This is a genomic window from Methanobrevibacter sp. (assembly GCF_045130115.1).
Taxonomy (GTDB): domain Archaea; phylum Methanobacteriota; class Methanobacteria; order Methanobacteriales; family Methanobacteriaceae; genus Methanocatella.
In genome coordinates, this window is sequence record NZ_JBGUPC010000054.1 from 1 (window position 1) to 57,671 (window position 57,671).

44 protein-coding genes and 2 tRNA genes (1 of these 46 running past the window's edge) are annotated in these 57,671 nt (G+C 35.0%); 32 read left to right on the plus strand and 14 right to left on the minus strand.

Going from position 1 to position 57,671, the window contains the following annotated elements; genetic code table 11:
* Window positions 1–152 precede the first annotated feature (152 nt).
* Window positions 153–1,097: a ketopantoate reductase family protein gene (locus ACJMML_RS09125; protein ID WP_405307014.1), complete on the minus strand. Its 945-nt coding sequence runs from the start codon at window positions 1,095–1,097 to the stop codon at window positions 153–155.
* 201 nt (window positions 1,098–1,298) lie between these two features.
* On the opposite strand from ACJMML_RS09125, the gene ACJMML_RS09130 reads away from it, so the two are divergent.
* The 3 genes from ACJMML_RS09130 (at window position 1,299) to ACJMML_RS09140 (ending at window position 15,727) form a co-directional block, all read left to right on the plus strand.
* Window positions 1,299–10,157 (plus strand): right-handed parallel beta-helix repeat-containing protein, encoded by an 8,859-nt coding sequence (locus tag ACJMML_RS09130; protein WP_405307015.1) that lies wholly within the window; start codon window positions 1,299–1,301, stop codon window positions 10,155–10,157.
* Between the two features lie 48 nt (window positions 10,158–10,205).
* Window positions 10,206–13,661, plus strand: a complete 3,456-nt coding sequence (locus ACJMML_RS09135; RefSeq protein ID WP_405307016.1) for a C1 family peptidase — start codon at window positions 10,206–10,208, stop codon at window positions 13,659–13,661.
* A 329-nt stretch (window positions 13,662–13,990) separates the two neighbouring features.
* Entirely contained in the window at window positions 13,991–15,727 is a 1,737-nt protein-coding gene (locus tag ACJMML_RS09140; RefSeq protein ID WP_405307017.1) for a Na+/H+ antiporter NhaC family protein, read from the plus strand.
* Window positions 15,728–16,129: 402 nt separating this feature from the next.
* Here ACJMML_RS09140 and ACJMML_RS09145 read toward each other — a convergent pair whose 3' ends face one another.
* On the minus strand, window positions 16,130–16,840 hold the full coding sequence (locus tag ACJMML_RS09145; protein WP_405307018.1) for a RecB family exonuclease: 711 nt from the start codon (window positions 16,838–16,840) through the stop codon (window positions 16,130–16,132).
* A 251-nt stretch (window positions 16,841–17,091) separates the two neighbouring features.
* Here ACJMML_RS09145 and ACJMML_RS09150 point away from each other — a divergent pair, with 251 nt between their 5' ends.
* The 3 genes from ACJMML_RS09150 (at window position 17,092) to ACJMML_RS09160 (ending at window position 18,856) form a co-directional block, all read left to right on the plus strand.
* On the plus strand, window positions 17,092–17,634 hold the full coding sequence (locus ACJMML_RS09150; RefSeq protein ID WP_405307019.1) for a flavodoxin family protein: 543 nt from the start codon (window positions 17,092–17,094) through the stop codon (window positions 17,632–17,634).
* A gap of 121 nt (window positions 17,635–17,755) precedes the next feature.
* Window positions 17,756–18,586: an amino acid ABC transporter substrate-binding protein gene (locus ACJMML_RS09155; protein ID WP_405307020.1), complete on the plus strand. Its 831-nt coding sequence runs from the start codon at window positions 17,756–17,758 to the stop codon at window positions 18,584–18,586.
* A 30-nt stretch (window positions 18,587–18,616) separates the two neighbouring features.
* Window positions 18,617–18,856, plus strand: coding sequence for a 4Fe-4S binding protein (locus tag ACJMML_RS09160; protein ID WP_405307021.1), 240 nt, complete (start codon window positions 18,617–18,619; stop codon window positions 18,854–18,856).
* On the opposite strand, the gene ACJMML_RS09165 is transcribed toward ACJMML_RS09160, so the two are convergent.
* Entirely contained in the window at window positions 18,849–19,628 is a 780-nt protein-coding gene (locus ACJMML_RS09165) for an NAD(+)/NADH kinase (protein WP_405307022.1), read from the minus strand. The two genes, ACJMML_RS09160 and ACJMML_RS09165, sit on opposite strands and share 8 nt — an antisense overlap.
* A 257-nt stretch (window positions 19,629–19,885) precedes the next feature.
* On the opposite strand from ACJMML_RS09165, the gene ACJMML_RS09170 reads away from it, so the two are divergent.
* The 11 genes from ACJMML_RS09170 (at window position 19,886) to ACJMML_RS09220 (ending at window position 34,899) form a co-directional block, all read left to right on the plus strand.
* Window positions 19,886–20,578: an iron-sulfur cluster assembly scaffold protein gene (locus tag ACJMML_RS09170; protein WP_405307023.1), complete on the plus strand. Its 693-nt coding sequence runs from the start codon at window positions 19,886–19,888 to the stop codon at window positions 20,576–20,578.
* A 5-nt stretch (window positions 20,579–20,583) separates the two neighbouring features.
* Window positions 20,584–21,585, plus strand: coding sequence for a GGGtGRT protein (locus ACJMML_RS09175; protein WP_292887913.1), 1,002 nt, complete (start codon window positions 20,584–20,586; stop codon window positions 21,583–21,585).
* A gap of 72 nt (window positions 21,586–21,657) precedes the next feature.
* On the plus strand, window positions 21,658–22,074 hold the full coding sequence (locus tag ACJMML_RS09180; protein WP_405307024.1) for an NUDIX domain-containing protein: 417 nt from the start codon (window positions 21,658–21,660) through the stop codon (window positions 22,072–22,074).
* A gap of 640 nt (window positions 22,075–22,714) precedes the next feature.
* Window positions 22,715–24,505 (plus strand): TIR domain-containing protein, encoded by a 1,791-nt coding sequence (locus ACJMML_RS09185; RefSeq protein ID WP_405307025.1) that lies wholly within the window; start codon window positions 22,715–22,717, stop codon window positions 24,503–24,505.
* 47 nt (window positions 24,506–24,552) lie between these two features.
* Window positions 24,553–26,838 carry an AAA family ATPase gene (locus ACJMML_RS09190; protein WP_405307026.1) on the plus strand — a complete coding sequence of 762 codons (2,286 nt, stop codon included), beginning with the start codon at window positions 24,553–24,555 and terminating at the stop codon, window positions 26,836–26,838.
* Between the two features lie 18 nt (window positions 26,839–26,856).
* Window positions 26,857–28,443 (plus strand): serine/threonine-protein kinase, encoded by a 1,587-nt coding sequence (locus ACJMML_RS09195; RefSeq protein ID WP_405307027.1) that lies wholly within the window; start codon window positions 26,857–26,859, stop codon window positions 28,441–28,443.
* 12 nt (window positions 28,444–28,455) lie between these two features.
* Window positions 28,456–30,105 (plus strand): hypothetical protein, encoded by a 1,650-nt coding sequence (locus ACJMML_RS09200; RefSeq protein WP_405307028.1) that lies wholly within the window; start codon window positions 28,456–28,458, stop codon window positions 30,103–30,105.
* 15 nt (window positions 30,106–30,120) lie between these two features.
* A complete protein-coding gene (locus tag ACJMML_RS09205; RefSeq protein WP_405307029.1) occupies window positions 30,121–30,666 on the plus strand; it encodes a hypothetical protein in 546 nt (181 codons plus the stop codon).
* A 13-nt stretch (window positions 30,667–30,679) separates the two neighbouring features.
* Complete coding sequence (locus ACJMML_RS09210; protein WP_405307030.1) at window positions 30,680–33,193, plus strand: Hsp70 family protein; 2,514 nt, start codon at window positions 30,680–30,682, stop codon at window positions 33,191–33,193.
* 33 nt (window positions 33,194–33,226) lie between these two features.
* A complete protein-coding gene (locus ACJMML_RS09215) occupies window positions 33,227–34,099 on the plus strand; it encodes a tetratricopeptide repeat protein (protein ID WP_405307031.1) in 873 nt (290 codons plus the stop codon).
* Between the two features lie 32 nt (window positions 34,100–34,131).
* A complete protein-coding gene (locus tag ACJMML_RS09220; protein WP_405307032.1) occupies window positions 34,132–34,899 on the plus strand; it encodes a metallophosphoesterase in 768 nt (255 codons plus the stop codon).
* Window positions 34,900–35,042: 143 nt separating this feature from the next.
* Here the strand turns inward: ACJMML_RS09220 and ACJMML_RS09225 are convergent, their stop codons facing one another.
* Together ACJMML_RS09225 and ACJMML_RS09230 are read right to left on the minus strand one after the other, a co-directional pair.
* Window positions 35,043–35,840, minus strand: coding sequence for an amidohydrolase family protein (locus ACJMML_RS09225; protein WP_405307033.1), 798 nt, complete (start codon window positions 35,838–35,840; stop codon window positions 35,043–35,045).
* Window positions 35,841–35,858: 18 nt separating this feature from the next.
* Complete coding sequence (locus ACJMML_RS09230) at window positions 35,859–36,509, minus strand: hypothetical protein (protein ID WP_405307034.1); 651 nt, start codon at window positions 36,507–36,509, stop codon at window positions 35,859–35,861.
* 170 nt (window positions 36,510–36,679) lie between these two features.
* Between ACJMML_RS09230 and ACJMML_RS09235 the strand changes: the two genes are divergently transcribed.
* From ACJMML_RS09235 to ung, 9 genes are all read left to right on the plus strand, one after another.
* Window positions 36,680–37,630: a malate dehydrogenase gene (locus tag ACJMML_RS09235; protein WP_405307035.1), complete on the plus strand. Its 951-nt coding sequence runs from the start codon at window positions 36,680–36,682 to the stop codon at window positions 37,628–37,630.
* A gap of 9 nt (window positions 37,631–37,639) precedes the next feature.
* On the plus strand, window positions 37,640–38,884 hold the full coding sequence (sstT, locus tag ACJMML_RS09240; protein WP_405307036.1) for a serine/threonine transporter SstT: 1,245 nt from the start codon (window positions 37,640–37,642) through the stop codon (window positions 38,882–38,884).
* The gene (gene dtd, locus ACJMML_RS09245; RefSeq protein ID WP_405307037.1) at window positions 38,885–39,325 is read left to right on the plus strand and encodes a D-aminoacyl-tRNA deacylase; all 441 of its coding nucleotides are present in this window, start codon (window positions 38,885–38,887) and stop codon (window positions 39,323–39,325) included.
* Window positions 39,326–39,402: 77 nt separating this feature from the next.
* Window positions 39,403–40,302: a hypothetical protein gene (locus tag ACJMML_RS09250; protein WP_405307038.1), complete on the plus strand. Its 900-nt coding sequence runs from the start codon at window positions 39,403–39,405 to the stop codon at window positions 40,300–40,302.
* 8 nt (window positions 40,303–40,310) lie between these two features.
* Window positions 40,311–40,895: a zinc ribbon domain-containing protein gene (locus ACJMML_RS09255; protein ID WP_405307039.1), complete on the plus strand. Its 585-nt coding sequence runs from the start codon at window positions 40,311–40,313 to the stop codon at window positions 40,893–40,895.
* Window positions 40,896–40,906: 11 nt separating this feature from the next.
* Entirely contained in the window at window positions 40,907–42,049 is a 1,143-nt protein-coding gene (locus ACJMML_RS09260) for a toxic anion resistance protein (RefSeq protein ID WP_405307040.1), read from the plus strand.
* 2 nt (window positions 42,050–42,051) lie between these two features.
* Window positions 42,052–42,477, plus strand: a complete 426-nt coding sequence (locus tag ACJMML_RS09265) for a hypothetical protein (protein WP_405307041.1) — start codon at window positions 42,052–42,054, stop codon at window positions 42,475–42,477.
* 34 nt (window positions 42,478–42,511) lie between these two features.
* Window positions 42,512–42,985, plus strand: a complete 474-nt coding sequence (locus ACJMML_RS09270) for a pyridoxamine 5'-phosphate oxidase family protein (protein WP_405307042.1) — start codon at window positions 42,512–42,514, stop codon at window positions 42,983–42,985.
* Between the two features lie 12 nt (window positions 42,986–42,997).
* The gene (ung, locus tag ACJMML_RS09275) at window positions 42,998–43,660 is read left to right on the plus strand and encodes a uracil-DNA glycosylase (RefSeq protein ID WP_405307043.1); all 663 of its coding nucleotides are present in this window, start codon (window positions 42,998–43,000) and stop codon (window positions 43,658–43,660) included.
* Here ung and ACJMML_RS09280 read toward each other — a convergent pair.
* The 3 genes from ACJMML_RS09280 to ACJMML_RS09290 all read right to left on the minus strand — a co-directional run bounded on the left by ACJMML_RS09280 (window position 43,652) and on the right by ACJMML_RS09290 (window position 45,814).
* Complete coding sequence (locus tag ACJMML_RS09280; protein WP_405307044.1) at window positions 43,652–44,347, minus strand: vWA domain-containing protein; 696 nt, start codon at window positions 44,345–44,347, stop codon at window positions 43,652–43,654. The genes ung and ACJMML_RS09280 overlap by 9 nt on opposite strands.
* Window positions 44,348–44,464: 117 nt before the next feature.
* Complete coding sequence (locus tag ACJMML_RS09285) at window positions 44,465–45,064, minus strand: hypothetical protein (protein ID WP_405307045.1); 600 nt, start codon at window positions 45,062–45,064, stop codon at window positions 44,465–44,467.
* Window positions 45,065–45,247: 183 nt separating this feature from the next.
* Window positions 45,248–45,814 carry a hypothetical protein gene (locus ACJMML_RS09290; protein ID WP_405307046.1) on the minus strand — a complete coding sequence of 189 codons (567 nt, stop codon included), beginning with the start codon at window positions 45,812–45,814 and terminating at the stop codon, window positions 45,248–45,250.
* A gap of 120 nt (window positions 45,815–45,934) precedes the next feature.
* Between ACJMML_RS09290 and ACJMML_RS09295 the strand changes: the two genes are divergently transcribed.
* Together ACJMML_RS09295 and ACJMML_RS09300 are read left to right on the plus strand one after the other, a co-directional pair.
* Window positions 45,935–46,366: a hypothetical protein gene (locus ACJMML_RS09295; protein WP_405307047.1), complete on the plus strand. Its 432-nt coding sequence runs from the start codon at window positions 45,935–45,937 to the stop codon at window positions 46,364–46,366.
* 540 nt (window positions 46,367–46,906) lie between these two features.
* Window positions 46,907–49,519: a transglutaminase domain-containing protein gene (locus tag ACJMML_RS09300; protein ID WP_405307048.1), complete on the plus strand. Its 2,613-nt coding sequence runs from the start codon at window positions 46,907–46,909 to the stop codon at window positions 49,517–49,519.
* A gap of 33 nt (window positions 49,520–49,552) precedes the next feature.
* On the opposite strand, the gene ACJMML_RS09305 is transcribed toward ACJMML_RS09300, so the two are convergent.
* Complete coding sequence (locus tag ACJMML_RS09305) at window positions 49,553–50,845, minus strand: TIGR02710 family CRISPR-associated CARF protein (protein WP_405307049.1); 1,293 nt, start codon at window positions 50,843–50,845, stop codon at window positions 49,553–49,555.
* 9 nt (window positions 50,846–50,854) lie between these two features.
* Window positions 50,855–51,538, minus strand: a complete 684-nt coding sequence (locus ACJMML_RS09310) for a hypothetical protein (protein ID WP_405307050.1) — start codon at window positions 51,536–51,538, stop codon at window positions 50,855–50,857.
* 500 nt (window positions 51,539–52,038) lie between these two features.
* Between ACJMML_RS09310 and ACJMML_RS09315 the strand changes: the two genes are divergently transcribed.
* The 3 genes from ACJMML_RS09315 to ACJMML_RS09325 all read left to right on the plus strand — a co-directional run bounded on the left by ACJMML_RS09315 (window position 52,039) and on the right by ACJMML_RS09325 (window position 53,474).
* Window positions 52,039–52,111: transfer RNA gene (locus tag ACJMML_RS09315), tRNA-Ala, on the plus strand.
* 372 nt (window positions 52,112–52,483) lie between these two features.
* Window positions 52,484–52,555: transfer RNA gene (locus tag ACJMML_RS09320), tRNA-Gly, on the plus strand.
* Between the two features lie 157 nt (window positions 52,556–52,712).
* Window positions 52,713–53,474 carry a tRNA(His) guanylyltransferase Thg1 family protein gene (locus ACJMML_RS09325; protein WP_405307052.1) on the plus strand — a complete coding sequence of 254 codons (762 nt, stop codon included), beginning with the start codon at window positions 52,713–52,715 and terminating at the stop codon, window positions 53,472–53,474.
* Between the two features lie 29 nt (window positions 53,475–53,503).
* On the opposite strand, the gene ACJMML_RS09330 is transcribed toward ACJMML_RS09325, so the two are convergent.
* From ACJMML_RS09330 to ACJMML_RS09340, 3 genes are read right to left on the minus strand one after another with little or no spacing between them, the layout of a single operon-like run.
* Window positions 53,504–54,892: an MFS transporter gene (locus tag ACJMML_RS09330; protein WP_405307053.1), complete on the minus strand. Its 1,389-nt coding sequence runs from the start codon at window positions 54,890–54,892 to the stop codon at window positions 53,504–53,506.
* A 27-nt stretch (window positions 54,893–54,919) separates the two neighbouring features.
* The gene (locus ACJMML_RS09335) at window positions 54,920–56,317 is read right to left on the minus strand and encodes an MFS transporter (RefSeq protein ID WP_405307054.1); all 1,398 of its coding nucleotides are present in this window, start codon (window positions 56,315–56,317) and stop codon (window positions 54,920–54,922) included.
* A 1-nt stretch (window position 56,318) separates the two neighbouring features.
* Window positions 56,319–56,768 carry a MarR family winged helix-turn-helix transcriptional regulator gene (locus tag ACJMML_RS09340; RefSeq protein WP_405307055.1) on the minus strand — a complete coding sequence of 150 codons (450 nt, stop codon included), beginning with the start codon at window positions 56,766–56,768 and terminating at the stop codon, window positions 56,319–56,321.
* A 547-nt stretch (window positions 56,769–57,315) separates the two neighbouring features.
* On the opposite strand from ACJMML_RS09340, the gene ACJMML_RS09345 reads away from it, so the two are divergent.
* Window positions 57,316–57,492: a hypothetical protein gene (locus ACJMML_RS09345; RefSeq protein WP_405307056.1), complete on the plus strand. Its 177-nt coding sequence runs from the start codon at window positions 57,316–57,318 to the stop codon at window positions 57,490–57,492.
* Here ACJMML_RS09345 and ACJMML_RS09350 read toward each other — a convergent pair.
* Window positions 57,484–57,671, minus strand: the end of a protein-coding gene (locus tag ACJMML_RS09350) for a hypothetical protein (RefSeq protein WP_405307057.1). It continues 625 nt past the right edge of the window; only the last 188 of its 813 coding nucleotides appear in the window; the start codon falls outside the window, past its right edge — the gene reads right to left on this strand; its stop codon occupies window positions 57,484–57,486. The two genes, ACJMML_RS09345 and ACJMML_RS09350, sit on opposite strands and share 9 nt — an antisense overlap.

Below are 57,671 nucleotides of genomic sequence, written 5' to 3' on the forward strand. Positions count from 1 at the left end.
AAAACAAATGAACATTCTCTTCCTAAACACCACTAAAGGAATACAAACGAATGCTCATTTCAACCATCACCATTGTTCATATTATAAAAAAATAGTACATAACAATATGAACAATACTATTTTGCTTTTCCACATATATAAACTTTTAGTTTCTAAAAGGTAATCTCAATAGCTTTTATGAGATTATATATAAGTTTATTTGTGTTTACGTTGATGTTATTGGCCTCACCTAGTTGAATGACTTTTCCGTTCAGTGTGTCAATCTCTGTAGGTATCTTCCTTTTAATGTCCTGGTGTGTTGATGAGTAGTGGTTATAGGTGTCCGGAACCAGCTTTGAGTAGAACAGGTCCTTGTATTCCTCCGGACTTTGCCATAGGGTCTCATATGGGGATGCATTGATGACCTCAAAAATCTCATCTATGATGCTGTTCATTATTTCCAGTGTGTAGGGGTTTTCGGTCAGCTGGCCGTAGGTGACGTCCAGTATTGCGCCCAAAGGATTTAATGTGCAGTTGTAAAGCATTTTTGCCCACAGGTATTTGTCGACTTCATCGGTAATTTCACAGTTTATTCCGGATTCTGTTATCAAGTCGGCTATTTCCTGCAAATCTTTAGGATCTTCTTTTTGAAGGGATCCAAGCAGAATGGGTTCGGTGTATACTGTAACTTCACTGACATGTCTTTTGGGTCTTGTAAAACCAGTGATTACTCGTGCACAGAAGACCTGCTTTTTTGTGAAATATTCAAGGTAAGGCTCGTCATTACCGAATCCGTTCTGGAAGATGATTATTTTGGTGCTGTCCTTAAGGATGTCCCGGTGGTCATTCAGATTCTTTGCAATGTCCTCATTTGCGGTTGTTTTTGAGGCTATGAAAATGTAGTCGAAACTGTTTTTTGGGATGTCTTCATATTTTTCATATACCGGAATGTCCTTAACCTCATAGTGTGTGAAGAGTCCTGTCCGTTTGATTCCATTTTCCTTTATTGCTTTTGCTGTTTCGCCACGCGCATAGATTGAGACATCTGCGCCCTGTGATGCAACTGAAGTTGCAAGTCCAATCCCGACACCGCCAGCACCTATAACTAAAATCTTCATGTATTTAATTTTGGATTTTTTGTTTTATATATTATTATTCATCTTTAATTTAGAAAAAATTCAAATTAAATTTAAATATATTTTAATTTAATTCAAATATATTTTAAAATTTATATACTATATTTTTCAATATATATTAATGTAAAGTTGAAATTATTTTTATCAAAATTGACTTTATGAATAATGTTATAGGTGTGTTGAATGAAAATGAATAAAAAGATTTTTATTTGCGCGCTTTTGGTACTGATAATGATGTGCGTTGTCAGTACTGCAAGTGCAACCGAACCACTTAACGACAACTTGACTGCAACGGATACTGGAGGAGTAATTGATGAAGACATCAATGAAGAATTGAGTATCTCAGATAGTGAAGATGAGTTAAGTGCTCAAGGAGACACCATTACTGTTGACTGTAATGGTGGTGGAGACTATACGACAATTTCCGCCGCTGTTGGCGCTGCCACTGGTGGGGAAACAATTTTTATTAAGAATGGGGAATATGTTGAAAGCAGTACTATAAAATTAACTAAATCTTTAAATCTTGTTGGTGAAAGTAAAGATGGTGTTTCAGTAAAATTAGCAGAATCTGGTTCAATTAGTTTATTAGAATCCAATACTCAAGATGTATCTTTATTATTTAAGAATATTATATTTAAAGATTCAACTACAACTGGAGGTTCTGGAATTATAAGGTTCTATGGTACTGTTCCAATGGATATTAACTTTACTGACTGTACATTTGATAATCTTTTAAACAAATATGGGTTACAATTTGCAACTACAGGAACAACTAATTTTGAAGGCTGTAAATTTATTAATATGAAATCTGGTACATCAAATGGGGCTGGAGCGATTTATACTAGTGCTGCAGGAACTATTAATATTAAAAATACAATTTTTGATGCACCACAATTCACTCTTTCTTCAGGACAAATGGGAGGAGTAATATTTATGAGTAATGCAGGTTCTAGGTTAAATGCAGAAAATATTACAATTCAAAACTATAATGGGCCTGCAAATAGTATTATTCGTAGTACAGGTATTGTAGATATTAAAAAATCTAAATTTATCAACAATACTATAACTTTAAGCTCTGCCGGATATGTTGGCGAATCTTTATTTTATATTGGAAGCTCTGGACGAATGAATATGGAGCAATGTATTATTGCAGATAATACACTTGCTAAAAATGTTGTTTATATGAGTAGCAGTGCATCCTCAACAATGAATTATAATAATATTTATAACAATACCTTTGATGCTTCTTATGAAGGAGGTTTTAAAACTAATTATGGTACCTTGGATGCAGATTATAACTACTGGGGAAGTAACGACCAGCCTGCCACACCTGCAGTAAACAACTGGGTAATAGAAGAAAATGGAGTATTCAAATTAAATGATGGTTCCGAATTGGCTAAAGAAATACCTACTTTGAATGATGGTGGGGACGAACCAATCATTACCAATGCAATCTACGTTTCACCAGACGGTAACGATGCAAATGATGGTTCTATTGACAGTCCTGTATTTAACATTACTAAAGCTATCGAGCTTGCAAAAGCAGGTTCAGGAAACATCATTATCAAGGAAGGTACCTATTCCCAAAGCGGTATAATCATTGATGATTCAATAACAATCATTGGTGAAGGAAATGTGGTAATTGATGGTACAGGTTTAGCAAAAGCTTCTGTTTTCTCAATAACCACAACAAACGATGTTACAATCAAAAACATCAAGTTCACTAATGTCAATGCCAGATATGGTGGAGCTTTAAACATTCAAGGTTCTTCACAAAGTAATCTATTGGATATTAATGTGATTGTTGAAAACTGCAGTTTTGATAACATGACTGCAACTCGTGGCGGAGGTATCTACGCTTACTGTACAAAAGGTAAATTGGTTATTACAAATTGTAATTTCACAAACATGGAAGTTACCTGGGGTGCAGTATGTGCTTATCAATCCTCATTTGAAGGTGGACTTACTGTAGAAATTTCCAAATCCATTTTTGCGAACAATAGTGGAAATAACGGAGCAGCATTATACTTGCAAGCTTCATATTTAACAATGAGCGATTGTGAAGTATACAACAATACCGCTTCTCAATCTCCGGGCGCAATCTATTTGACAAACGTCACTGCTACAATCGACAGCTGTAAGATATATGACAACTCTGCATTGAAAGACGCATCAGCAATTGCAGTCTATGCAGGAAAAATAAGCAGCAACCCTACTGTTTTAAAACCATCTCAATTAACAATTACCAATTGTATAATTGAAAACAATACTGCAACTCAGGAAGGCGCTGCAGCAATCTATTTGGAAAACTCAAAAATGGATATTTCATACTCATCCATTGTAAACGTATTGAACATTCATAATACCGTCACTGCCAACTATGACAATGACAAACCTGAAGAGGTAATAGCTAACAATAATTGGTGGGGCGTAAAAGACCCAAGAACAACAGTTCAAGGAGATAATATTACCATTGACAATTGGGTAATCATGAATCTTGAAGCTAATGTGTCTGAAGTTCTTGTCGGAGATAGTGTAGAATTAACCGTTGACTTTAATCATGTAAATACTACTTCCGGTGAAATCGAAGAATTGACTGGCGGAGCAATTCCAAAAACATTCACAGTCACATTCACTTCAGACAGCGGCAGTATTGAACCAGCAAGTGTTGATGTAAGTAAAGGAACATCTAAAAAAGTAATTTACACTGTTGCTGATGTGGATGCAGTCATTTCAGCACAAACTGGAGACTATATTGAATCAATCACTTTTGCCAAAGGAGTTGAACCATACTTTGGAATTATCTATGTTTCAAAAGACGGTGATGACAACAACAACGGTTCTGAAGCTTATCCTGTCGCATCCATCGCAAAAGCGGTTGAGCTTGCTTTAGTAAGCGGAGGATCAGGTCAGGTCATCATAAATGAAGGAACTTATGCTGGAACAGATTACCATGTAACAGGCAATTTAACCGTAACTGGTGTGGGCAACGTTATTTTAGATGGTGAAGGTCAAGGAAGATTGTTCTATATGGCTTATGGTGACAGTGTTGATAAGATCCATATTGCCAACTTAACCATTATCAATGTAAAACACAATTATGGTGCGGCAGTATACAGCATAGCTAAAGAATTGATTTTAGAAAATCTTACTATTAGCAGCGCTCCTGAAACAGGCAGCCTTATTTACAATACTGGCAAAATGACCATTAAAGATTCTGAAATTAAAAACCACAACGGTGGAAACGTTATAACAACATCCGGAAATTATGATTTGATCATTAACAATACTGTATTCAACAACAACACAGTCATTGCATCAAATTCAGATTATGGAATCGTTTACATTTCTTCCGGAAGAGGTAATTTATACATCGAAAACTCTAAGTTTTATAATTCCACTACAAGACAGGGTGTCATTGTATCAGCCAATTCTGATAAGAATATCTATGTAACTTCTTCAGAATTCATTAACAATCAAATGCAAGGTACTTCCGCTAGCGGTGGAGCAATAAGCGTAAATAACAAATTAGAAGTCACAGATTCCATATTCATCAACAACACTGCATGTGGTGATGGTGGAGCAATAAACATTGGAAGATGGGGTGACGCAACAATCACAAAATCCGTCTTTATCAATAACGCTGCAGGAAATGGAAAACGTGGAGATGCAATTTACAACGGTAAAAAGCTTAAAATCAACTACTGTGTATTAATATCAGACGGTGCAAACAAAGTAATTTACCACAATGGCGAAGACAATGATGCTGATGCTCAATTCAACTGGTGGGGAACCAATGATGACCCTCAAAACTTAGTGGGAGTTGGAACCTATGAAGATGATGATTGGGTTGATCAAAATTGCGTAATTGACACTTCCAACTGGGTGGTTATGACAGTTTCCAACAATTACACTGATCAAATTAATGTTGGAGATAAAGTTGAGTTCACAGTTGACTTCACTCATACCAACAGCGGCCAGGAATTGGCTCAAAGCATTCCTGAGATTGATGTAAGCGCTAGCGCACTTTATGGAGAAATGGATGCACAGCAAGCAACCACTGAAAACAATGTTGCAAAATTCGTCTACACTGCTGTTGAAGGCGGAGAAGATAACGTAACCATTGCTTCTTCAAATGCAGTAAATATCACTCCTATCAGCGTTAAAGTTCCTGTTGTTCTTGAAGTAATTTATGTGTCCATGACAGGTGATGACAATAACGACGGTTCTAGGGACGCTCCGGTAGCAACCCTTAAACACGCTATTGAAATTGTCGAAAGGGGCAAAATCGTTATCTTAAATGGCGATTATACAATAACTGAAACTTTAATAATCGACAAGGATTTGGATATCACTGGTATGGGAACTGTAACCATCAACGGTAATCAGTTAGGAATTATGGAAAACAGTGCAAACCTTAACCTGACAAACATTGTATTTACCAATGCTAAATCATCCACTGGCTCTGTCATTAAGGATAATGGTAATACAACAATTAATGGTTGTACATTCTATTCCTGTGTAACCACCGGTTCAAGTTCAGCCGGTCCTGTTAACAACCTTAAAGGTACAATGGTTATTAACAATTCCAAGTTCTATCAAAATAAGGGAGCAAGAGGTGTTGTTGCTTCACAAACTGGAACTAAATTGATCATTAACAATTCCGAATTCTATGACAACGATTGTACTTCAATAACTAACAGTTATGGTATTATTAACTTAAACTCAGCGGATGCAATTATTGAAAATACAGTATTTAGAAACAATAAAGTGAAAAATGGTGCTGGAATCTATGCTTCACGTTCCACTTCTGCAACAACAGGCAGTTTAGAAGTAACTAATTGTACTTTTAATGATAATGTTGCAAATGTTGGTTCAGGTGGAGCAATATTTACTTCCGGCCCTATGATTGTTGATATTAAAGATTCCAATTTCATCAACAATTTAGCTAATGCAAGTGCAAATAATGTTGGAGGAAGTGGAGGAGCAATCTACACTGGTACATCAGGAACTCCTAAAATCACTGTCGCCAATTCAATTTTCATAGATAACAGCGGTACCAATCCTAACTATGGAGATGCGGGAATAAATGTTGGAGCAGGAACCTTAGACATATCCAATTGTGTAATCCTAGCTAAAGACGGTGATGCAAACTTCGCATTAAACAATGGTGGAGCAACCGTAACAGCTAACGATAACTTCTGGGGAGACAACTCCAAAGCCAACACAAACGCTAACGTTGCAAGATGGATTATAATGAATGCGTCATACACTAAAGATGACCAAGGCGTACTCACAATTACAGCCACATTCGACAAGACCAATTCAACAAGCGGTGAAATTGCAGATTATGCCGGAAGCATTCCTGACGGATTTGATGTGACATTTACATCAACCACCGGCAACTTGAATGAAGTTGTTCCTGTCAAAAATGCTCAAGCTAGCGTACAATACACTCTTGATAAGAAAGACAGCGGAATCACAGTCAAAGTGGCAAATGCTGAGGTAACTTTCCCATTCGAAGTTGCACCTGAAGTGATCTATGTATCACCAACCGGTGATGACACAAACAACGGTGAAAGGGAAACTCCGGTAGCTACCCTTGCACATGCTGTTGAAATTGCCGAAAATGGTCAAATCGTCCTTTTAGAAGGAACATATAAAACCGGTTATTTAGGAACTCTTTCCAATGATTTGAACATTACAGGGGAAGGCAAAGTCATAATTGACGCTGACAACAATAATAGAATCCTTTACGTAGGTGAAGATGCTAAAGTTGTCCTTAAAAACTTGATTATGGTTAACGGATATGGAATTGAAGGAAGTGGAGCTTTACTTGGAAACTCCAACTACTTGACAATCATTAACTGTACATTAGCTAATTCCTCAGCAGGTGAAAACAACGGTGGAGCAATTTACAATGTCGGTCACTTGACCATTATCAATTCCACAATTGCTAACAACACTGCTAAAGAGGGTGGAGCAATCTTTGCCAATGACGCTCTTGCCAAAGGAGTAAGCATTGTAATTGAAAATTCATTGATTGAAAACAACACAGCAACAGGCAGTGACAATTTCGGTGGAGGAGCCATATTCACTCAACAAATAGCAGCACTCAGTGTTACAAACACATCATTCAGAAACAATAAGGCTGAATCTACATCCAGCGGTGGTGCAATATTCATTTCTCATTCAACCGCAACTTTAACTATAAAAGACTCTGAATTCATTGCAAACCATGCTAACGGACAGGAAAGCACTGGTGGTGGAGCTATTTACATGACCGGCACTTCAAACTATGAAAGACAAGGTACTTTAACAATTTCAAATACCTTATTTGAGGATAACACTGCCGGAACAAACGGTGGAGCAGTATATGCAAGATCCACTACAATAAACATAGCAAACTCCGTATTGCTTAATAATAAAGATGCAAACGGATTAGCCGTTTACGGATATAAAACAGAACAAGTCAGTCCTTCCATAACTCTTAATGATAACTGGTGGGGTTCAAATGATAATCCCGCTAATATGGTCGGTGGAAACAGCAATTACAAACCAACATTAAACAGATGGGCTATTTTAACCATTGCAAATGACACACCAATTGTACAAGGCAATACTGTTAAATTAACCGTAAGCATCAATTCATGGACCAACGGCGCTGAGAATGGCACATTAGCCAACCCAATCAAAGTTGAAAGGCCTGTAAGCATCAGGACAACCTCAGGAATTGTCGATGGGGTACTTGAAAACGGTGAATTCAGCTACGATTACCTCGTACCTGCCAATTTGAAAATCATTTCAGCAACCGTTGACAATCAGAGTGAAACACTATTCGTAATCACATCTGGAACTGTTTTAACTCTTGAAAACATTACCGCTTTCCAAGGAGAAACCGTTAACGTTAACATTATAGTTAAAACAACTGATGGTGCTGATGTAAACGGAGGTAGTGTTGAATTCTACATTGACGGTAGTCTAGTTGCAACAATTCCTGTAACTGCAGGAGTGGCATCTCAGGACATAATCATCGCTAATGGCATTGGAACATACGACATTAAAGCCAACTACAGTGATGCTACCGGTGAATTCAGTTATGCAGAGGATACAGCGACTTTAAATGTAAATGGCGTTAACAATGTTGTGACTCCTGAAACATTCTCATTGTTCTTTGATGAAAACGGTAACTTGAAATCAGATCTGCCGTTCGACGAACTGTACTTCGAGGGCACATTTGAAAACATGGGTGTAATTACCATAGGCAAACCTATTAAGCTTACTGGAAGAAACGCTCAATTTAAAGACACTGCTTTCAAACTCGATTCAGATAATGTCGTGTTAAATGGAGTATCTATCGAGTTAACTAAAAACTTTGATAAAACTGACGGTGCAGCCATCTATGTGGGCGGAAACAATGTGGTTGTTTCAAACAGCAACATCACATACAACGCTCCGGACAATGTACAAAGCTATGCTATTGAAGTGGATGTTGCTGAGAATGTGAAAATCATCAACAACAACATCAACTACACCGCCAAATCAGACGGCACAGTCAAGACAATTGCAATCAACGCACTTGATTCTGATAACCTGGTTGTTGAAAACAATGTATTGAACGCAAACGTTTCATCCGTTGACATTGACTATTCCGCATATCCAATTGTGGGCTATAACTCTCAAGGAGTGCACATTGAAAAAAGTAACAATGTGTCATTCGACAAAAACGAAATTACAGTCAGTTATAACAATGTAGTAGGATACGCAGACACAATCTATGCTGTTAACTTCGAAAACAGCAACAATTCAAGAGTCACCAACAACGGCATTGAATTGAACGGCCATCAGTACGCATACGGATTGGTTACCAATAATTGTGAAAACATTACAATTTCAGGCAATGGCATCAAATCCAATTCCGATGACCATTATGCTGCTGGTTTACAAGTGGGCGGCAAATCAACAGCTTCCGTAGACAACAACAACATTTCAGCCAAATCAAATGATGTTGTCTATCCTGTATACCTCGACGATTGGTATATGGGCGGTGAAGTAAATCTCACCAACAACAATATCAAAGGCGAATCAGATACAGTTTATGGAGTATACGTAGAAGAGGACAAAGTGCTGATTTCCGGAAACACTATTGAGGCTGTAGGAAATCATGTTTATGGTGTCGTAACCCATCGAACCGATGCGGTAATTGATGGAAATGATATTACCGCAAATGGAAGGGATGTCGGAGACATTGTAGCTCCTCAAAGTGGTGTCAATGAAAACACTACCGGAATCATTGTCAGTGAAGGCCAAGCCGAAATCACAAACAACAATGTTGTAACCACTGGAAAATCCACCATAGCTGCAATTAACACAAATGCAACAATCAAAAAGAATGGATTGACCGCAAATGGAACAACTGCTGAAGACAGTATTTCAAGCGTGAATTCCACTGTTGTCGCATCAGGAAACACTGCAGCTAAGGACAAGGATACTCCAATAACTCCAACAACTCCTGTTGTTAAGATCACTGGCAAAAACAATGCTAAGGTTGACTATGGATTCACATACAAAGTACGTGTAACTCAGGACGGAAAATCCGTAGGTGCTGGTAAAGTTGTAACTCTCAAGATAGCCGGAAAAACCTTGAAGGCAAAAACAGATAAGAACGGTTATGCTAAATTCACTTTAGCTGTTAAACCTAAAGCTTATACCGTAACCGTAACCTACAACAAGGTTTCACAAAAGTATAAGGTAACTGTCAAAAATGTTATCAAGGCTAAAAACTTGAAAGTCAAAAAATCAGCCAAAAGGCTTAAGATTAAAGTAACTTTAAAAACATCTGCTAAAAAACCTATTAAAGGTAAAAAAGTAGTTCTTAAAATTAAAGGCAAAAAATACAAAGCAAAAACCAACAAGAAAGGTGTTGCTACATTTAAAGTCAAAAAGAACTTACTTAAAAAACTCAAAGCAGGTAAAAAATATAAATATCAAGTTACCTATGGTAAGGATACTGTGAAAAAAACATTAAAAGTTAAAAAATAGGGATTTCAAATCTCTATTTTCTTTTTTTATTTTTTCGGAGGAATGAAATTGATTAGACATCATAGATTTTTGTTGATTGCGCTTCTGATTTTGATATTCATTATCCCTTCATGTCATGCGATGGATAACCAAACCGGTGACTTGATTGAAAGTGATGATGCTCAAACAGCAATTTCAACGGTTGATGAAGACACTTTGGCTGCAAATAATGACTATTATTTTAATTCATCACTGGAAGACGACAATGGTGATGGAACCTCTCAAAATCCCTACAAATATCTGACTGCAGAGAGGATTAAGGGAAACTGCAACATTCACCTGACTGACGGTGAATACGTTTTGGACGATTCAAAATCAATTGAAAGGGTAAATATCATCGGATCCACTCCGACAAAAACCATAATTAAATATGATGGAGTAGGATTCACTGTAAATTCATTCTTATCTTTAACAAACGTTACATTAACGGACATGTCAATAACAAATCACGGAAGCGTTAATGCAACAAATACAATTTTTAATTATGGATATGGCAGTAAGGCGGACAGTTATGGAAACAATTATGGTGGAGCAATCTACACTCCCAACGCCAATGCCAATTCCAAAGTGACCATATCAAACTGCACATTCAATGAGGGATATGCCTTTTATGGCGGAGCGATTTACATGGGCGCAGGTCACCTGAGCATATCTGATTCCCAATTCATCAACAACTGTGCATATAACTTTGGCGGAGCCATAGCATGTGAAAACACTTTAAACGTGACAGTTTCAAAATCAAAATTCATCAGGGATTATTCCATTGATGATGCTGGAGGTGCAATATATGTCAAGTCATCTCCAATCACAATCAGTTACTGCGATTTCATTAACTGTTCCGCAACATTTGGTGGGGCGATTACAGCTCTCAATGGTGATGTGAGGTTGAATCATGTCACTGTCCTCAACAGTTCCGCAAAATGGGATGGCGGTGCAATTTATCACATGTACGGCAAGTTCTCTTCAACAAACGGATATTACAATAACAATTCAGCCAGAAACGGTGGAGCTCTATATATCGACAATTCATCAGATCTGCTTTTGATATCAAACATCTTTGAAGCCAACAGGGCAAATGTTCAGGCAGGTGCAATATTTTCACTTCTGAATAATTTACGTGTATCCCTAACAGGAAACACTTATAAAAACAATAATGCGCAGATAAATAAGGATTACTTCGACACTTCAGACCTAAATGCAAATATCGGAAACGGAAACTATAGCAATTACTTGATCTCCAATGAGGAGATAACCGATATTCCAAGCCGTTACAGCCTGGTTGAGAACGGATTGACAACCATGGTGAAAGACCAGCAGTCAAGCGGTAACTGTTGGGCATTCACAGCAATGGCAGTTCTGGAGTCATGCCTTAAAAAAGCTACAGGAATCGAATTTGACCTTTCAGAGGAAAACATGAAAAACCTCATTGCACTCTATTCCGATTATGGGTGGAAGATGGACACCAATGAAGGAGGATACGATTCCATGCCGTTCGGATATTTTGCAAGCTGGCTGGGTCCTGTTAACGAATCCTCTGATGTGTTTGATGACAAATCTGTTCTGTCCCCTGTCTTAAACAGCATTTTGCACATCCAGAATATATTGCTCTTAAAAAGGGACAATTACACAGACAATGATGCAATAAAGACTGCAATATTGAAATATGGGGCTGTCGGAACATCCATTTACTTTGACAATTACTACCTGAACAACGGAAAGGACTATTTCACATGGGCATTATACCCATCAAACCATGCTGTGACAATCGTCGGATGGGATGATAACTATTCAAGGGACAACTTCTATTTCGGAAGCTATGCCGACGGTGATGGGGCATGGATTGTAAAGAACAGCTGGGGTCCTAATTGGGGAGACAATGGATACTTCTACGTGTCATATTATGATGAATCCTTTGCAAAGCCTGGTGTGGAGGGAATAGCCTACACCTTCGTTTTGAATGAAACCAGGAAATATGACAAGAACTATCAGTATGACATTGCAGGAAAAACCGATTATCTGCATGACGACAGGACTGCGGTGTGGTACAAGAACAAGTTCACCGCAGAGGGCAACGAAATCCTCTCAGGAGTCTCAACATACTTTGAGAAGTTAACCAACTGGACTGTGTCCGTTTATGTCAACAACGTTTTGAAGACAACTAAAAGCGGAAGTTCACAGGCAGGATATTACACATTCCATCTGGATGATATCGTTCCGTTGTATGCCGGTGATGTCTTTGAGATAGTGTTCAACACCACCAGCGATAGGTTATCCAGCGTACCGATTTCAGAAATCGCCTCACTCAACAAGGCCATTTACTATCCTGAAATATCTTATGTAAGTTACGATGGAGTAAACTGGCAGGACTTGTTCTATCTGTCAAAAACATATGCCCTGCATACCTACAAGTCCCAAGTGGCATGCATCAAGGCGTTTACAGTGCTGGCGGATTACAATACCACAACCGCAATAAGCGTTGCCAACGGCAGCATTGAGATAAGCGTTGCAGACCAGTTCAACAATCCCGTTAAGGCAGGTGAGGTCAGAGTTAATTTAAGCGGAAATGTCCAAACCTTCAATCTGAATAACGGTAAGGTTCAAGTTCCGATTAGTCTGGTAGATGGAATCTATGACATTGACGTAATATACACTGGAGAGAATTACAGTTCCTCCAGGGGCAGTTGCTCATTGGAAATCATGTTAAATGTGGATTTGGCCAAGGATAATGTTTATACCTACAATTCAAATTATAGGATTAGATTATCCAACCAGTTCGGCAATCCAATTTCTGGAAAGACAATGATTTTGAACCTAAACAATAAGCTGTATAATCTCACCAGCAATGCCAATGGAGTAATAACATTCAATTTAAGATTGGACATTGGAAAATATGATTTTGCTCTTATAAATCCATCTAACAACGATAATATCACCCAGGTCATTCAGATTTCCCCTCGCTTGAGTGAAAATCAGGATGTTGTAATGTACTATGGGTCAAATAAGGTCTTTAAAGTCAGGATCCATGATGACAACGGGAATATTCTCAAAGGTGAATCAATCAAAATCCTGATAGGTGGAAAGTCATACACTGCCAAAAGCGATAAAAACGGTTTTGCCAGTGTCAAATTGAATAAATTGGTTGCTAAAACCTACTCAGTAACTGTTGATTATAAGGGATTCAAGATTTCCAATAAGATTAAAATCAAGCCTACACTTACTGCCAAGAACAAGTCAATTAAAAAGGGCAAGGTTTTAAAATTCACTGCAAAACTTGTCAACTCCAATGGAAAGGCTTTGAAAGGCAAAAAGATTACCTTTAAAATCAAAAACAAAAAATACGCCGCAAAAACCAATAAGAAAGGAATTGCAACAATCAAAATCAAAAAGTTGAAGGTGGGCAAGTATACAATACTGACCAGCTTTAAAGGCATCAAAATAAAAAATAAAATTGCCGTTAAGAGATAGTGAAAGGGAGAGATTGATAACTATGTTAAAAATCTCTTCTAATTTTTTTTAAAATATAATTATAAATTATCTGTCATCTTTTTTACCATAAATCAATTTTTTTTACAGAATTTATATATTATATTAAATTATTAGGTGATATTCTGCACATTTCTTTAAGATTGCATATTCTTATTTAAATGTTTTAAGATTATAAAAACTTATAAAAAGCCTTTTATATTAGTATTACTAAAATATAATTGTACATAAGGGGTTAATCTTGAATTAGCCATATTTAAAATATCTTATGATAATTTTAATAAATGTATAGGAAAATGGTGTGATAATAAATGAATGACAAAACGAAATTAGGTCTAATTACAGCTATTTCAGTTATTGCTCTTTTCGTTCTTTCATTATGGATTTCTTCAACACCTGCTGGTGCAGATAATTCAGTGAGATTCGGCATACTGACATTATTACCACCTCTTGTCGCTATTGCACTTGCATTTATAACCAAGGAGACTATTTTATCCTTGTTTGTAGGTGTTTTTGTTGGGGAATTCATGTTGAGTGTAAATGACGTGAACTTTGTTTCATCACTGGTAAATGCATTCCTGAACTTAGGTACACAGATTATCGCTTGTATGTCTGATCCTTGGAATGCAGGAATCATCCTTCAATGTTTGCTTATTGGTGGTATCATCCAATTGGTGACAAAGATGGGAGGAGCAAAGGCTCTTGCTGATGCATTTGCAGAAAGGGCAGACACTCCTAGAAAAGCTCAATTATTCACATGGTTATTAGGATTATGCGTATTCTTTGATGATTATGCAAACTCCTTGATTGTTGGTCCTATTATGAGACCTGTTATGGACAAACTCCATGTATCTAGACAAAAATTAGCATTTGTAGTTGACGCAACAGCAGCACCTGTAGCTGGTATTGCTATTATCTCCACATGGATTGGATTGGAAATCAGTTTAATCGCTGCCGGTTTCAAATCTGTTGGAGTAACTAACGTTACTGGTTTTGGAATATTTTTACAGACTATTCCGTACAGGTTCTATAACATATTCATCTTGATTTTCATCGTAATTTCTGCATTGACATTATATGAATTCGGTCCAATGAAAAAGGCAGAACAGGAAGCACGTGCTAGAAAAGACGATGAAGAGATTGTTGTACTTGAAGCTCCTGGATTTGAAGAAGTTCAACCTGTTGAAGGCATAAAATTATCTGTTTGGAATGCAATCATTCCTATAGGTACCTTAATCGTCGGTACTCTTATTGCATTCTATTGGAGCGGATACACTACCATTTTGGGTGGAGAAGATCAGGCTCTTATTGCTATCATGAAATCAACTCCATTTACATTCAATGGTATATATACTGCATTCTCCCAAGCAGATGCTTCCGTAGCTCTTTTCCAAGCAGCCCTTTTGGCTTCAATTGTAGCCATGGTCATGGCTGTCAGTAAGAGAATACTCACAATCGAGGATGCAATCTCTGAATGGATTGGAGGTATGAAGACTATCACAATTACCGGTGTTATCCTGCTTCTTGCATGGTCACTCGGTAGTGTAATAGGTGAAGTCGGAACTGCGGACTATCTTGTAGGTGTCTTGGGCAGCTCGATACCAGCTTTCATCGTACCGGCTTTGATTTTCATTTTAGGAGCGGTTATATCCTTTGCGACAGGTACATCCTATGGTACAATGAGTATCTTAATGCCTCTTGCGATTCCACTTGCATGGGCAATAAGTTCAGGAGACATGTCCTTCACAATCGTTGCAACAAGTGGTGTATTGACCGGAGCAATTTTCGGAGACCACTGTTCCCCGATTTCAGATACAACTATCCTGTCATCCATGGGAACAAGCTGTAACCACATTGACCACGTAACTACCCAGATGTACTATTCAATATTTGTAGGTTTAATCACTATCTTTATTGGTTATATCCCAGCGGGATTCGGAGTTCCATTCTATATCTCCCTGCCTATAGGTATTGTTGTATTATACGTTGGTCTTAAACTGATTGGTGAAAAGGTAGATTTTGAAGAAGTTGAGGAAACATCCTCTTAACTTCATTATTTTTTTTAATTATATCAAAATTTAGGCATACCTAAAAATATTTATATCATTAAAACTCAATTATTATCATGGCCAAAATATAACTGTCAATTTTTTTTAGTGTTGGTGCCTATCTGACAATTCAAATTCCAATGAAGAAAATAAATGGCATTAAATATTCTGTGTAATTAAAATATTCATATTATCCATAAAAGGCAATTCTTTAGGTTTGCGAATTCTATAAATTATACGGGATATTGTTTTTTTGGCTGTTTGAGTAACTGAATCAGGAATAGACAAAAAACACACTAACAGCGATTCGGTTACAAATGAATATGTGGACAGATAGTGGTATATGAAAATATATCCCTGTTTGTCCATCCCTCTATTTTTCATTAAATGTAGAATAAGCAATTAATAATATTCATCGCAGATATGTTTGTAAGTACAGAACCTGCATAAAAACTGTCTTTTAGGATAGAAATTTCCCTTATTTACCTGATATCTGACCTTATAGAATGTATCAATGGCATCATTAATTTCAGATGAGTTCAGGTACTTGCGCTTGTTATCCTCTTCACAAACGTCAAGCAGTCTCAATCGTCCGTTCTTTGTAAAGAATATTCCCACGCTTGAAACGTTCCGGTCATATACATTTTCAACCAGCAGCTTATAATAGCACAGTTCCAGACGATATTTTGAAAATTTGCCTGAATCACTGGTCTTATAGTCAATGACAACCAAATCTCCGTTTTCATCTTCAAGAATGATGTCGCATATACCGGAAAAGCGATGGTTTTCATCATGGAGGTATTCCTCCTGGGTGAACAGTTTATAGTCATTGTCAACGAAGACTTCCTTAAAGAATAATTCCAAATTATCAACATGATCACTAATATCTGGTCCCATTTCCAAATCATTGGCGATTTTGATAAGCTCATTTTTGATATTCACATTATCAAGCTCATCTCCGAACTTGTCGGCAAAAGTTTCGGCCACGGAATGGACATCAGTTCCCAAAACCATATATTTATTGGGTTCAACTTCAATTTCGTCGATATACTGAAATTTGAACTCTAAAGGACATTTCAAGTAAGTATTAATTTTTGATTTTGATAATTTCATTGTAAGCACTAAGTTGGATTAATTTAAATCGTTTGGTGGATTTGATTTAATCATTTTTATTCCTAATTTTTAGTTTCTTTCAATATGACTCCATGTTTTGCCTGTAAGCACTGTCTAAACATTATTTTAAGTATTTTCATTGTTGTAACAGGAATAATGACAGATATATTAACCATTTGCCCACCTTGACAATAAATTATTTAATATTTAAACTATATATCTTTAATTATCATATTAGGAGATTGTTAAAAATGAAAATTATAGCACTTCAAGCAAGTCCTCGTGTAGGCGGAAATTGTGACGTATTGATGGACGAAATGATAAAAGGAATTGAAGAAAATGGCGGTGAAGTGGTCAAATACTACCTTGAAAAATGTGACATCGCACCATGTAAAGCATGCATGTACTGTGCTGAAAACCCTGAATGTGTAAGGGCAGACGACGGAAACAAAATCATTGATGATTTAGTGGCTGCCGATGGGGTAATCTTTTCAACACCAATCTATTACGGTCAAATGTCCGCACAAGGTAAATTAATCATTGACAGATTCTATGCAATCGGCCAAAACCCTGATAAAAGTTTATCCGGAAAAGCTGCATTGATATTTACTGAAAACCAGCCTGAAGGAACATATGAACAATACATTGAACTTACCAAATTCTCCCCATTCACATTTATGGGCTATGACGTAATAGGCCATGTGGATGCAGGAAGCGCAGGTCCAGCAGGCATTGTTGCTGAAGAGCAGGAAGACAAATTAAAAGAAGCTTATGAATTAGGTTTGAAATTCTAAACCTATTCAACAATTATTTTTTTCTTTTTTTTTTACTCAAAATTTATATAAACTAAAATACATACTTAATTTTATATAGAAATTTGAATATTTTTAACTTATTATTGCTAAAGGGGTAAATATGAATAAAAAAATAATTTTAGTTTTCACATTGGTGCTGGCCGCATTTTTAATGATGAGTGCCGTAAGCGCCGAAGGTTTTTTCGGATTTTTAGATGATGGCAGCTCCGAAAGCTCAAATAATGAAACTACATTTGTTGTAGGATTTGCCGAGTTCCCTCCATTCGGATATAAAGATGCCAATGGAAAATATATAGGTTTTGATTTAGACCTTGCAAAGGAAGTCGCAAAAAGAAACAACTGGACATTCAAGGCTCAGCCAATTATCGATTGGGAAAGCAAAGAGGTTGAACTCAATGCAAATGAGATTGACTGCATCTGGAGTGAATTTACAATCGATGGAAGAGAGGACCACTATACATGGTCAAATCCTTACTTCAACAATTCCCAGGTCATTGTCGTAAAATCCAATTCAGGAATTGATTCATCCAACGACTTGAAGGGCAAGGTTGTAGAGGTTCAAAGTGAAAGTAGCGCATATAATGCAATCCAGAATAATAAGACATTAAATGATTCAATTGCAAAAATTAATCAGGTTGGAGATTATGACACTGCATTAATGGACCTGGGCTCAGGAGTATGTGATGCGGTTGTTATGGATTATCCGTCTGCGAATTATCGGATAACTGAAAGATTCAATGATCATGGTTTCAAGATACTTGATGAACATGTAGCACATGAAAAATATGGTGTTGCATTCAAAAAGGGAAATGATGAGTTAAGAGACAAGGTTCAAAAAACATTGGATGAAATGTTCAAGGATGGAACAGTCGACAGGATTGCTCAAAACTATACTAATTATGGAATTCATGAACAGTTACTTCATCCATAATCCTTTTTTAGTTAGTAATGGGGATTGTTTATGGGTTTAGGTTCTTTGTTTAAAAGAAAAAAGAAAGAAAAAAAGGTGGAAGTCTGCGAGGATTCACACATTGAAATCAACACAGATGACTGTGGAGGATGTGAGAAATGCTCAATCGCATGTCCAAATAATGTTCTGGTCATTGTGGATAATGTATCAACAGTTCGTGATGCTCAGGTATGCAAAAGATGTAAGGTATGCATGGCAATCTGTCCGAATGACTGCATTTCGGTTAATTGATGTTTTCACGGATTGTGTCGATGAAGCTTCGGTCTTCCAATTTTATTATTTTTTTAATTTTTTCTGATTTTTTTATCTCAACGATATCTCCGCTTTCCAGTTTGTTAGGAATGCCGTCATTTAAAACGTAAGCGGATGTGTTGTCCCTCAGTTCTGTTATTTTTATTTTAATATTTGATTTTTTTGAAAGGACTATGCTTTTGTTGAGAACTGTATGTGGTGCTATTGGCGTCATAATCAATATTTCAGCCGTTGGATCAACAAGGGGTCCTCCGCATGAGAGGTTATATGCTGTTGAGCCTGTTGGGGTGCATACCAATATGCCGTCGGCTATATATGAAGTGATTGGTTTGTCATTGACTATTGCATCAAATCTCACCACTCCATTGACATTTTTGGAAATGGCAATTTCATTCAAGGATTCTGGAATGCTTATAGTATCGCCGGAGGATTTGAGGATTTTTCCTTCAACCATCATTCTGTTTTCGATGGTATAATTGCCATTCACTATATTTTTCAATGCATTTTCTAACTCATCTGGATTGACTTCAGTAAGATATCCCAATGTTCCGGTATTTATTCCGATGATTGGCTTATCGGTCAGTTTTGCGGTATTCAGGAATGTTCCGTCCCCTCCAATTGAAAAAAGAATATCTGCTTGTGAAATGTCGCCTGCAATTTCAATATCTAATTTTTTGCAGCAATTAATCAAATCATCTTTTGTTTTTAAGGCGTTTTCCGTGAAGTCGTCCGCATTAATGAATATTTTCATGATTATAATTTTGTAACAAAAACTAATTAATATTTTCCACTAAAATTATTCAAGATTGCTTCAATAATATTTGTTGTAATTGTTTTGCTTGCAATTAAATTAATTATAATTTCAAGATAAGCTTACTTGGTGGTGAGTATTGCAATTGCATTTGACGTAATCTATACCGTCGGATATTAATCTGAGATTTTTTGCAAAAATACTATTAATGAAAAAACAAATATATTAAATTAACAAAAAAGTTTTGGAGAAAGAAGATGATATATTCAACAGAAATTGAAAATATGTGTCAGGTAAAAAAAGGCGCAAATCATGACCCTGCTCCAATACCTGAAGAGGGTAAATGGGTTAAAGCAAAGCAAGTAAGTGATATTTCCGGTTTTACTCATGGAATCGGATGGTGTGCGCCTCAACAAGGATGCTGCAAGTTGACATTAAACGTTAAAGAAGGAATCATTGAAGAAGCATTGGTGGAAACCTTAGGATGCTCAGGAATGACTCATTCAGCTGCAATGGCTGGCGAAATACTTGTTGGAAAGACAATCCTTGAAGCGTTAAACACAGATTTGGTCTGTGATGCGATAAACACTGCAATGCGCGAATTATTCTTACAAATTGTTTATGGAAGAACCCAGTCTGCATTTTCAGAAGGGGGTCTTCAGATTGGTGCTGGCCTTGAGGATTTGGGAAAAGGTCACAGAAGCCAAGTCGGAACAATTCATTCAACAAAAGCTAAAGGTCCAAGATACCTTGAGCTTACTGAAGGATACATTACAGAAATAGGGCTTGATGAAGATGATGAAATCATAGGTTACAAATACATTAACCTTGGCGTAATGCTTGATCAAATCAAGGATGGCGTGGACCCACTGGAAGCCATCGAAAATGCAACCGGCCAATACGGAAGATTTGATGATGCCGCCAAAAAAATAGATCCGAGGAAGGAGTGATTGCAATGAGTTTATTTGAAAGTTACGAAAGAAGAATCGATCAGATCATTCCTGTTTTGGAAAAATATGATATCAAAGACCTTGAAGAAGCAAAACAAATATGTCTTGACAAAGGTTTTGACCCATATGAAATAGTTAAGGGCGTTCAACCAATCTGTTTTGAAAACGCCTGCTGGGCATACACCTTGGGTGCTGCAATAGCCGTTAAGCAAGGATGCACAAAGGCATCAGATGCTGCAAAGGCAATTGGTGAAGGGCTGCAGGCTTTCTGTATTCCTGGAAGTGTGGCTGATGACAGGCAAGTTGGTTTAGGTCATGGTAATTTGGCTTCAATGCTTTTAAGCGATGAAAGCGAATGCTTTGCATTTCTTGCAGGTCATGAAAGTTTTGCGGCAGCTGAAGGTGCAATAGGTATTGCCAACTCAGCAAATGAAGTGCGCCAGAAACCTTTGAGGGTAATTTTAAACGGACTAGGAAAGGATGCTGCATTAATCATTTCAAGAATCAACGGATTCACTCATGTGGAAACCGAATTTGACTACTTTACAGGAGAAGTTAAGGTAGTTAAGGAAAAGGCATATTCAGACGGTGAAAGGGCAAAGGTCAGATGTTACGGTGCTGATGACGTGCGTGAAGGTGTTGCAATCATGCATCTTGAAGGTGTTGACGTATCAATTACAGGAAATTCAACAAACCCTACCCGTTTCCAGCATCCTGTAGCAGGAACATATAAGAAAGAATGCATTTTACAGGGCAAAAAGTACTTCTCAGTTGCTTCAGGTGGAGGAACAGGAAGGACATTGCACCCTGACAACATGGCGGCAGGACCTGCATCCTACGGTATGACAGACACTTTAGGAAGAATGCACTCAGACGCCCAGTTTGCCGGTTCCTCATCCGTTCCAGCTCATGTGGAAATGATGGGACTGATAGGAATGGGAAACAACCCTATGGTCGGTGCTTCAGTGGCAGTGGCCGTTGCGGTTGAAAAGGCTATGAAAGAATAGGGATTCAATTCCCTTTAACTATTTTTTTTTAATTGATTTTTAGGCAATGATTACTAAGATTCAGGTGATACTATGAGTACTATGTGGGGATTGACAGTAAGAGGAATATGCGAGTATGACGGTAAAGTTCTGCTTTTAAAGATAAGATCCAAATCAGCACATGATGCAGGAAAATGGGAAATTCCAGGAGGCAAGGTCAAGAAATGCGAATTTTTCGATGAGGCCCTAAAAAGGGAATACCTTGAGGAAACCGGTCTTGAAATAGATATTGTATCATTGTATAATGTTGTCAGAAATGACTATACCGCATGCAAAACATCTGAGAAAGTCAAATCAATTCAGCTTATCATGAAGGGGACCTGTGAGAGTGATGATGTTGCAATTAGCGAGGAGCATGATGAATACGGATGGTTTGGCATGGATGAAGTGAATGAAATGATTGAAAATGGTTTATTGACTCCACCTGCAGTAAATGCATTTAAAAAATGAGTTTTTTGAATCTAAAAACTCCCCCCTAAAAGAATATTGCTTAAAAAGCCAATGATGCTGTTATGAAATCCTTTTAAAATTACAATTCAACAAAATGAAAATACCATTGGCGCAAAAAATCCAAAAACTATGTTCAAAACAGTTTAATGACTATTTGCAGTATGAAACAGAATATGTTCCTAAAAAAAATTCCGGGGAACATGAATAAAACAAACAATTGAAATTTATAAAAAAAAGTTTACATTTTTATCTCTTTTTCCTAATTATATTAAATTTCAATTATTATTAATTTATAAATAAAATTATTTATATAAATATTTAAATATATTTTATTATAAAGATATTACTATAATTTTGATTTCATCAAAATAAAAATTTAACAGCGTTTAATCATTTATTAAGTATTGTATGTAATGGTTTAATAAGTTTCAATTAATATTAAATATTATTTAATAATTTTAAAATAATTTTGAAAGTTATTTAAATATTAATTGGTTTCTTAGATGCTATTTGATTATAAGTAAAATAAGAATAGGGGCATAGTTATTCAATTACTTATTCAATTAAAATTTCAGGTTATTTTGATTGAATATTATGTAATTGATTAGTACTATTATTCTCCAACATATGGAGGATTTAAATGAGTCATAACAATAATGATCAATCTTATATCTCAAAAAGGACTTTTAAAGCTTTTGATACTGAAAAAGAAGACGATGAATATATTTTTGTTAGTTATTCTCATAAAGATGCGGATGAGGTATTTCCGGAATTATTACGTTTTCATGAGGAAGGTTACAATATTTGGTATGATGAAGGGATTTTTGGAGGTACCAAATGGAAGCAATATATCGGAAAAAATCTTATAGGTTCAAGTTTGTTTGTTGTTTTTATTTCAGCTAACTCTATGGCTTCAGACAATGTCAAAACTGAAATTGCAATCGCAAAAGATGCAGGAATCCCTATCATTCCAATCTATATTGAATTTGTGGAACTTGATTTGGATTTGAAATATGATTTGATTTTATATCAGGGTATTTTTAAATTTGAAATGTCTCCCGACCAATATGATAGTAACTGGAAGAGATCTTTTGAAAGGTATGTCTCAAAAGCCAAGCAATTTCTGGAAAATGATGGCGAGGCTATTTTGGATGATGAAGTCAACAAGGAAGATGAGCAGAAAAGTGAAGTTGAAGAAAATATTGAAGATTCCTACAATCAGAAAGAGGAATATGGCTTCAGATATCTTGATGACTTAATCCATGGAGGTCAAGTTAATATAGACTTGGATTTTGATATTTTGTTGGATGATTCAGAACAAAATGAATTTGAAAAGGGTATTCTTATTGATGTGGATGATATGAAAATCAATGGGAATAATCATATTGTTGATGCAAGGAAATTTTCTCGTATTTTCTATATCACAGGAAAAAACATTACCATTTCAAACATCACATTCAAAGGTGGATTTGCCAATAACAAATCAGGTGAAAAACATGAGGATGGAGGAGGGGCAATTTACGTTGACCGCAATGCCTCTTTAAATCTGGTTAGCTGCAAGTTTTTGGAAAATTATTCTGATAGTGATGGTGGAGCATTATTTAACAAGGGTAGGTCTAATTTACAATCATGTAAATTTGAAAATAATGATTCTAAAATATCTGGAGGAGCTATAGCTAATTTTAATTCATTGGATATAATTAAAACTGTATTTAAACAAAATGAGTCAGTTAATGGTGGTGCACTTTACAATTATTATGATTCCATTTTAAGCATGTCCTATTGCAAAGTAAGAGAAAACACAGGGCTATCATTTGCGGGAGGAATATATAACTATGCTGATTTAAAAATTGAGGAAGTTACATTCAAGAATAATGTCTCTGGAATTGCTGGAGGAGCAATTTTAAACTATGGAATTGCAAACATTTCTGGTGCAACTTTTAGGAAAAATACTTCAGATTTTGGAGGTTCAGTATTAAATATGTCATTGAATAAATTGAATATTTATTCTCATGATTCATCTAGTTTTCAAAGTGATGAGGGCTCAATTGAATTAAATAATTGCGTTTTTGGAAATAATCATGCAAATAAATTGGGTGGCGCAGTTTGCAATTTAAGCAAATGCAAACTGGTTGAGTGTATCATAGGAAACAATTCCGCCGATATAATGGGCAATATAATAAGTAATGGTCCTGAAGGTATTCTAAATCAGGCTGATGATGATGATGCTGAAATGAAAAATTATTATTTGTCAATTTTAAACATATCTCAGGGAGATATGAAAATTAAGGATACGTTGTTGAATAATGCAATTTACAACCAAAAAAATTGTTTGTTAAAGGTGTCCAGAGGATTGGAAGTCAATGGAAGTTCTCAAGAGGGTGTTATATCTGATATAGTATTAAACAAGGGGAAATTTGATTTTTATTAAGTATACATAAAAAGATGTCATGTAAATTTTTTTGAGGGGTTAAAATTATGAATTTTTCTAATTCAGTATATTTAATTTGGGAAGTTAGTCTGGCAGAAGCGTTAATGTCTAAAACGGAATTCATTGAACCTGAACATTTGATGATTGGAATTTGTAGTCTTGATAAAATTTTGGATTTGATAAAAATTAATCAGGTGAGTGTTGAGTCAAATTCATACCAATCCATAAAAAATGATAAAAAGGAAATTGAAGATATTTTTTTAAAATTTGATATTTCATTAACTTCTTTTAGAAGATTGCTAAGGTTAAACATAAAAAAAGGTGATTTTGAGGATTATGGTAATGTAGTTCATAGAAGTGAATATTCTAAAGATTTATTTAAAAAGGCGGAAAAACTTGCAATTGGTAATGGCCTTTTTGAGTTTCGTCCAATTCATTTATTGAAAGTTATTTTGGAAGAAAATATTGATTGTGTTAAGGAAACATTGGATCTTTTTGAAATTACTGCCGACCAGATTATTGAAGTGATTGAAGACAAAAAATTGGAAGTTGCTCCTTCATATGACACCATTCTGGGCAAGTATGGCACTAATTTAACTGATTTAGCAAAGGAAGGTAAATTGGACCCAGTTATTGGAATGGAAAATGAGTTATTGCAGCTCGCCAGGACATTAAACAAATGTGAAAAGAATAATGCACTGATTATTGGGGAAGCTGGTGTTGGTAAGTCTACATTGGTTAGAAAATTGGCAATCGAAATTTCAAATAGGTCTCTTGGTGAAAATCTTAACAGCAAAAGCATTGTTGAAATCAATATGGGTTCTTTGGTTGCAGGCACTAAATATCGAGGAGATTTTGAAGAGAAGATTAATGCACTTATAAATGAAGCAAAAAAAGACCCGAATTTAATTCTATTCATTGATGAAGCTCATACGATTATAGGTACAGGCAGTTCAGGAAGTTTGGATGCATCAAACATGATTAAATCAGCATTGACAAATGGAGATTTATCAATTATAGGTGCAACAACATTAGAAGAATATGCATTATATTTCGAGAAGGAACCGGCATTTGAAAGAAGATTCCAGCCAATCAGAATATATGAGCCTTCTCCTAAGGATGTTGTAAATATCCTTCAGAATTTAAAGGGAAAATATGAAAAGTTCCATAATGTCAAGATTTCTGATGAAGCCATTAATGCTGCAGTGGACTTGTCTGTCAGGTATATTACGGATAGGAATTTGCCAGATAAAGCTTTAGATGTTATTGATGAGGCATGCTCCCGTAAAGTCATTCCTAAACTTAATCTTGTAGAGGGATTTGATGTTGATACCTATGTTACAGAACATGATGTAAAATCAGTGATTTCAGATTGGAGATCAATTCCGGTTATTGACTATAGTTTTGCTATTGATAAGCTTGAAAATATGGAAAACTTTTTAAATAGCCGCATTATAGGTCAGAATAATGCAATAAAGGATATTTCAAACAGAATCAAAAAGGCAATTTTAGGTATTCAGGATGTTGAAAGGCCTTTGGCGGTATTTCTATTTTTAGGTCCTAGAGGGGTTGGAAAAACTTATGCCGCATCTGTCTTGTCTGAGTTCTTATTTGAGGGTACAAGGTCATTTATAAGAATGGATATGTCTGAATATAGTGAACATTACACAGTTTCTAAATTAATTGGACCACCTCCAGGTTATAAAGGAAATGATGAGGGAGGATTTCTAACAAATTCTATTAAAAATAATCCTTATTCTGTAATATTAATTGAAAATATTGAAAATGCACATCCTCAAATTGTTGATGTTTTATTGCAATTGTTCAGCACTGGAAAGATTGTTGATTCTAAGAATAACTTGATTAATGCCAATAATTGCATTTTCATAATTACTTCAAATATATTTTATAAATCCAATGGAGATTATGAGGTCATTTATGGTGTAGATTCCAATAACAGTCATAATGATTCAATTGAAGAGTTGACTAAGTTCTTCAGGCCAGATTTATTGGATGTTGTAGATGATTTCATAGTATTTAAACAGTTAGATCAAAATGATTTTGAAATTCTAGTCAAGAATTACTTGGATATTCTTTCAGACCGTATTTTATCCGAAAAAAACATTAAGCTTGAATTTGATAGTAAAACGATTGAAGTTTTGGCTAAAAAAGGATATGATAAGGATAATGGTGTGAAATATTTGAACCGATTCATTGAAAAGATGGTTGAATTCCCTGTGGCAGATTTAATTCTTAAAAGGAAGGTCTTCCCAGGCAATACAATTTCAGTCACTTCAAAAAATAATAAATTGGAATTTAAGGTTATTAGTTAATTAAAATGTGGGTTTGCAATGTCAGAGAATACAATATTAAAAATTGGGACAATCCTGAACCGAAAATATAAAGTTGAAAAATATTTAGGTGGAGGAGCATTTGGTGAGGTTTACCGTGTAAAAAACACGTTTTTAAAGAAAAGATTTGCTATTAAAGTATTTAAAGTTGCTTTGGATGTTAAAGGAAATGAATCTACCGTGCAGGAATTGTTGGATGAAGCAGTTTTGCTTGCTAAATTTGACCATAGGAACATTGTGAAAGTTCATGATGCAGACAGTTTCATTGGTGATGATGGTCAGGAGCATGTGTTTTTTGTGATGGATTTTGTTCCTGGTGGAGATTTGGATGACTATTGGAAATCTTTTGGAGCCAATTATGTTCCATTGGATAATGTGATTGATATTATAAAACAAATTTGTTTGGGTCTTAATGTATTGCATTCAGAAAAGCCTCCAATGATTCATAGAGATATAAAACCTCAAAACATCATGATTGGTTATGATAATCATGGAATTGTTGCAAAATTAACAGATTTTGGTTTAGTAAAGGCAGTTAATCCATCCACATTATATGCAAGTGCTAAAGGTACTCTTGCGTTCAAGGCACCAGAATTTTTAGAAGAAAAGGATGATACTTCGACAGATATTTTTGCTTTAGGAGTTACATTTTACATGCTTTTAACAGATAAATTGCCTTATCCTATTGATAGTGATTTTGATGTTATGACTGGGAACTGGCTAAAAAATAAGCCTAAACCTTTAAATTATTATAATCCTCTTATCAATGATGAAAAATTGGAAAAAATAGTTTTTACCGCAATTTCAACTAATCCTGAAGAAAGATATCAAAATGCTCAGGAACTTTTGGATGCCATTGTAGAGTGGGAAAACACTAAAGGGGATGAGACACCTTCACAAGTTTCAGAAGCGGAGGATCTTGAAAATGAACCTTCCGAAGAAGTTGTTCAAAATACTGAAGTTAAGGAATCCAATAAGATTCAAAATGATGTTGAAGCTTGTGAAAATGCTGAGGAACAAGTTGAACATGCAAAAGAGCTTGCAAAAGATCCTCAAAAATTCATGTATGCATCAGATGCTTTTGCATATGCATTTAAACATGATAATGAATTGAGAAATAAACATCAGGATAATCTGGAGATTTTAAATTCAGAAAATCCTGCTGAAAGATTTGTTGATGGAGCTTTAAAAGCAATAAATAATTTACTTGATTATGAAAAGGGTGTTGATTATCTAGAACAGGCTTTTGCTCAAAAACCCGAGCTTAAAAAGAAATATGGTACAAAATATGAATTGTGGAAATGTTTCATAATGATTAAAAATTCAAACACAATAGATGAGGGCATTGCTCAGTTAAAGCAGTTAGCTGATGAAAATGATTCAATAAATGGGGAGTATGGATTTGCTTTAAGTTTATTGACTTTAAAAGATGCTAAAAAAATGGAGGTTGAAGCATTAAAATATATTGATGATTATGAACCAGTAAAAGGCAGTAGATTAATGGAGTTAGCTATACTATTGGATGATTCTATTAAAGAAAAATATCAGTACAAAATAAAGAATTGGAAAAAAGGCATAATTAATTAAGGAGAGGTATTAATGGATTTATCAAAGGAAATAAATAAGAACATATATTTGCATAATGCATTTAGGATTTTTAACCTTCCTATAACTGCTTCACAGAGGAAGGTTAGAAATGAATTTGATAATGTGGAATCAGTAAGACAACTTGGTGGTTTTGGATCTAAGGAAAGTTTGGATGTTTACAATAATCTTCCATTTCCAATAAATCCGAAGCCTAATTTCATTGATTACCAAAATGCAAAAAATAGGTTAAACCAACCTAGGGATCGTTTTATCGATGAATTGTTTTGGTTTTGGCCGGAAGATTTGAACAATAAACGAGATCCAACATTCAAAGCTTTAAAGAAAGCGGATGTTGATGGTGCGGTGTCAATATGGAAATCTTCTAGTGCAAGCAATGCTGCCCATAATCTTGCAGTATATAATCATGTGCTGGCTATTGACAATGAATTTGGAGATAATGGAAACAATACAAATTGGAGGGAGGCATTAAATCAGTGGCACATTACATTGTCAAATAATGATTTTAAAAACTTGGCATTAGCAAGAGTTCAGCAGCTTAATGATCCGACCATGAGGGAGGATTATGTTGAAGAAATATTTAGCCAACTGTCATCGGCTATTTTATCAATTAATGCTTCAATAGCAAATGATTATTTAAAACAAAATGATAGATCCAATTTCAATAGACATTTGGGTTTCATTAACAACTCCAGTTTTGATGAAATCACTAAACAAGAAGCATTGCAGGGTATTTTTGATGGACTCTATGACTCCATCAATGAAAGGTATGAAACATTTGATAATGACACTTTTGAAAAGGAAAGCGACATATCTAAAGTTGAAAGGTTCCTTGATGATGTCACTGATGACTTAGGTTTATTGAAAACTCATTTCTCCAGTAATTTCCAATTCCAATCATTAAGTGATAATATCGCTCAATCTGTTAAAAATAAGCTTGTACGTATTGTTAACACTGTATTTGAGGATGTTGATGAGAATAGTATTTCTCAAATCACTTCATTTGATTTCAATAGAATTGAAAGAATATTCGATAGAATAGTTGACATGGCTTATGGTTATGATGTAAAAGAAGATGTCGAACAGAATAGGGACATGTTAAAATCTCTTACATCTCAATTGAAGGATAAGAAGGTTCATGACAAGATTAATGACTTTATAGATAAAATGGAAAGCACAGGAATATATTCCGCTCAATCATATGCAAGAGATATTGAAAACGATTTGAAAAATGTCGACCCGAACAATAAGGATGATTTTTCAGATTATTTTGCAATGTCATTGGATGCATATGTTGTCACAACAATTAATAAGCATGCAGGTGACCTCAGCAAAATAAAAGAATTGAAATCTGATTTACTTTCATTATTGAATACTGCTAGACGTCATGCGGTCAAATTCGAATCTAAAAACAAAATTGACGAAGACATCAAAACCCTTGAAGAAATCGATAAAATTGGAGGGTTAACTGATGAGCAAATTGCAGAGTTGCAAAGAATTATGGAGAGTCAATCCGGTTCATCATCAGGTTCAGGTTCTTCTTCAGGTTCCGGAGGCAAGACATTAGCGTTAGGATGCATTATCTGGATTATTATCATCGCTGCAGTAATATTGGGAATAATGTACTTCATGGGCTGGTTATAATAAGAGAGGTGACTGATGTTTTTTAGAAATAAACAGGAAAGATTTCCCGAGGAATTTAGAATAGATTCGTCCGATTGGGATTATAAATCTATTTTGGATTTGCTTAATCAGGAGGATAATAATGAATCTTCTGTTGATGTTGATATGCTAAAAGATATTATCTTTCGTATTTGGAGAGTAAATAATAGGTCTGAATCATATAAATCAAATAATAATCTTAAACGTGTGGAAAGTTTGGTTAAGGATAATGATGATTTTGATGATGCGGAATCTAAATATATCATTAAAAACCTCAAAGATTCATTAAAACCTGTCAAATTTGCAGGTAAACAAACAAAATCTATTCTAAAAACTTTTGAAGAAAATGGTTTTGAAATTAAAGATCATACTAATTCTAAATACCATGATGGTATGGCATTGAAGGTTTTACTTTTTGAAACTGATGAGAAATTAGAAGAGAGTGTAATTACAGAAACGATTAAACCATCAATTTATTATGATGGTGAGTTGATTTTAAACGGGGAAGTTGTTGTTTCAATTCCCCCAAAAAAGGAAAATTAAAATAGGTGATTAAATGGCTGAAGAAAATACAGGTACAATTGATTATGGTATTGATTTAGGAACTACTACAAGTTCCATTGCTAAAGTTGATGGTAATGGAACAATGGTTATTCCAAACACTTTAGATAATAAGAATTTTGTTAGTTCTGCAGTATACATTAAAAAGAATGGAACAGTTTTTGTAGGGGATAAAGCAAAAAAGAAAATTTTTGCTGACCCTGATAATGGGTATGCTGAATTCAAATTAAAAATGGGTTCTGATTATGTTTATGAGTTTAAGGCTGCTGGAAAACAAATGACTCCAGTCGAATTATCTGCAGAAATTCTTAAAAATTTGAGACAAACAGTTAAGGAAAAGCATCAGAAAGATTTAAAAGCAGCTGTTATTACTGTGCCTGCAGATTTCACAGCTCCTCAAACTAAAGCAACAACTGAAGCCGCCAAATTAGCAGGCTTTGAAAAGGTAATCCTGTTGCAGGAACCTACTGCTGCTGCAATGGCTTATGGATTTGGAAGTTCAGATGATAATGAAATTTGGTTAATTTATGATTTGGGTGGAGGTACATTTGATGTATCTATAATGAAAAAGAATAGTGAAGAAATAGTCAATATCAACAATCAGGGAGATGCATATCTTGGTGGAAAGCTCATAGATTGGGATATAGTTGATAAAATTTTTGTCCCTGCGATTGTTGAAGAAACCGGACTTACAGATTTCAACAGGGATAATCTAAAATATAAAAAACCATTCGCTAAATTAAAAGAAGCTGCCGAAAATGCAAAAGCAGATTTATCTAATTTTGATGTTGCAGATGTGGATATTGAAAATTTGGTTGTTGCTTCTGATGGGGATTTCTTTGACTTTGAATATGAAATGACTCGTGATGAACTTGCTGGTGTGATGAAACAATATGTTGACCGTACAATTAATCACTGTCATAAAGCTTTGGAAGAAGTCAATTTAAGCATTTCAGATGTAACCAAAATTATTCTAGTTGGAGGATCTACATTAAGTCCTTATATTCATGAAAGATTGGAAGAGGAATTTCATCTTCCTTTAGAATTTTCAATTGACCCTACAACCGTTGTTGCAAGAGGAGCAGCAATATTTGCAAGTACCAAAACATTTGTTGAAACACAACCCCCTGTATCAGGTTTTGTAAGTGTTGAAGTGATGTATAATACAATGGGTGATGATGATGAGTTTACTGTTAATGGTAAAGTGGTAAATCCAGACGGGTCACCTGATGGTTATTCAGTGGAATTTGTTAACAATAAAACAGGTTACTCTTCTGGTAAAGTGCCTGTAGGTAATAACGGTATGTTTAGAACTTCATTATTTGCTGAAGATGAAGATGATTACAATATATTTGAGATAAAGGTTTATGATGCTTCAGGAAGTCTTGCAACTTTAGCGCCTAACTCTGTTAACACTATTAAATATATTATTGATATTCCTCCAAGCGAACATATTCTATCTCATTCAATTGGATTAGGTTTATATGGAAATGAACTTGATGTTCTTGCTGAAAAGGGCACTCCATTACCATTTGAATTGGAAAGGAATTATACTTCTTCAAACTATGTTCATAGGGGTAATGCATCAGAAAAAGTGGACATGCCTTTGTATCAAGGAAACAAAATGAAAGCAGATAGGAATACATTAATTGGACATTTAACAATTACTGGTGCTGATATCGACAGAGACTTGCCGGAGGGTTCTGAAATTGAACTGACTGTAACAATTGACGAATCCATGAATATTGATGGTACGGTTTATATTGGATTTTTAGATAAGGAAATCGAAGGCGGTTTTGCTATTACCAAATCTCAATTCTCTAAAGATGACCTTGAAATGAAATTCGATTCTCAAAAAGAGCGTTACAATGATTATTTGATGAAATATGCTACAGTGAACAATCCTCAAATCACAAACTTCTTCAACCAAATTGATGAGGAAAGAATCATTGAAAATATTGAAAACTTCTTAAAAACTAGTGAAACTGATGTGGATGCATTGGATAAAGCTAGTAAGAGAATTAACGATTTCACTGATATTTTGGACCGTATTGATGCTATTGGTAGTAGATTGTCCAGTTGGGATGAACTTAAAGAAGAAACTGATACATTATTACATGGTGTTGAAGAAAATATTGATAAGGCAGAGCCACAAATCCAAAGATTATTCTTCCAAATTAAGGAAAGATATCACAGTGCTGTAGAAACTAAAAATGAGAAACTGTTGATTGATGTAAAGGATAAACTGCAGTTCATTTTCATGCAGTTACACGAACTCGAAATGGTGACCTTCGGATTCTTGGAGATATCAGCAACCGGCGAATTTATAGATCAAGCAGCAGCTGACAGATTGATTTCACAGGGTAATGATGCATTAGGAAGAGGAGACATTCAGGAATTGAAAAGAATTCTTGGTCAACTGGTTAAAATACTTAAACAAGATACACCATCTCCTGGATCCGGTGGGTCTACACCTACTGATTGGGATTGGGGTGTAAAAAAAGAATAAATGTGTAAATATATTCTTGAATAAGAGAGGTATATGATGGATGATAATGAGCAAATGAATGATAAAATTACTTTGGAAATTGCTAAAAAACTAGCTAGTGAAGGGAATTATGATGAGGCAATAACCTTATTGTCTCCATTAATTCATTCTTCATTTTCCATTGAAGCATTAAATCTTTTAGGTAAAATATATGCTCAAAATCAAGATTTTGAAAGTGCAGGTGTTTATTTTAAAGAAGTGCTTCAACAGGACAGTAATAATGTGGAAGCGATAAACGGATTAAAAAAATGTGAGGAACTGAAAGGTTCTAAAATTAAGACTTATTTTAATTTCAATAAGTTAAAAGTATTTTCGATGATTATTGCTGCTATTCTAGTCATTGGCATAATTTCTTTTGCATCTTTCAGTTTGTTCTCCACTGCAAATTCAAACCAATTTGAAGGTACTGCTATGGTTGATGCAGATATTATGTCTGTCAGCATTGTAGCTAATGGAGATGCACAATACTTATTGGATGAATTGAATAATATTAATTCAAATGTGGCAAAAATTGATATACATCAAAATGGAAATGTTATTGAGGTAACAGGAGATGTGAATGCAGTATATAATGTTTTATATGAATTGGAGTATTATGATGCATATGTTGAATTAATAACTTTGTCATTGTCTGATGATGTTAAAAATAAAGCAATCCAAAATGCATATGATGCCGCTTTAACCACTGCAAAGTCAAATCTGACTAACATCAAAGAGGTCAAAAATATTACATCTAGTGTTGTGCCAATTTCATTCAAATTTGATAATCCAGGTAATTTTTCACTACAAAAACAAAATGTTTTCAGTGTGTTGAATGAAGGAAACATGAAAGTTAAGGCAATATCTGTTATAGAAGTTAAATCTTAAAACAGATATTCATTTTTTTTTAAAGTGTTTTTATGGACTATAATACTCGTTTAGTTGAATTGCCAAAAAAGGGAAGGCTTTTAATTTTCACAGACCTCCATGGAAATTTTGGAGATTACAAAAAGTTTTTGAGTAAATGGGATTGTGAAGATTCCAATTGTCATATTATTATCAATGGAGATTTTATTCACAGTATCTATAAAGAAGACTTTTCAGTTGAACTTTTAGATGATATTATAGATAAATTTCATAAATATGATAATTTTCATCCCATTTTGGGCAATCATGAATGGAGTCATATTGCAAATGCAAATCTCTATAAAGGCACTGTCAACCAGAAAAAAGATTTTGAAAAACTGATTGTTAAGAAAAAAGGCTCTTTGGAACCTTATCTGTCAAATTACATAGATTTTTTCAAATCAATCCCATTTTTTGTCAAAACCGAAAACGGTATTTTTATATCTCATGCGGGACCCTCACGCAGTATTGAATCATATGAGGATTATGAATTTATAGTTGAGGATGACGATTATTACAGCGAGTTAGTCTTTTCGGTATTGTGGGCAAGACCTGAAAAGGATTACAATGAGGAAGATGTTTCATTTTTTTTAGATTTAGTCAAATCAAAGGTTATGGTGGTCGGACACACTACGGTTGATGGATATGAAGTTTTTGGAAAACAATTGATTCTTGCTTCAAGTTTCAGTTTAAATCGTAAGTGTTATTTGGATATTGATTTGTCAAATCCTATTGGAGATATGGATGATTTACTTAAAAACATTAAACTTTTGGATGATTAAATTAACAACTCTCCATTAAAAACAAATTTGTAATCATTAGATTATAAGTGAGATCTTTTTTTGCAATCATTTATTAATTGCATTAAAAACACATGATTAATATGAAAATTGTTAAAAGTTGGCTACGCTTTGTAGTCAACTGATTATTCTATTTTTAGTAATTTGGCAGCATTGTCATAAAGTATTTTCTGCCTTTCTGAGTCTGTCAAATCGATTTTATTGAAGTATTCCATTTCGCTGACAGATTCCCACATTGGATAATCTGTTCCCCACAGCACTCTATCTGCACCATATGCATGAATCAGTTCCAATGCAGTTTCAGGGGTCAATGCATATAGGCTTGAGCTCAAGTCAACATAGATGTTTTTAAAACCTGACAGTTCACGGGTTGCATCTTCCCACATGCTCCATCCGGCAAAATGGGCTCCAATGAATGTTATGTCCGAAAATCTTTCCAGGAATGGCTTAATCTGTTCTGGATTAGAATAGTTATATCTGAAGTCACCGCAGTGGACAAGCATAGGAACACCTGCTTTGCTTACCACTTCTCCTATCCTGAATGCACGCTCTTCATTCATTGCGAACTGCTGGAAATCAGGATGAAGCTTGACGCCTTTCAAACCCAATTCAATAAGGTAATCAAAATCGCCTGGAATATCTTCACTATCTGGGTGAAGGGTTCCAAAACCAGTAAATAAATCTGGATGTGCATTTACTGCCTGGGCAATGAATTCATTTATGGACTTGACCTGCTTGGGGGTTGTTGCAACGGAATGTACGAGGTAGTGTGTAACGCCGACTTCATTTCCGTCCCTTATCAGGTCATCCAATTTGCCGTTTAATGACATGTCCAAATCATAAAAGTCTCTAATTCCTAAAACGGCCTTGTCTGCAATTTTTTCCGGATAAATGTGACAATGTGAATTTATTATTTTTTGCATATATTGGTCACCTACCAACTAGTATAATTTTTCGCCAGTATACAGATTTTCTTCAGTGTATATTCTGATTAACCTGTCAATCAAATCATCATACATTAACCTATGGCCCACAGCTCCGCCTTGCGGGGTTTTGACATTGTTTAGGGATTTGTCTGAAAATTCTCCTGAATTGTTTATGATGTACCACATTCCATGGGGAGTGTAGATGAACAGTTCCCCTTCTCCTTTTGAATAACCTTTTTTAAAGCTGTCCTGAGGGTCATAAATTTTGGTTGAATGGACTGCAAGTCTTGAAAGATCCTGCTCAGGCCTTGTGCCTGTCTTTTCAAACAGCATCTTCAGCCATTCATATGACTTGTCCATTAAATTCGCTTTTTTAATAGGGTCGGCAAATGCTTCTTTTACTTTGTTTTGTCTTGACTCTAATGTATTTGTTATTCCAAGAATCTCTTCAACTTTGCTGACGTCCTTTTCAAGGCATCTCCATCCTTCAGGCCTGCCTGTCACCTGGATGTTTCCTTCTTTGAAGTCCATTCTTCTGAAGTCTCTGAAATATGGCTTCACCTTTTCGAACTCCTCATCGGGAATTCTTTTGTTCAATCCATAGAGATATCCATATTCGTTAGCGTCATAACATTTGGTTTCAAGTTTTAAATCTTCATCTGCCATAGATATTATTATATTCAGTTTAAAATATAAATCTATTGTAACATGAACAAAATAATATGTTTAAATAAATTATATTTATTTGATTTAATTTTTTCCTAATTTTATATTCAGTTTGATAATTTAAAATTATTTTAGTAAGTTATTTTTATATTGAAAACCAATATTACTTTATGGTAAAAGTAACTATTATAGGGTCAACTGGAATCATTGGAAAAAACGTTGCATTTACCCTTGCGCGTGAGGATACAGTTGATGAAATTGTAATGTTTTCAAGACCTGAAAGTCTTGACAAGGCAAAAGGAGAAACATATGACATGTATGATGCACTGGCTGCACGTGATATCGATTGTAGACTGACACCAACTTGCGACTTTAATGATATCACAGGTTCGGCCATTGTTCTTATTGCAGCGGGAATCCACAGGGAAAAGGGCATGAAAAGATTGGATCTCGCCGTTCCCAATGCAAAGATTGTAAGTTATTACTCTAAAAAAATTGCAGAATATTCACCCGATTCAATAATATTGGTTGCAACAAATCCTGTTGATGTGATGACAACAATTGCTCTTAAGACATCTGGATTAAAGAAGAGCAAGGTCATAGGTGTTGGAAACCACTTGGATTCATTGAGACTGAAAAATTACTTCTCAAGGCAAATCGACATTAACAGTTCCGAAGTCCATACAAGGGTAATCGGCGAACATGGGGACCATATGGTTCCGCTTTTAAGCTCAACAACCATAGGTGGTATCCCATTAAAATATTTTGTAGAATATGTTGATTTGGACATTACCGCACTTGTCGAACAGTTAAGACGTGCGGGAAATACCATCATATCCAAAAAAGGAGCGACTGAGTATGGTCCTGCCTTTGCAATTTCAAATCTTATGTCCACAATTCTTACAGATTCCCATAGGGTCTTGACTGTAAGCAGCTATCTGGATGCTGAAATTGAAAGGGTTGAGGATGTTTCTCTTGGAGTTCCTGCAGTAATTACCAAAAAGGGTGTAGCAATGATTGTTCCTATTCATATGAATGATATTGAAAAGAAGGAATTTTTAAAAGCTGCAAAAACTGTTAGAGATGCAACCAAGGAAGTTTTAACTCGTTTGGAGTTATAGGAGTGTTCAATGAGTTTTATTCAAAAATGGACTGAATCAAGCCTTATTTTAAAAATCATAATAGGAATGATTGTCGGTGCCGTTTTGGGAATAATTGTACCTCAATGGTCATTCATTGGCTTTTTTGGTAAAGTATTTGTAGAAGCCCTAAAATCTGTTGCACCACTTTTAGTTTTTATTTTGGTAGCTTCGGCCATTTCTCAGGCAAAAACTGGAGTAGGGTCTAAATTTAAAATTATTATTGCAATATTTTTGCTGATGAATTTTATTGCTGCAGTCGTTGCAACGGTAGCATGTTTCATATTCCCTGTAAGCATTCACTTATCCACAGCCAGCACAGCTGCTTCTCCTGGAGGACTGGCGGATATATTAGGTGGAATGGTTTTGAAGATTTTTTCCAATCCGATAAAATCATTGTCTGAAGGGGAGTATCTCGGAATATTATTCTGGTCCATAATCATTGGAATCGCTTTAAGGATGGTAGCTAGTGACACAACAAAAGATTTGCTAAGCGATATTGCTGAAGTGTTCTCCAAAATCGTTTATTTCATTATTCAATTCGCTCCAATAGGAGTTATGGGTTTGGTGTTTACCTCCGTTTGCGAAAGCGGCTTGAGTATTTTTTCACAATATGGAGAGCTTATATTCCTGATTGTCGGATGCATTCTCATTATGGGATTTATAATCAATCCATTATTATCATTCCTGCTTTTAAAAAGAAACCCTTACCCACTGGTTTTCACATGCTTTAAGGAAAGCGGAATAACAGCATTTTTCTCAAGAAGTTCTGCTGCAAACATTCCAATCAATATGCAATTATGTGAAAAGCTGGGTCTTGATAGGGATTTCTATTCAGTCACCATTCCGTTAGGCTCAACAATAAATACGAATGGGGCTGCCGTAACCATTGCTGTCATGACTCTTGTTGCATGCCATACGATGGGAATTCCGGTTCATTTGTCATGGGCCATTCTTTTATGTGCGGTAACTACATTGGCTGCATGCTGCGCTTCAGGTGTTGTCGGAGGATCATTGCTGCTGATCCCGTTAACCTGTTCACTGTTCGGCATCAGTCAGGATATTTCAATGCAGGTTGTTGCAGTAGGATTTATAATCAGCGTAATTCAGGATTCCTTCGAAACAGCCCTTAATTCTTCAAGTGATGTCCTGTTTACTGCGGATACAGAATATTATATCAGGGCTAAAAATGGTGAGCCCGTTAATTATTTGGGAGAATTTTCAAAAGGTGATTAAATGAAACTTGTCGTACAAAGGGTAACTTCAGCTAGCGTGGAAGTGGAAGGTAAAATCGTTGGAGAGATTGAAGACGGTTTGATGGTTCTGGTAGGTTTTGGAGAAAACGACACCGCCAAAGAGGCGGATTATCTGGCCCGCAGGCTTGCAAAACTAAGAATATTTCATGATGAAAACGGCAGGATGAACAGATCCGTAATGGATATTGGCGGAAAACTATTATTAGTTCCGCAATTCACTTTATATGCTCACACTAAAAAGAACAGACCCTCATTTCACAAGGCATTGGCTCCGGAAAAGGCAACTGAACTGTTTGATTATTTCACTGAAAAATGCAGCGAATTCATTGATGTTGAAACTGGAGAATTCGGAGCCTTCATGAAGGTCAGTCTGTTGAATAATGGCCCTGTCACCATTCTTTTGGAAAAGGAATTTGAATGATATTAACAAGTTAAATACAAATATTTAAAAACAGTTACACCTAAATATATTCTTACAAGAGAGGGATGTAAATTTAAATGTCTATTGTAAATCCGAAATCAAAGGAAATAAAACGCTTAACTTCACCATTAACCTTCAAGGACTTCAAGGCCTATGACAGCCAGGGAAATCTTCTCAAGTGTAGTGAAACATTGTCCGATGTTAGGTTCATAGTGGAGCCTAAGGAGAATATTTTAAATGAGGATGAAATTTTGCAGTATGCTCCTGAATCAAAATCCGCATCACAAATAAGATTGAAAAGAGGTTTTGGAGGTATTAAGGATGTCTTATGTGTTCATGAATCTCTTCCATGGATTTTAGGATTGTTTTATGTGGTTTTGATTAGTATTGCCATCCCGGTTACATTCTCAAAAAACATGATTGGAATGTATTTGATTTTGGTTTTAGTTATATTGCCTCTGCTTTATCTGTATTATATCTTCAATTTCAAAAAACATACCAAATATACAGTTAAGAAACCGGTTAAGGAGCTTAAAAAAGTGGAAACACCAGTTCAAACAACTGTTGAGGAATCATCAGGTTTGGAATCCCTGAAAAAATATGAAAAAGAAATCAATAACTTAAAGGTATTGTTTAATGTTAAGGAAGAGGTAGTGCGAGAACTAATTGAAAAACGTTTTGAACCTCCTCAAATTACTTATGATAAGTTTATCTCATCTATAGATAATTGCCATAAGTTATTTTATGCACAGTCAGATGCGGCATTAAATATTATTAATTTGGCTGTTGAAGACACGCCAAGGGTTCAGGACGAGATTAAAAATAAGATTGATGCGATGAAGACCATCATCAATCAGATTGAAGATTTGACAAATGAGCTGGTAATCAATATCAGTTCTTCAAACGAATCGGAAGATGAGGTTAAAAATCTATTGGATGATATGGAAAATTTAATTGACTCGGTAAAAGAGTATTAGGTGATATGATGAGTAAAATTTGTCCAAAATGTGGTAAGGAATTGCCTGATGATGCAAGATTTTGTATGGACTGCGGATACACTATAGATAAGCCTGAAAGCAGTGGATTTCTAAGTAACTTTCCGCTTCCAACACTGTTTATTGTTCTGATTATTGCAATATTGGTTATTGGTGGCGTGTTCATCCTTTCTTCAGAATCTGGAGGCAATAACAATGCTCCTGACAGAACAGATGAAGTTACACATGCTGTTGATTTAACAATAGATGGTGTTGATGGATGGGATGATACTTATTCTGGTAAAAAAAGCTATACATTATATACTGAAGCAATATTCAATAGTGTTCCGGGAAATCTAAAGGGTTATAATGTTAAGACCACATATTACGATTCCAATGGTTCTGAGATTGGTCATGAAACTGAAAAATTGGAAAACGTGTATTATGACACTCAATTTTCAATTAATTTCGGACATTACACAACATATAAATTGCCTGACCCGGATCATGTAAAAGTAGAAATTATAAATGGTGGAAAAGTTATAGATTCTTATACAGAACAAATTGATAGAAACAAAATTGATTATTTAAATTAATGGTGATGCAAATGGCTGAATTCTCACTTGATGTAGATGGTATTAAAGAAGATGTTGAAAAGTCAATAAATGTCGAAAAGGAAAAACTGGAAGATTCAAATCTCAAGGCTCAAGCAGGCAACAATGCACAGGCAATATTTGATGCAGACTTGAACAATCCTCAGGAAAGGGAAGGCATATTAAAACCTCTCGACAATTTTGGATTGAATGAAATGTCAAGATCTGCTTCCCACAATGAGATGTTGGCAACAAGATTTGTTGATTTGACAAAAGGCGGAAAAGATGCAGACAATATTGGTGACCAGTTAATCGAATTAAACAAACAGATGAAGGATTTGGACCCAAGCAAAGTTGATTTTGCAAAAAAAGGAGTCATAGGAAACCTTATGAACCCTGTAAGAAAATACTTTGCAAAATATGAAAAAGCTGAAGGAGCCATTTCTGACATTGTTGAATCACTTGACAAAAGCAGCAAAGTATTGCAAAATGATAATATCACTCTTTTAAATGAAGAAAATTATTTAAGGGAAGTTACAAACAAGCTTTTAGCAGATATTGAACTTGGAAAACAGATGGATGCATCTATCGAGGCACAAATCCAAACTGCTGAAATTGAAGGTGTTGAACAAAGCAAAATAGATTTTGTTCGTGAAGAGATATTGTTCCCATTAAGGCAAAGGATCATGGATATGCAACAGATGATTGTTGTAAATCAGCAAGGAATTGTTTCACTAAATGTAATCAGACGTAACAATAAGGAATTAATTCGTGGAGTCAACCGTGCAAAGACCGTAACCGTATCAGCTCTGAGAACAGGTGTAATGGTTGCAAGCGCACTTTATGACCAAAAAATTGTCATGGATAAGATTACTATCTTAAACCAGACCACTGAAAACATCATTGAATCCACTTCACACATGCTTAAGGAGCAAGGCAGTGAAATTCAAAAGCACAGTGCAGAAGCCATGATTTCACCGGATGTATTGAAAGCTGCATTTGCAGAGGCACTGCAAGCTATTGATGATGTAAGCAATTATAAGGTTCAGGCATTGCCTCAAATGAAAGAAACCATTAACATGTTTAGCGACATGGCAGATGAAGGTCAAAAAGTAGTTGATAAAATAGAGACAGGAAACAATAACATTTTAGAATAGATATGAATCTGACAGAAAAGATTAAAAACTCATGGTGGGTAATCCTTTCGTTTATCTTTTTTTTAAATGGTTTAGGGTTCCTGTATATAGGATTTAAGCACAACAATAGAAATTGGATTCTGGAAGGAATTACCTATGAATTTCCATGGTTTTTCTATTTTATAATATTTGCAATCTATGGGGTAAGCGTTCCCTCAACACTAATAATCGACTTTGCACTCATATTGATGCTGATTAGTATAATCAGGTCTGTATGGGTGGCAATCAAGCTTGCAGACGTGTACGATAATAATGAAAAGTACACCATTAAGCAAACTAATTTGAATCATTCTGTTAATAATCAAAATAAAGACAATGGCTCTTCAAGTATATGCTGCTGTCTTTGTCTGATTTGTATCTTTATAATATTTGCAGTAATGGCTCTATAATCATTACTGGCTATTTTTTTAAAATGGGATTTAAATGATGTTTAGAAAGATGAGAAGACAAAAGCAAGAGCTTTCAAAAGAGGAATGTATAAATATATTGACTAACGAGCCCAGAGGGGTTTTGGCTTTAATAGGAGATTATGATTATCCTTATGCACTTCCAATGTCTCATGTATATGTTGATGGCAAAATATACTTCCATGGAGCAATGGAAGGCCATAAAAATGATGCGGTTTGCAAAAATGATAAGGTTTCATATTGTGTAATGGATAAGGGAGTCAAAAACGATGATGGATGGTCTTATACATTTAAAAGCGTAATTGTTTTTGGAAAAATCAGGTTTTTGACTGATGAAGCGGAAAAGATTGAGAAGTTAACATGTTTGGGAGATAAGTTTTTCCCAACTCATGAAGATACAGTCAAAGAGATTTCAAGGCTTCTTGATAAAACAGAAGTTTTTGAGATAACAATTGAGCATATGAGCGGTAAAATCGTTCGGGAAAAGTAAAGGAATAGAATCATGATAGGAAATGACTGGGATTTGGTTTTGGAAGATGAATTTAAAAAGGACTATTTTTTGAAGATTAAGGATTTTGTTGATGAGGAGTACCGGACAAAAACAATCTATCCTCCGTATGAAGAGATATTCAACGCTTTTAAGTTCACTCCATTGAGCAATGTCAAGGTGGTTATTCTGGGCCAGGACCCATATCATGAAGAGGGTCAGGCACATGGCCTAGCCTTTTCAACACCAGACGGCAGACCGATTCCAAGATCACTTAAAAACATTTTCAAGGAGATAAATTCCGAGTATGATTATCCAATTCCGGATTCAGGCTGTCTTGAAAAATGGGCAAAACAGGGTGTTTTTCTATTGAATACCGTGTTGACAGTTGAAGACGGCAATGCTAATTCCCACAGCAAGTGCGGATGGCAAACCTTCACTGATAATGTAATTAAAATATTGAACAGTCAAAAACAGCCTATTGTATTTTTACTTTGGGGAAAACAGGCTGAAAAGAAAAAAGAGTTGATTACAAACCCGAATCATTTGGTATTGATTACTTCACACCCGTCACCATTCTCGGCAAGGCGTGGTTTTTTGGGTTGCAATCATTTTAAATTGGCCAATGAATTTTTAAAAGAAAATAAAAAAGAAGAAATAGATTGGAATTTAATCTAGGCCTCTTTTCCATTCTCCGGCACATCTGTATCTTGACCCTGAACTTTTGGAATAGCCACGTTTAAATTCTGAAACGGAATCGAATAAGCAACCTAGTCCCCTACTGGATTTTTCGTAATTTGCAGAACGGTTGATTTCAATTCCGATACTTTGAGCCTCTCCGTATGAGTCAATATCCGCACCGATGAATAGGAATTCCCAATCGTGGCTTTGAATCAAGTTCTTAACATCGCTTTTTGTGTATTTTGTAGATGCATTTTCAAGGCCGTCTGTGGTAATTACAAACATCACCTTTTGAGAAATCTCTTTGTCCAGAGATTCGATTGTAGTTCCAATTGCATCCAAAAGGGCGGTACATCCGCTTGCAAAGTATTCCTCATCGGTAAGTTCTTTTACTTCTTCAATAGGTTTTCTTGTGTATAAAATTTTGTATTCGTCGTCAAAAAGAACTAATGTGACATATGTTTTGATATCCTTTGTTTTTTCTCTTTCAATGAAAGAATTGAATCCGCCGATTGTATCTTCCACAATGTTCCACATAGAACCGCTCTTGTCTAAAATGAAAATTAGATCCATTGCGTTTTCTTGAGCTTTCGGTTTGTTATTTTCATCCAATCCAGCAAATGATTTCACATTTGTTACATTTTTTTCTTCACTAAAGAGTCCATCTTTATCAAGAAATCCCATATTTTTCACCTCGATATAATTAATTTTTGAAGAGTCTCATCTTCATTATTAAATTTAATCGAGAGTATATATAAATCACTTAAAGCAAAAGCTTTCTATTAAAAAAATAAGATGGAGTCAGCTCATAACTCCAAAATTGACTCCATTGCTTCCAATGGAAACGAATGAATGGTGTCCGCTGTCACTTCTAGGGTAGTCATATCTTTGTGATTCGATAGCATTTACTACCTGATAATTTTGATATTCATCATTAAGGATGTCATAGAATTCCTTGTGGGTGAAGTTGGAATTGGATGCTGATTTAACCACTTCTTTGATTGTTGGGGTCATTTCATTTCCTCTCCAGGCAATGTAGTAGAATTCCTCTCCTGCCGAAAACCATAATTTTGAGTTGTTTGCCTCATCATGTCTGTCATAGGTTGTGAAATGAATGGCATCATGTCCTTCAACCTTGACTTTTTTGGCTTGGTTGTGTTCAATGAAGTACCCGTACAGTTCCATTATGGCCGGATTGACATAACGGATAGTAAAAACGTCAATGTCCTCATCATATTCATACATATGAAAATCGCTCTTATATGGGTTCTCGTATTTTGGAGGGATTTTGAACTCTTCATATCCTACATTGGCAGTTGTCCAATTGGATGAGTCAATTGCACTGACTGCACCAATCAGAATGAACAGCACCAAAAGAGAAATTGAGATTTTTTTAATCATGATAATATATTATAAGTAACTTATTGTTAAATAATTTGAAAAAAGTCATGATTTAATGATTGTCATGGGGGAGGGATGTTTGCTTTAAAAAATAGTTTTTGTTCCAGCTAATTTAAATTGAATGATGGATTAATTTAATTCAAGATGTTGGAAAATGGCATGGTTTAATTGATTGGTAATCAATCATATGACAATTTCAAAATCGATCTTTCTGTTCTCTCTTCTTCTGGAGTCCATGTCAACAAAATCGTATACAAGCGGATTTTTGATTAATGTTTTCCAAACCTCAAATGTTTCTTTGAGAAAATCATGTCTGAAGGGGATGTGATTTTCTATGATTGGACATTCATATGGAAATTCTGTTGAGTCCAATACCAGATGAAATTTTCCGTCCTTGGATATGTGGGGCACTAAAGGAAATGTCCTGCATTGTATTGGCCTGATGCTTCTATCGCACTTAGGGGGATTTTTGCATTTGACAAGACATACATCCCCTTTCCATGAATGTGGAAAGTCAAGTTCCTTTGCATCAATGTAGTAGAGTTCAAATTCATCGCTTTCCTCATACATCAGTTCCTCGCCAGGCATGAGGAATAGGGCAAGGTCTTCATTGGGATATTCTTCGCTGTCGAACACGCAGCATATCTCTCCACATAGCTTTCCGCAATCAAAATCAACTGGTGTGACCTTATCCAGCCTTTGGTAAATTTTTTCAATAGATTCTTTCATTTCCCTTTTTGAATTTTCCATATTTTCTAATTGTTTTCAAAATTTAAATAGCTTTTTATCATCAAAATTTTTTCATTTAAAGTAGGTCAAATGAATTATTATATATAAGATACAAAGATATTAAACAGTACAGGTGAAATAATGTTTAAAAAATTAATTGTGTGTTTGGTATTTTTTCTGATGATGATCAGTGCAGTAAGTGCAGTTAATCATAATGACTTTACGGCACCCGATGATTTTAAGAAGATTCGCGAGGATGCCTATGTGTTATATGGAACTTTAAAGAATGCAGATGAACTTTTGTCTATTGTAGAGTATACTGAGTATGATTGGAATGATTATACCCACAATGACACTGAGTATAAGTACACTGTATTTAAGGGCGAAAATAATACATTTAATTATACTGACTACAAAATTAATGAGGTAGGCTCCTTTGAACTTGTTGAATCTCAGGGCAACAAATACATAATTGATTTTTCAATAATAGGCGATGATACTCATCTAAACAAAACCTATGCCCACCTGCTTGAATTCAACAGATTAAACAATATTGGGCCTATAGAAAAATAATTATTTTTCAACTCTTTTTTTAGTACTTGTGGCAATATTAAAAAAATCAAGCAACGGGAAAATGATGCCTATTTTAGTGTTCATTTAAACAGTAATATTTTTGCAATATTTGGGGGATAATATTTAAACCAATTTGGAAAATTTTTATCAAAAAATATAAAAACGTTTATCAAGGCTTATTTCTTAAAATAAATAGTTATATAAGGTATTTTGATGGTTAATAGTACAAAATAGGGTCATTTATAAATTAATTAAGTTAGAATTCTTGTTATTATATAATATCCTTTTTATAATGAATGTTTTATATTATATTTAATTAAACTGCTTAATAAATTATTTCATATCTTTTAAGCTTTTTATTGCTAAATTTAAGTAAATATTGCTTTAATGTAATATTTTCATAATGTATTAACTTTATTTTTTAAAATTGAACTCATTTAATGAGAATTAGGGAATAAAAAGGTTTATATAAGATATTTGTACTATATTTATATAAGCGAGATTAATCTCGTAGAAATTTTGTTATGGAGGTAAAATATTTTGAACAAAAAAATATTACTCACTTTCGTTTTTGTGCTTGCTGTTGCATTATCAGTGGGTACAATATATGCAAGTGATGTAAATGTTACGGATTCATATGCTTCTGGCTCACAAGATGATGTTGAAGTCATTGCTAGTGATGATTCATCAGAGTTACAGGCGAGTGAATCTGTTGTTGATAATGATTCATCAAATGATGTTTTAAAATCTGAAGATTCAAGTACTTTATCAACTAACATAGAAGACAGTAACGCTTTGGCAAGTGATGATAATGCCCAATTAGAGAGTAATATATCAAATACTGTCACTGCAAAAGATGTTACTACATATTATAAGGGAACTGCAAAATATAGCGCAACATTTTTAAATATTGATGGCACACCGTTAGTCAATAAGGATATTAAATTTGTATTAGACGGTAAAAGCTATACTGTAAAGACCAATAGTAAGGGTGTTGCTTCCTTAGATATCACTAATCTCAAACCTGGAACACACAAGATTGTTGCTACTAATCCTGAATCAGGTTATTCCTTAACTAAGAAAATTAAGGTTTTATCAACAATCGTTTCAAGTGACATGAGTAAAGTTTATACTGATAGTAAAAAATACACAGCAACTTTTCTTAACAAAAAGGGAAAAGTTCTCGCTAATAAAAATATTAAATTTAAGATCAATGGTAGAGTCTATAAAGTAAAAACTAACAGTAAAGGGAAAGCTAGTTTGTCATTAACTAATCTTCCTAAAGGAACTTATAAGATTATTTCATATAATAAAGACGGCTTAACCAAAACCAATAAAGTTAAAGTGGTTACATCAGCAAAAACCTCATTGACCACTAAAACCTACACTTTCCTTAAAAGTGATACCAAAAAGGTAAAGGTTAAATTGCTTAACGAATTTGGTTATGCTCCAAAATCAGGTAAAGTTATCAAATTCAAAATTGATGGTAAAATATACTCTGCAAACACCAATAAAAATGGTGTTGCAATATTCAAATTACCTTCACTTAAAGTGGGAATATACAATGTAAAATATAAATTTAACAAATTTGGTTATTACAAGGCATCCAGTGCAAAGGATAAAGTTGTAATCATCCCTACCAAAAACCCTACTTACACTGTTAAGAGTACAAAAACATTTGGTAAGGATGCGGGAACACAATTCCAATTAGCTTTAACATCTGGAAGCGTTCCTATTGCCAATAAAAAAATCACACTTAATGTTGATGGTAAAAAATACGTTGAAACCACAAACAGCAAGGGTATTGTTTCATTGCCAATTAATTTAGACATTGGTGAATATACAATCAAATACTCTACTGCAGCAACTTCTAAACTTAATGCAAAATCTGGATCTACTCCAATTAGTGTTGTTGAAAGAGCAGCTACTTCCGTAAACTGGAAAACTGGAACCACTTTTTATCAAGGTACTCAAACATGTAAAATTTTAGTGCTTGATGCGAATAACAAAGCTGTAACCAGTGGAAATGTTCTATTGAATGTAAATTCAAAATATTACAATGCTAAAGTGTCCTCAGATGGTTATGCAACTATTAGTGCTAGTTTTACACCAGGATTATATTCAGTTTCATATGAATATGGTGGAAACAATCTAAATGCTCCAAGTTCTGGTACAACTGCTTTAACTGTGAAAAAAATTGACACCATATCAATTGCAAATGTTATTGCTGGTGCAAGAACAGTTAAATCATATTATGCAAGCAATGAAAATTTGCCTGCTACAGTGACTGCAGGTGGAATCAAATTTACAATGCCTGAATTTTTATATGTAATGGGTGAAGCTATTACTGAGCTTGGTAATTCAAAAACAGGTAATGTTCCTATTTTAACTGGAGTCAAGGCACCTGCCTCACCTAGTGGAGATACTATTAATTCAGTTGAATTGTATAAGAAAGATTATCTGACTGTAGCAAAAAATATTGTGAACTATATTAATACTAATAAACAGGCACCTAATTTTGCTAACTCTGCTGTTGGAAAAATAATCTATGATGAATTGGGTGATGCATTCTCAAGGATTTTAGTATTTTATGCTGATAATGATAAATATTTACCAAATTACTGTACAATCACTTATGGTTCTGGATCTTCTAGTTCACAAGGTGGAACAGGTTTGAATCAGAAAAATACTGTTAAGGACTTAACTATTTATCTTAAAGCTACCGCTAATTGTCAAGTTGGAAATTCCAAACTCAAAACAAAAGTGAATTCACTTATTAAGAATGCAGCTACTGATTTAGCAAAGGCTAAAGCAATTTACAACTTTGTAAGGGATTCAATATCATACAGTTTCTATTATGATACACACTATGGTGCAGTAGGTACTTATAACAATGGTGCAGGAAACTGTGTTGACCAGGCTCACTTACTTGTTGCAATGTTAAGGACTGCAGGTCTTCCAGCCAGATACGTTCACGGAACATGTACATTCTCCAGTGGAAGTACATACGGTCACGTATGGGCTCAAGTATGCATTAATAACTATTGGTATGTTGTAGACCCAACAAGTTCAAGAAATTCATTTGGAACTATAGTTAATTGGAATACTCATTCATTTTCCTTATCAGGAACTTATGCAAGTCTTCCTTTCTAATTAACTATTCTTTTTTTCTTTTTTTTCAATTAATTAAAAAATATTGCTGTTTTCAGTATTATCAAATTTTGCGAATTTGGTTTGCTTTAAGAATTTTTTCATATCCTTATCCAAAGTATATGATAAATTGAGTACAATATCTAAGAATTCATCAAAGTCTTTTTCGGTTAATGAATCAAGACCATGCGCTAAAATGGAGTTGTTTCTCTTTTTAGTTAAATTTTTAATTTTAGAGTTGTTTTCAACATAATACTTACCCAATTCATTTCCCAGTTCATTCAAAAGTAGGAAATCTTTTTCAAGTCCTATTCTTATTTTTCCGTCTTCTCTTATTTTTTCTAATTCTGCTATGAATTCGTCAGATACGTTGTTTTCCTTAAGTGTTGAAACTTTAATGTCTGAGCTTTTCAGGTTATATTTTGTTAATTCAATTTGTGCAATCAATTCCAGTGACCTGTATAATCTTGCTATTGCATCATCATATTTGAACTCTTCAGACCTTCTCATTGAATTATTAATCAGGCTTGCAAGAATATAGCAGTTTTTCAAGTTGACTGATTTTGAATTCATGATGTTTCCAAGAGCTTTAAGATTGAATTTAATGTCGTTTTTTATATCGTTCAGCTCCATTTGATTGGCATCTACTTTTCTTAGATGGTTGTATGCTTCTTCAAAATCCATATTGTCCCATGCATAATATGATTTGAAGAGGTGAAGCAATGATTCCTTATGGATATTCAAATCAACGATGTAGTTCATCATGTCGATGCATGCCATGAAACGGTTTGCATCGAAATTGTATCTGGTTCTTGTTAGGACAAATTTGTCATGTATCTTGTAGATGTTTTGATAATTGATGATTTCGGTTCCTCTTGAAACCTCTCCTGTTGATCTGTCCCCTCCTATTGAAATAAGGTCCTTTGAATAGAACATTCCGCAGCTTGCCATTGCGGCAGACATTGTCTTGGTTCCTGAGGTATAGTCCATTATTATCTGATAGTCTTTTTCATTATCAGCGTAATCAAATTCCCATAACTTCTGTTCATATGTTTCAAAACATGTATTCAAATCATCAATTGCAGTTATTTCAACTATCTGATAATCTTCACCTTCAATAAATTCATCATTATCCCTTACAAATAAATCTTCAATATATCCAATGGTTTCTTTTGATTTGTCGGATGCAAAAAATACAACATGATTTGGACGCATCTTATCTATTGTATAAAATAATTTTTGGGCAAGATCTTTTGAGCTTTCTTCGTTTGAATTTAAATTGGTACCGGTTCCTACTGTCATGAACAGAATAACTTCTTTTCTTTTCATAATATCACTTTAAAGATTTTCTACAATTAAACTGAATAATTCCTTTGTCTTGCCGGTTGCAGTGCTTTCCCAAATATCTTCAGGTATCTCATAAACAAATGTAGGATAACCCGCCTGTGCAATAGGTTTTGAAACCAGAACCGCAGATGTGGATTTGTATGTTTCATTACCTGTTACAGGATAATAGTTGAAATCACTTTTTTCGCTGATCTTCTCAGCAATATTCACTGATGAATTATCCATTTCAGGGGTGGCGAGATAGAACCCTTCACCGTAATCGGCGTTATGGGAATGGCTGATTATGACTGCATCGGCATCAGAAGAGGTTACATTTGGATTAACATAATCATGTACAAGGCTTTCTCCGTTTGCTCTTCCCTGTTCGTAGTCATTAGGATTTTCAGTCACAGTTACCTTATAGTTGATTATCTTGACATTGTCGTTTCCAAATTCCCTTGCAGCTTGGATTTCCGGTCCAATTGACAGGGTTTCCCTTGGATGAATCCCGGTTATCAGGGCGATGCAGGTTGTTGCATTTTCATTTCCTGCTGTTCCTACTTCAACCGTTCCAATGCTTGTATTGGCAAGTGTTGCATATTCTATTTCAGGATATTGTGTGCTTTCGAAAAACACTATTCCTCCAATAATCATTAAAAATACTGCAATTAAAATTATTTTAGTTGATTTTTGCATATTCACACCTTGATAATATCTTTTGTAAAATAATGTTAATTAATTTAATCATATAAATGAGAAACTTTCATTGATTTATATATGGCCGAAACATATTATATATTAAATTTCTTAAAGTAAATCAGGAATTCTTGTGTAAAGCAAACGCTTTATGTGATTTATATATAAACGGAAACAGATTATTAATTAGAATTAAAAAGATAGATGATTATTATGAATATTGAATGCCCAAGTTGTACAGAGTCTGGATATAGACAGGATATTTCTGTGTGGGAATGCAGTAGGTATTGGAAAAAGTCCAACTTTGGGCTTATTGATTGATTTTGATCTCAACCTTTGCCTCACCATTTGGAAATATTGTTTTTGCTATTGTCATTAGATTATTTAATTTAATGAGCTTGATTTTTTACAACTTTAACATTATTTGGTTATAGTTTGGTGCTCACTTCGCCCAATGGGTGGGGTCCCAGCTGATAACCGGATCTCCTTTAATCTAATATGAGCCTGTAGTTCAGTTGGTAGAATATCTCATTTGCAATGAGAAGGCCTTGGGTTCGAGTCCCAACAGGTTCACTGGCCCGTAGTATATAATCATGGACACTATCTTTAAAGATAGTTAATGGTTTAAGTAATTTGAGGGCCGTTTAAGAGTAACTTCTTAAGAAACGTCTTTCATAATATATTCTCCAAAATTTGGGGCATTGAGTTTGCCCCATTTTTTAAAATGTAATGGGTAAAGTATCCAAGTGGTGGGGAGCTTGATTGCTACTCAAGTGCGTTAACGCTTGGGGATTCAAATTCCTCCTTTACCGTAATGGGTGGCGTAGTTTAATTGGTAAAACGACTCTCTTGCGTGTAAATGTGTGTTCGAATCACACCGTCGCAATTTGGATTCAATTCCAAAATTTAACCTCAAATTCCCTGGCCAGTTTTACACTGGCTCATGCTTTAGTGGTGTAATTGGTAACATGCGACCCTTCCAAGGTTGCGATTTGGGTTCGACTCCCAACTGGAGCACTTAGTATTAAAGTGTTGACATGCAATAATTAGAGTTCACTCCTTAAATCTAACACTTTAATACTTTTCTGCCATAATTAATTTCCAAAATATAATAGAGTTAATATATCTAAGCACTGCCAGCCAGTGCTTTTTGATATATTGTAGGAGGATAAAAATGAGATTTGATGATTTTGACATGGAAATGAGACAATATGAGGAATCCCTTGATCAATATGTTCCTGAGGAGGATTATATTGTCGTTCGTCTTGATGGGCGCTCATTCACCCGCTTGACTAAAAGGGTCTGCAAATTTAAAGCCCCTTTTGACGAAAGATTCAGGGATTTGATGACCGGAACCGTTAAATCCTTAATGGAAAGCGGTTTCAAAATCGTGTATGGATATACTGAAAGTGACGAGATTTCACTGCTCTTCCATCCTGGTGAAAATACCTTTTCAAGAAAGGTAAGAAAAATCAACTCCACCCTTTCCGGTGAAGCAAGTGCTGCATTTTCACTTAAAATCGGTCAAATTGCCACTTTTGACAGTCGTGTAGTGCCTTTGCCTAACAAAAAAAGAGTTGGGGACTATTTCAGATGGAGACAAGAGGATTCCCAGAGAAATGCCCTAAACGGATATTGTTATTGGACTTTAAGGGATGAAGGCAAAACCGCATCTCAGGCTTCTAAAGTCTTAAACGGTAAAGGTCCAAAATTCAAAAAAGAGCTATTGGCCGAAAGGGGCATCGATTTTGACGCTGTAGCCAACTGGCAAAAATACGGTTGCGGAATATACTATAAAGATGTTGAAAGAGAAGGTTTCAACCCAGTCAAAAATGAAAAAGTTATCGTAAAAAGAAGAGAATTGTTTGTAGACATGGAGATACCATATGGAGTTGAATACAGGGATTATGTATTAAAATTCCTTGATGAAAGATAGTTATAAACTATCTTTCAACAATTTTTTAACTATTTTCTGCCGGTGTTGAATTGGTCTGATGACTTGATTCCGACAAGTGACGCAAACACCGCAAGGACACATGCAACGGTACAGATTATACAGATTATCTGTGATGCCTGCACAATCATAGCTGCATATTGAGGATCTAATTTTAGGCTGCCCATTACCCAGGCAAATACCAATGTCAATAGCCCTAAACTCATGGTCTGGCCTATTGTTCTCATTGTCGCCTGTGATGCGGATGCTGTTGGTGCATCCTTAGGCGGAACTGAACTCATGATGGCGTTCATGTTCGGGCTTGAGAAGAGTCCCATTCCTATACCCTGCAATACCATTGCAAGAACCACAATATACAATGGAGTTTCCCCGGTCAGGAATGTCAGAATCGCCAATGCGATTGCAGCTATTCCTATTCCTAATGCTGCCAGCTTTTGCGGATGAATCCTGTCTGAAAGTTTACCTGCGTTAGGAGCCATTATTGCCATGATGATAGGTGTGATAATCAGTATCATTCCGGACATTTGGGCATCCCATCCCCTCACATACTGGAAATGGTAGTTCAGAATTGTTGTTACAACCATTATGGCCAGATAACTGCATAGTGCGGCAATATTTGATGATGTGAACTTCTTGTTTTTGAACAGGTTCATATTGAATACAGGGGATTTTTGCCTTAGCTCGTACCATCCGAATATTATCAGCAGGATGATTCCTGCAAGGGTCAATATTTTTCCGGTAGTTGTGATTAATGTTGTAAATCCGTAAATGAATGCCAGAATTCCCATTGCATATAGGATTGAACCGACCTTATCGATTTTATCTTTTTCATATGTTTTCCATTCTTGAGGTATTTTCAGAATCATCAAGATTATGCACAATACCAGAAATGGAATTACAAAGTAAAACATTGATCTCCAGCCGAGATTATGCACTAAAAATCCACATATTACAGGTGATAGGGATGTTGCAAGATATACTCCTGTCACGGTAAATCCCAATGCCTTTCCACGATTTTGGGGTTTGACCGCTTGCACTACCATAGCCATTGCGGATACATTTAGGAATGCAACCCCTGCGCCTTGAACTATTCTGAATATTAAGAAGCTCTCGGTTGAAAATGATACAACCGCACCGACTGATCCGATTAGATATACAATAATACCTGCAAGAAGTGATTTCTTAACTCCGAATTTTCCTGAAATTTGCCCTGCCGGAACGGTGAACACCGCCACAACAAGGAAAAAGATTGTTGGAATCCAATTTTGGATTACGTTATTCATTGCAAAGTCTTTTGCAATGGCTGGAACACCTATAATTATCCCATTTGATAAAAACACTGCAAAAAACGATGTAATAAATGATACAAATATTACTATTGTTTCTAAATCTAATTTCATAATAAACCCTCTTTCATTAATTAATTATTAACCTGATTTTTCTGTATTAAATTCATCTTTAGACTTTATTCCCACCAAGGAAGCAAATACTGCAATTATACAAATGACTGTGCAGATTATACATACTATCTGAGAACTTTGAACTATCATATTTGCATACTGGGAAGACAATTTCAAGCTGCCCATAACCCATGCAAAAACAAGTGTAAGCAAACCCAAACTCATTGTTTGGCCTATGGTTCTCATGGCAGATTGTGCCGCTGACGCATTTGGAGTCTCCTTTTGAGGAACAGAACTCATTATTGCATTTGTATTTGGAGTTGTGAACAATCCCATGCCAATACCCTGCAAAATCATCGCCAAGACAATGAGATATATTGGAGTATTTGCATCCAGGAATATTAAAATCAAAAGTGCACAAGTTGCAATGGACATTCCTATGGCTGCCAATTTTTGAGGATGTATCCTATCGGATAATTTTCCTGAATTTGGTGCCATAATCGCCATGATGATTGGAGTGACAATCAAAATGAGTCCTGACATTTGAGCGTTCCATCCTCTGACATATTGGAAATGGTAATTTAAGATTGTAGTTAATGCCGCTATCGCAAGATAACTGCATAAAGCAGCTACGTTGGACGAAGTGAACTTCATATTCTTGAATAATTTCATGTTGAATGCCGGGCTACTTGTTCTGGTTTCATAATATCCAAAGACAACCAATAGAATAAATCCAATAAGTACGCAAACCTGACCTATGAAATTCATCAAACTTGTAAATCCATAAATGAACAATAAAATGCCTATTCCATATATAAGATAACCTATTGTGTCAATCCTGTCGTTTTCATATGTTTTCCAATCCCCAGGAATTTTCCAAATCATAAGGGCGAGACAGATTGCGAAAAATGGAATTGTAAAGTAAAACATAGACCTCCAGCCGAAGTTATAAACCAAGAATCCGCATATCACGGGAGACAATGAGCCTGCAAGATAAACTCCTGTTACAGTAAATCCCAAAGCTTTACCTCTGTTTTGAGGTTTGATTGCCTGCACAACCATAGCCATAGCAGCAACATTGGAAAATGCTCCACCTATCCCTTGAACTACTCTAAAAAACAGGAAGGATTCTGAGGAAAATGACAAGCATGCTCCTATGGAAGCAAACACGAAAACTAAAACTCCCGCTATCAATGCCTTTTTAACGCCGAATTTGCCTGAAAGTTGTCCTGCTGGAAGCGTGAATACTGCCACAACAAGCAATGCAATGGTGATTATCCAATTCTGAACAATGTTGTTCATTGCAAATTCCCCTGCAATGGAAGGCACGCCTATAACTATGCCTGCGGATAAAAAGACTGCAAAAAATGATGTGAGAAATGCTACAATCACAACAGAGGTTTCTATATTAAATTTCATTTCCATATTATTCCTCCTCAACGAGCTTCATGCCATTGATTGCTATTTCTCTTATTCTTTCTCTTAATTCATCATCCGAATCGGTTATTCCGACCTCTTTTTCCCATTCCTTTGAAATCTTTCTGAATTTAGGAACCAAATCATTACCCTTTTCGGTTGTATTCAACATGTATTTTCTGCGATTGTTGGGGTCTGTTTCTCTTATGATATAACCCAAATCCTCTAATTTTTTCAATGATTTAGCAATATTGCCCTTACTTTGGCTGAACATATTGACCAAATCTTCCTGGGAGCAATTTGGATTGTCATATATGAACATGATGTATCTCACATCATGACCAAGATTTAAGTCTTTAAATTTTGATTTTATGTATTTCTGTTGATTTAGGGAAATATTATGTATCCATGCAATGAATGGAGAATTTTTAGTTATTGCCTGGAAAATTTCATTATCCATATTTTTCACCTATGGTATTCTATGTTTTTCAAACAATATAAATGTTTCATTTGAAACAGTTAAAAATGAAACTGTCATTTTTTCATCTGAACCATATTGTTTTTTACAATCAATAGATTTATATACTATGTTTCAATGAAAGCAATTTTACAAGCCTGCAACAATTTAACAAAGCCATTACAATTTGATTAAGCTTAAATACAATAAGTAAAATACCAATTATTAAAAATAAGGAATTATTTGTGAAAAAATGTTAAGAGTTGATTTGAAAGATAATATTAACAATATTGCCTATGAAAAATTTTCAAAAGCATAAATTGAAATGACTTCTTTGAAAATTTGGAAAAGGAAAATTCTGATGATTTGGAAGGTATCTTTATATCAATAGAATGGTCATTTATTTTATAGTCATAAAATATTTAACTCATTTACTTAACTGGTTTTCACATTAGCATGCATGACATGTTAATTTAAAATAATATTCAATTATGGATATATATCAAGTTCTCTTAAAATTCAAATTTTACAAATAACTAGGGGTGTGGCAATGAGAAACCATATTAACGGCAGCGTATATGCTACGTTTTACATCATGAAAGACATAAATTATCAGCTTAACAATCCACTGGATACGAAAAAAGCCCAAAAATCTGATATCAACATCAGAAGGTTCAATGGAAAATCAAAAATAAGTCGAAACGGGAATATAAATTTCTTAATCTAACAATCTTGCGATTACATATTCCCCAAGGTAAATGAACAATATCTCAATTTTTTGATTATCTGAAATTCGATTCCTTATATCGCTTGCGCTTTTGACCTCATCAATCAAGGTATACGGATTATTTGCAACATAACCAACGGTTTTGCCGTTTTTCACAACTGCAACCGCATCAGGGTCAT

Bases quoted from the DNA above. Each gene is read 5' to 3' on its own strand.
- ACJMML_RS09185 (WP_405307025.1), top strand. From the start codon at position 22,715: ATGAGTCATAACAATAATGATCAATCTTATATCTCAAAAAGGACTTTT.
- ACJMML_RS09175 (WP_292887913.1), top strand. From the start codon at position 20,584: ATGAGTTTATTTGAAAGTTACGAAAGAAGAATCGATCAGATCATTCCT.
- ACJMML_RS09170 (WP_405307023.1), top strand. From the start codon at position 19,886: ATGATATATTCAACAGAAATTGAAAATATGTGTCAGGTAAAAAAAGGC.
- ACJMML_RS09150 (WP_405307019.1), top strand. From the start codon at position 17,092: ATGAAAATTATAGCACTTCAAGCAAGTCCTCGTGTAGGCGGAAATTGT.
- ACJMML_RS09310 (WP_405307050.1), bottom strand. From the start codon at position 51,538: ATGCAAAAATCAACTAAAATAATTTTAATTGCAGTATTTTTAATGATT.
- ACJMML_RS09155 (WP_405307020.1), top strand. From the start codon at position 17,756: ATGAATAAAAAAATAATTTTAGTTTTCACATTGGTGCTGGCCGCATTT.
- ACJMML_RS09230 (WP_405307034.1), bottom strand. From the start codon at position 36,509: ATGGCAGATGAAGATTTAAAACTTGAAACCAAATGTTATGACGCTAAC.
- ACJMML_RS09160 (WP_405307021.1), top strand. From the start codon at position 18,617: ATGGGTTTAGGTTCTTTGTTTAAAAGAAAAAAGAAAGAAAAAAAGGTG.
- ACJMML_RS09265 (WP_405307041.1), top strand. From the start codon at position 42,052: ATGAATCTGACAGAAAAGATTAAAAACTCATGGTGGGTAATCCTTTCG.
- ACJMML_RS09225 (WP_405307033.1), bottom strand. From the start codon at position 35,840: ATGCAAAAAATAATAAATTCACATTGTCACATTTATCCGGAAAAAATT.
- ACJMML_RS09125 (WP_405307014.1), bottom strand. From the start codon at position 1,097: ATGAAGATTTTAGTTATAGGTGCTGGCGGTGTCGGGATTGGACTTGCA.
- ACJMML_RS09140 (WP_405307017.1), top strand. From the start codon at position 13,991: ATGAATGACAAAACGAAATTAGGTCTAATTACAGCTATTTCAGTTATT.
- ACJMML_RS09340 (WP_405307055.1), bottom strand. From the start codon at position 56,768: ATGGATAATGAAATTTTCCAGGCAATAACTAAAAATTCTCCATTCATT.
- ACJMML_RS09290 (WP_405307046.1), bottom strand. From the start codon at position 45,814: ATGGAAAATTCAAAAAGGGAAATGAAAGAATCTATTGAAAAAATTTAC.
- ACJMML_RS09295 (WP_405307047.1), top strand. From the start codon at position 45,935: ATGTTTAAAAAATTAATTGTGTGTTTGGTATTTTTTCTGATGATGATC.
- ACJMML_RS09195 (WP_405307027.1), top strand. From the start codon at position 26,857: ATGTCAGAGAATACAATATTAAAAATTGGGACAATCCTGAACCGAAAA.
- ACJMML_RS09180 (WP_405307024.1), top strand. From the start codon at position 21,658: ATGAGTACTATGTGGGGATTGACAGTAAGAGGAATATGCGAGTATGAC.
- ACJMML_RS09205 (WP_405307029.1), top strand. From the start codon at position 30,121: ATGTTTTTTAGAAATAAACAGGAAAGATTTCCCGAGGAATTTAGAATA.
- ACJMML_RS09145 (WP_405307018.1), bottom strand. From the start codon at position 16,840: ATGAAATTATCAAAATCAAAAATTAATACTTACTTGAAATGTCCTTTA.
- ung (WP_405307043.1), top strand. From the start codon at position 42,998: ATGATAGGAAATGACTGGGATTTGGTTTTGGAAGATGAATTTAAAAAG.
- ACJMML_RS09260 (WP_405307040.1), top strand. From the start codon at position 40,907: ATGGCTGAATTCTCACTTGATGTAGATGGTATTAAAGAAGATGTTGAA.
- sstT (WP_405307036.1), top strand. From the start codon at position 37,640: ATGAGTTTTATTCAAAAATGGACTGAATCAAGCCTTATTTTAAAAATC.
- ACJMML_RS09130 (WP_405307015.1), top strand. From the start codon at position 1,299: ATGAAAATGAATAAAAAGATTTTTATTTGCGCGCTTTTGGTACTGATA.
- ACJMML_RS09200 (WP_405307028.1), top strand. From the start codon at position 28,456: ATGGATTTATCAAAGGAAATAAATAAGAACATATATTTGCATAATGCA.
- dtd (WP_405307037.1), top strand. From the start codon at position 38,885: ATGAAACTTGTCGTACAAAGGGTAACTTCAGCTAGCGTGGAAGTGGAA.
- ACJMML_RS09220 (WP_405307032.1), top strand. From the start codon at position 34,132: ATGGACTATAATACTCGTTTAGTTGAATTGCCAAAAAAGGGAAGGCTT.
- ACJMML_RS09250 (WP_405307038.1), top strand. From the start codon at position 39,403: ATGTCTATTGTAAATCCGAAATCAAAGGAAATAAAACGCTTAACTTCA.
- ACJMML_RS09305 (WP_405307049.1), bottom strand. From the start codon at position 50,845: ATGAAAAGAAAAGAAGTTATTCTGTTCATGACAGTAGGAACCGGTACC.
- ACJMML_RS09330 (WP_405307053.1), bottom strand. From the start codon at position 54,892: ATGAAATTAGATTTAGAAACAATAGTAATATTTGTATCATTTATTACA.
- ACJMML_RS09215 (WP_405307031.1), top strand. From the start codon at position 33,227: ATGATGGATGATAATGAGCAAATGAATGATAAAATTACTTTGGAAATT.
- ACJMML_RS09210 (WP_405307030.1), top strand. From the start codon at position 30,680: ATGGCTGAAGAAAATACAGGTACAATTGATTATGGTATTGATTTAGGA.
- ACJMML_RS09235 (WP_405307035.1), top strand. From the start codon at position 36,680: ATGGTAAAAGTAACTATTATAGGGTCAACTGGAATCATTGGAAAAAAC.
- ACJMML_RS09270 (WP_405307042.1), top strand. From the start codon at position 42,512: ATGATGTTTAGAAAGATGAGAAGACAAAAGCAAGAGCTTTCAAAAGAG.
- ACJMML_RS09345 (WP_405307056.1), top strand. From the start codon at position 57,316: ATGAGAAACCATATTAACGGCAGCGTATATGCTACGTTTTACATCATG.
- ACJMML_RS09165 (WP_405307022.1), bottom strand. From the start codon at position 19,628: ATGAAAATATTCATTAATGCGGACGACTTCACGGAAAACGCCTTAAAA.
- ACJMML_RS09285 (WP_405307045.1), bottom strand. From the start codon at position 45,064: ATGATTAAAAAAATCTCAATTTCTCTTTTGGTGCTGTTCATTCTGATT.
- ACJMML_RS09280 (WP_405307044.1), bottom strand. From the start codon at position 44,347: ATGGGATTTCTTGATAAAGATGGACTCTTTAGTGAAGAAAAAAATGTA.
- ACJMML_RS09325 (WP_405307052.1), top strand. From the start codon at position 52,713: ATGAGATTTGATGATTTTGACATGGAAATGAGACAATATGAGGAATCC.
- ACJMML_RS09335 (WP_405307054.1), bottom strand. From the start codon at position 56,317: ATGGAAATGAAATTTAATATAGAAACCTCTGTTGTGATTGTAGCATTT.
- ACJMML_RS09255 (WP_405307039.1), top strand. From the start codon at position 40,311: ATGAGTAAAATTTGTCCAAAATGTGGTAAGGAATTGCCTGATGATGCA.
- ACJMML_RS09190 (WP_405307026.1), top strand. From the start codon at position 24,553: ATGAATTTTTCTAATTCAGTATATTTAATTTGGGAAGTTAGTCTGGCA.